The sequence below is a fragment of the Taklimakanibacter deserti genome, from assembly GCA_003574785.1.
Genome location: QORU01000018.1, coordinates 1 through 56,629 on the forward strand (window position 1 = coordinate 1; position 56,629 = coordinate 56,629).

57 protein-coding genes (1 of these 57 cut by a window edge) are annotated in these 56,629 nt (G+C 62.9%); 13 read left to right on the forward strand and 44 right to left on the reverse strand.

The features are described 5' to 3' along the window. Positions 1–92: 92 nt before the first annotated feature. Both DS839_RS29875 and DS839_RS29880 read right to left on the reverse strand, forming a co-directional pair. Positions 93–1,001: a carbon-nitrogen hydrolase family protein gene (locus DS839_RS29875; protein ID WP_119274172.1), complete on the reverse strand. Its 909-nt coding sequence runs from the start codon at positions 999–1,001 to the stop codon at positions 93–95. A 145-nt stretch (positions 1,002–1,146) separates the two neighbouring features. Beyond that, positions 1,147–1,908, reverse strand: coding sequence for a response regulator (locus DS839_RS29880; protein ID WP_368911999.1), 762 nt, complete (start codon positions 1,906–1,908; stop codon positions 1,147–1,149). A 72-nt stretch (positions 1,909–1,980) separates the two neighbouring features. On the opposite strand from DS839_RS29880, the gene DS839_RS29885 reads away from it, so the two are divergent. The 4 genes from DS839_RS29885 (at position 1,981) to DS839_RS29900 (ending at position 7,284) form a co-directional block, all read left to right on the forward strand. Then, complete coding sequence (locus DS839_RS29885; RefSeq protein WP_368912000.1) at positions 1,981–3,000, forward strand: cytochrome-c peroxidase; 1,020 nt, start codon at positions 1,981–1,983, stop codon at positions 2,998–3,000. Continuing rightward, positions 2,997–5,519, forward strand: coding sequence for a two-component system VirA-like sensor kinase (locus DS839_RS29890; RefSeq protein ID WP_119274174.1), 2,523 nt, complete (start codon positions 2,997–2,999; stop codon positions 5,517–5,519). Before DS839_RS29885 ends, DS839_RS29890 begins: the two co-directional genes overlap by 4 nt. A 72-nt stretch (positions 5,520–5,591) precedes the next feature. Then, positions 5,592–6,089, forward strand: a complete 498-nt coding sequence (locus DS839_RS29895) for a hypothetical protein (RefSeq protein WP_368912001.1) — start codon at positions 5,592–5,594, stop codon at positions 6,087–6,089. Between the two features lie 118 nt (positions 6,090–6,207). Beyond that, entirely contained in the window at positions 6,208–7,284 is a 1,077-nt protein-coding gene (locus DS839_RS29900; protein ID WP_119274175.1) for an SAM-dependent methyltransferase, read from the forward strand. A 12-nt stretch (positions 7,285–7,296) separates the two neighbouring features. Here DS839_RS29900 and DS839_RS29905 read toward each other — a convergent pair whose 3' ends face one another. The 20 genes from DS839_RS29905 to DS839_RS30000 all read right to left on the reverse strand — a co-directional run bounded on the left by DS839_RS29905 (position 7,297) and on the right by DS839_RS30000 (position 27,378). Then, positions 7,297–10,032: a DUF2339 domain-containing protein gene (locus DS839_RS29905; RefSeq protein ID WP_119274176.1), complete on the reverse strand. Its 2,736-nt coding sequence runs from the start codon at positions 10,030–10,032 to the stop codon at positions 7,297–7,299. Between the two features lie 307 nt (positions 10,033–10,339). Beyond that, the gene (locus DS839_RS29910) at positions 10,340–10,792 is read right to left on the reverse strand and encodes a cupin domain-containing protein (protein WP_119274177.1); all 453 of its coding nucleotides are present in this window, start codon (positions 10,790–10,792) and stop codon (positions 10,340–10,342) included. A 20-nt stretch (positions 10,793–10,812) separates the two neighbouring features. Beyond that, complete coding sequence (locus DS839_RS29915; RefSeq protein WP_119274178.1) at positions 10,813–11,292, reverse strand: GFA family protein; 480 nt, start codon at positions 11,290–11,292, stop codon at positions 10,813–10,815. Positions 11,293–11,294: 2 nt separating this feature from the next. Next, positions 11,295–14,738 carry a DNA polymerase III subunit alpha gene (dnaE, locus tag DS839_RS29920; protein WP_119274179.1) on the reverse strand — a complete coding sequence of 1,148 codons (3,444 nt, stop codon included), beginning with the start codon at positions 14,736–14,738 and terminating at the stop codon, positions 11,295–11,297. Positions 14,739–14,805: 67 nt separating this feature from the next. Further along, positions 14,806–15,495, reverse strand: a complete 690-nt coding sequence (locus tag DS839_RS29925) for an ABC transporter ATP-binding protein (RefSeq protein ID WP_119274180.1) — start codon at positions 15,493–15,495, stop codon at positions 14,806–14,808. Further along, positions 15,492–16,802, reverse strand: coding sequence for a lipoprotein-releasing ABC transporter permease subunit (locus tag DS839_RS29930; protein ID WP_119274181.1), 1,311 nt, complete (start codon positions 16,800–16,802; stop codon positions 15,492–15,494). Before DS839_RS29930 ends, DS839_RS29925 begins: the two co-directional genes overlap by 4 nt. Then, positions 16,802–18,127, reverse strand: a complete 1,326-nt coding sequence (proS, locus tag DS839_RS29935) for a proline--tRNA ligase (protein WP_119274182.1) — start codon at positions 18,125–18,127, stop codon at positions 16,802–16,804. Before proS ends, DS839_RS29930 begins: the two co-directional genes overlap by 1 nt. A gap of 378 nt (positions 18,128–18,505) precedes the next feature. Further along, a complete protein-coding gene (locus tag DS839_RS29940; RefSeq protein ID WP_119274183.1) occupies positions 18,506–18,760 on the reverse strand; it encodes a DUF1467 family protein in 255 nt (84 codons plus the stop codon). Next, complete coding sequence (gene mce / locus DS839_RS29945; protein WP_119274184.1) at positions 18,757–19,161, reverse strand: methylmalonyl-CoA epimerase; 405 nt, start codon at positions 19,159–19,161, stop codon at positions 18,757–18,759. Before mce ends, DS839_RS29940 begins: the two co-directional genes overlap by 4 nt. A gap of 64 nt (positions 19,162–19,225) precedes the next feature. Next, positions 19,226–19,969 carry a DNA repair protein RecO gene (gene recO / locus DS839_RS29950; RefSeq protein ID WP_119274185.1) on the reverse strand — a complete coding sequence of 248 codons (744 nt, stop codon included), beginning with the start codon at positions 19,967–19,969 and terminating at the stop codon, positions 19,226–19,228. 34 nt (positions 19,970–20,003) lie between these two features. Beyond that, positions 20,004–20,291, reverse strand: a complete 288-nt coding sequence (locus tag DS839_RS29955) for a type II toxin-antitoxin system RelE/ParE family toxin (protein WP_119274186.1) — start codon at positions 20,289–20,291, stop codon at positions 20,004–20,006. 16 nt (positions 20,292–20,307) lie between these two features. After that, on the reverse strand, positions 20,308–20,538 hold the full coding sequence (locus DS839_RS29960; protein WP_119274187.1) for a CopG family ribbon-helix-helix protein: 231 nt from the start codon (positions 20,536–20,538) through the stop codon (positions 20,308–20,310). 24 nt (positions 20,539–20,562) lie between these two features. Further along, the gene (era, locus tag DS839_RS29965; protein WP_119274188.1) at positions 20,563–21,450 is read right to left on the reverse strand and encodes a GTPase Era; all 888 of its coding nucleotides are present in this window, start codon (positions 21,448–21,450) and stop codon (positions 20,563–20,565) included. Further along, positions 21,447–22,154 carry a ribonuclease III gene (gene rnc / locus DS839_RS29970; RefSeq protein WP_162918898.1) on the reverse strand — a complete coding sequence of 236 codons (708 nt, stop codon included), beginning with the start codon at positions 22,152–22,154 and terminating at the stop codon, positions 21,447–21,449. Before rnc ends, era begins: the two co-directional genes overlap by 4 nt. Positions 22,155–22,158: 4 nt before the next feature. Next, the gene (gene lepB, locus DS839_RS29975) at positions 22,159–22,989 is read right to left on the reverse strand and encodes a signal peptidase I (RefSeq protein WP_368912002.1); all 831 of its coding nucleotides are present in this window, start codon (positions 22,987–22,989) and stop codon (positions 22,159–22,161) included. A 167-nt stretch (positions 22,990–23,156) separates the two neighbouring features. After that, the gene (gene acpS / locus DS839_RS29980) at positions 23,157–23,561 is read right to left on the reverse strand and encodes a holo-ACP synthase (protein ID WP_119274190.1); all 405 of its coding nucleotides are present in this window, start codon (positions 23,559–23,561) and stop codon (positions 23,157–23,159) included. Continuing rightward, positions 23,558–24,142, reverse strand: coding sequence for an orotate phosphoribosyltransferase (pyrE, locus tag DS839_RS29985; protein ID WP_119274191.1), 585 nt, complete (start codon positions 24,140–24,142; stop codon positions 23,558–23,560). Before pyrE ends, acpS begins: the two co-directional genes overlap by 4 nt. Positions 24,143–24,151: 9 nt before the next feature. Next, a complete protein-coding gene (locus DS839_RS29990) occupies positions 24,152–26,314 on the reverse strand; it encodes a RelA/SpoT family protein (protein WP_119274192.1) in 2,163 nt (720 codons plus the stop codon). A 206-nt stretch (positions 26,315–26,520) separates the two neighbouring features. Then, on the reverse strand, positions 26,521–26,931 hold the full coding sequence (gene rpoZ, locus DS839_RS29995; RefSeq protein WP_119274193.1) for a DNA-directed RNA polymerase subunit omega: 411 nt from the start codon (positions 26,929–26,931) through the stop codon (positions 26,521–26,523). Positions 26,932–27,084: 153 nt separating this feature from the next. Then, entirely contained in the window at positions 27,085–27,378 is a 294-nt protein-coding gene (locus DS839_RS30000; RefSeq protein ID WP_119274194.1) for a hypothetical protein, read from the reverse strand. Between the two features lie 130 nt (positions 27,379–27,508). Between DS839_RS30000 and rpmG the strand changes: the two genes are divergently transcribed. Beyond that, positions 27,509–27,676, forward strand: coding sequence for a 50S ribosomal protein L33 (gene rpmG, locus DS839_RS30005; RefSeq protein ID WP_119274195.1), 168 nt, complete (start codon positions 27,509–27,511; stop codon positions 27,674–27,676). Between the two features lie 102 nt (positions 27,677–27,778). After that, positions 27,779–29,266: an aldehyde dehydrogenase gene (locus DS839_RS30010; RefSeq protein ID WP_119274196.1), complete on the forward strand. Its 1,488-nt coding sequence runs from the start codon at positions 27,779–27,781 to the stop codon at positions 29,264–29,266. A gap of 392 nt (positions 29,267–29,658) precedes the next feature. Here DS839_RS30010 and ntrX read toward each other — a convergent pair whose 3' ends face one another. The 5 genes from ntrX to dusB form a co-directional block, all read right to left on the reverse strand. Continuing rightward, a complete protein-coding gene (ntrX, locus tag DS839_RS30015) occupies positions 29,659–31,065 on the reverse strand; it encodes a nitrogen assimilation response regulator NtrX (RefSeq protein WP_119274198.1) in 1,407 nt (468 codons plus the stop codon). 82 nt (positions 31,066–31,147) lie between these two features. Continuing rightward, the gene (locus DS839_RS30020; RefSeq protein WP_119274200.1) at positions 31,148–33,373 is read right to left on the reverse strand and encodes a sensor histidine kinase NtrY-like; all 2,226 of its coding nucleotides are present in this window, start codon (positions 33,371–33,373) and stop codon (positions 31,148–31,150) included. 163 nt (positions 33,374–33,536) lie between these two features. Further along, positions 33,537–34,976 (reverse strand): nitrogen regulation protein NR(I), encoded by a 1,440-nt coding sequence (ntrC, locus tag DS839_RS30025; RefSeq protein ID WP_119274203.1) that lies wholly within the window; start codon positions 34,974–34,976, stop codon positions 33,537–33,539. Then, entirely contained in the window at positions 34,973–36,109 is a 1,137-nt protein-coding gene (locus tag DS839_RS30030; protein WP_119274205.1) for a two-component system sensor histidine kinase NtrB, read from the reverse strand. Before DS839_RS30030 ends, ntrC begins: the two co-directional genes overlap by 4 nt. Further along, a complete protein-coding gene (dusB, locus tag DS839_RS30035; protein ID WP_119274207.1) occupies positions 36,106–37,125 on the reverse strand; it encodes a tRNA dihydrouridine synthase DusB in 1,020 nt (339 codons plus the stop codon). The genes DS839_RS30030 and dusB overlap by 4 nt, the downstream gene beginning before the upstream one ends. A gap of 108 nt (positions 37,126–37,233) precedes the next feature. On the opposite strand from dusB, the gene DS839_RS30040 reads away from it, so the two are divergent. The 5 genes from DS839_RS30040 (at position 37,234) to DS839_RS30060 (ending at position 40,296) form a co-directional block, all read left to right on the forward strand. Beyond that, positions 37,234–38,403, forward strand: a complete 1,170-nt coding sequence (locus tag DS839_RS30040) for a bifunctional 2-C-methyl-D-erythritol 4-phosphate cytidylyltransferase/2-C-methyl-D-erythritol 2,4-cyclodiphosphate synthase (protein ID WP_119274330.1) — start codon at positions 37,234–37,236, stop codon at positions 38,401–38,403. 3 nt (positions 38,404–38,406) lie between these two features. Then, the gene (locus DS839_RS30045) at positions 38,407–38,916 is read left to right on the forward strand and encodes a CinA family protein (protein WP_119274209.1); all 510 of its coding nucleotides are present in this window, start codon (positions 38,407–38,409) and stop codon (positions 38,914–38,916) included. Positions 38,917–38,988: 72 nt separating this feature from the next. Beyond that, on the forward strand, positions 38,989–39,444 hold the full coding sequence (locus DS839_RS30050) for a hypothetical protein (protein WP_162918899.1): 456 nt from the start codon (positions 38,989–38,991) through the stop codon (positions 39,442–39,444). A gap of 145 nt (positions 39,445–39,589) precedes the next feature. Continuing rightward, entirely contained in the window at positions 39,590–39,865 is a 276-nt protein-coding gene (locus DS839_RS30055; protein ID WP_119274212.1) for a type II toxin-antitoxin system Phd/YefM family antitoxin, read from the forward strand. Beyond that, entirely contained in the window at positions 39,862–40,296 is a 435-nt protein-coding gene (locus DS839_RS30060) for a type II toxin-antitoxin system VapC family toxin (RefSeq protein WP_119274213.1), read from the forward strand. The genes DS839_RS30055 and DS839_RS30060 overlap by 4 nt, the downstream gene beginning before the upstream one ends. Positions 40,297–40,343: 47 nt before the next feature. Here the strand turns inward: DS839_RS30060 and DS839_RS30065 are convergent, their stop codons facing one another. The 4 genes from DS839_RS30065 to DS839_RS30080 are packed head-to-tail and all read right to left on the reverse strand — an operon-like array spanning position 40,344 to position 42,367. Next, the gene (locus tag DS839_RS30065) at positions 40,344–40,823 is read right to left on the reverse strand and encodes a type II toxin-antitoxin system RatA family toxin (RefSeq protein WP_119274215.1); all 480 of its coding nucleotides are present in this window, start codon (positions 40,821–40,823) and stop codon (positions 40,344–40,346) included. A gap of 2 nt (positions 40,824–40,825) precedes the next feature. Then, entirely contained in the window at positions 40,826–41,788 is a 963-nt protein-coding gene (gene lipA, locus DS839_RS30070; RefSeq protein WP_119274217.1) for a lipoyl synthase, read from the reverse strand. A gap of 10 nt (positions 41,789–41,798) precedes the next feature. Further along, the gene (locus DS839_RS30075; RefSeq protein ID WP_119274218.1) at positions 41,799–42,095 is read right to left on the reverse strand and encodes a GlsB/YeaQ/YmgE family stress response membrane protein; all 297 of its coding nucleotides are present in this window, start codon (positions 42,093–42,095) and stop codon (positions 41,799–41,801) included. Between the two features lie 20 nt (positions 42,096–42,115). Further along, on the reverse strand, positions 42,116–42,367 hold the full coding sequence (locus tag DS839_RS30080) for a GlsB/YeaQ/YmgE family stress response membrane protein (RefSeq protein WP_119274220.1): 252 nt from the start codon (positions 42,365–42,367) through the stop codon (positions 42,116–42,118). Positions 42,368–42,475: 108 nt separating this feature from the next. On the opposite strand from DS839_RS30080, the gene rimO reads away from it, so the two are divergent. Both rimO and DS839_RS30090 read left to right on the forward strand, forming a co-directional pair. After that, positions 42,476–43,807, forward strand: a complete 1,332-nt coding sequence (rimO, locus tag DS839_RS30085) for a 30S ribosomal protein S12 methylthiotransferase RimO (RefSeq protein ID WP_368912003.1) — start codon at positions 42,476–42,478, stop codon at positions 43,805–43,807. A gap of 5 nt (positions 43,808–43,812) precedes the next feature. After that, the gene (locus tag DS839_RS30090) at positions 43,813–44,496 is read left to right on the forward strand and encodes a DUF2459 domain-containing protein (RefSeq protein WP_119274224.1); all 684 of its coding nucleotides are present in this window, start codon (positions 43,813–43,815) and stop codon (positions 44,494–44,496) included. On the opposite strand, the gene DS839_RS30095 is transcribed toward DS839_RS30090, so the two are convergent. From DS839_RS30095 to lpdA, 13 genes are all read right to left on the reverse strand, one after another. Then, a complete protein-coding gene (locus DS839_RS30095; RefSeq protein ID WP_119274225.1) occupies positions 44,450–45,760 on the reverse strand; it encodes an aspartate aminotransferase family protein in 1,311 nt (436 codons plus the stop codon). The genes DS839_RS30090 and DS839_RS30095 overlap by 47 nt on opposite strands. Positions 45,761–45,784: 24 nt before the next feature. Continuing rightward, on the reverse strand, positions 45,785–47,056 hold the full coding sequence (locus DS839_RS30100; RefSeq protein WP_119274227.1) for an MgtC/SapB family protein: 1,272 nt from the start codon (positions 47,054–47,056) through the stop codon (positions 45,785–45,787). A 3-nt stretch (positions 47,057–47,059) separates the two neighbouring features. Beyond that, entirely contained in the window at positions 47,060–48,592 is a 1,533-nt protein-coding gene (locus DS839_RS30105) for an acyl-CoA carboxylase subunit beta (protein WP_119274229.1), read from the reverse strand. Positions 48,593–48,615: 23 nt separating this feature from the next. After that, entirely contained in the window at positions 48,616–49,323 is a 708-nt protein-coding gene (locus DS839_RS30110; protein ID WP_119274232.1) for an ATP12 family chaperone protein, read from the reverse strand. Next, a complete protein-coding gene (locus DS839_RS30115) occupies positions 49,320–49,994 on the reverse strand; it encodes an HAD-IA family hydrolase (protein ID WP_119274234.1) in 675 nt (224 codons plus the stop codon). The genes DS839_RS30110 and DS839_RS30115 overlap by 4 nt, the downstream gene beginning before the upstream one ends. After that, positions 49,991–51,001, reverse strand: a complete 1,011-nt coding sequence (locus DS839_RS30120; protein WP_119274236.1) for an RluA family pseudouridine synthase — start codon at positions 50,999–51,001, stop codon at positions 49,991–49,993. The genes DS839_RS30115 and DS839_RS30120 overlap by 4 nt, the downstream gene beginning before the upstream one ends. After that, positions 50,998–51,375, reverse strand: coding sequence for a fluoride efflux transporter CrcB (crcB, locus tag DS839_RS30125; protein WP_119274238.1), 378 nt, complete (start codon positions 51,373–51,375; stop codon positions 50,998–51,000). Before crcB ends, DS839_RS30120 begins: the two co-directional genes overlap by 4 nt. A 3-nt stretch (positions 51,376–51,378) precedes the next feature. Further along, positions 51,379–51,732 (reverse strand): cupin domain-containing protein, encoded by a 354-nt coding sequence (locus DS839_RS30130; RefSeq protein ID WP_162918900.1) that lies wholly within the window; start codon positions 51,730–51,732, stop codon positions 51,379–51,381. Beyond that, the gene (gene corA / locus DS839_RS30135) at positions 51,729–52,730 is read right to left on the reverse strand and encodes a magnesium/cobalt transporter CorA (RefSeq protein WP_119274241.1); all 1,002 of its coding nucleotides are present in this window, start codon (positions 52,728–52,730) and stop codon (positions 51,729–51,731) included. The genes DS839_RS30130 and corA overlap by 4 nt, the downstream gene beginning before the upstream one ends. A gap of 19 nt (positions 52,731–52,749) precedes the next feature. Then, entirely contained in the window at positions 52,750–53,778 is a 1,029-nt protein-coding gene (tdh, locus tag DS839_RS30140; protein WP_119274243.1) for an L-threonine 3-dehydrogenase, read from the reverse strand. Between the two features lie 10 nt (positions 53,779–53,788). Beyond that, positions 53,789–54,979, reverse strand: coding sequence for a glycine C-acetyltransferase (kbl, locus tag DS839_RS30145; protein WP_119274244.1), 1,191 nt, complete (start codon positions 54,977–54,979; stop codon positions 53,789–53,791). A 192-nt stretch (positions 54,980–55,171) separates the two neighbouring features. Next, a complete protein-coding gene (locus DS839_RS30150; RefSeq protein WP_119274245.1) occupies positions 55,172–55,669 on the reverse strand; it encodes a hypothetical protein in 498 nt (165 codons plus the stop codon). A gap of 8 nt (positions 55,670–55,677) precedes the next feature. Next, positions 55,678–56,629, reverse strand: the 3' portion of a protein-coding gene (gene lpdA / locus DS839_RS30155; RefSeq protein WP_119274246.1) for a dihydrolipoyl dehydrogenase. Its footprint extends 488 nt past the window's final position; the window shows 952 of its 1,440 coding nt (coding positions 489–1,440); the start codon falls outside the window, past its right edge; it ends in the stop codon at positions 55,678–55,680.

Below are 56,629 nucleotides of genomic sequence, written 5' to 3' on the forward strand. Positions count from 1 at the left end.
CGCAACCCGCTACGAAAAGACCGATGCTTGCTTTGCCGGGTTCATCAGCCTCGTCGCCGCTTTCTTCGCTATCCGCTGATTGTAAACAGGCCCTAATTCACGAAGCTGCGGCGGACCGGGAGTGTGTGCACGTTCTTCGGCGGTGGCGCGTCGACGCGGCGCGGTGTGGCGAGTGCGCCCAGCGACTCGAGATAGGATGAATCGAACTGCGCCCGGTCATAGACCGGGAAGTCCACGGGCCGGTCGCGGAAGCTCTTGGCCATCTGGCCCAAGCCCCTGATGCCGCGCTCGCGCGAGCGGCGAACCAGCTCCATGTCGATCTCGATGGGGATGATCTGCTCGGTCGAGTCGCCCATGAACAGAGCATGGCCGGACGGATCATAGACGCAGGAGCGGCCATTGCCGCCGGCACCCAGGCCGTTCACATCGAAGATGTAGCATTGCATCATCGCCGCCGTGGCATGGCTGATGGCGATGTCGACATCGCGGTCGATCGTATGGGTCATGACCGGGTGCAGGATGACATCGACGCCCATGGCGGTGAGCTGGCGCGATGTTTCCGGGAACCAGATGTCATAGCAGTTGAGGATGCCGAATTTGCCGACCTCTTCGATATCGAAGGTGAGGAACTCGTTGCCGGGCTGGACCCCCTGCTCCAAGGGCAGGAACGGGAACATCTTGCGATAGCGCCCGACGATCTCGCCTTCGGGATTGATGACCGACGTCGTGTTGTAAATGCCGCCCTCGCGGCGCTCATACATGGAACCGTTGATGATCCAGATGCGGTGATGGCGGGCAATGTCGCGGAATGTATCCTCGGCCGCGCCCGGCAGGGGCTGGGCATATTGCAAGAGCGGCCCGTAGCAGGCGAGCTCCGAGAACATCACCATTTGCACCCAGGGAAACAGATGCATCGTCAGATCGATGCGCTGGCGCATGGCGTCGATATTGGAGCCGTGGCCCAGCTGCATCTGGATGCCGGCGATGGCGAAAGGCGTCATGATCGGTGAAACTCCTTACGTAATGTTAGAGTGTTTCCTGCCTGACTGGGTCCATGTTGTAGCTGGAGCCGCAACTTCAAGGCAAAGTTTTTTCATTACAGGAATCTATTCGGAACTCCCCCGCCGAATCGCTATGATAGGGGCATTATAGGACGTCGACAGGGACGGCAAATCTATAGCCCACCCCGCGCTCGGTCGCGATGAGCTTGGGATCGCGCGGGTCCGCTTCCAGCTTGCGGCGCAGGCGCAGGATCTGGACATCGATGCTGCGGTCGAAGACCTCTTCATCATGCACGTGGCTGGCGGACAAAAGCTGCTCCCGGGTCAGGATTTGCTTGGGTGACCTTAGGAAAGCTGCCAGAAGATTGAACTCTCCCACCGTCAGCGCCACCACCTCACCGGCTGGTGATGTCAGGCGGCGTGTGCGCATCTCCATTTTCCAACCGGCGAAGTGATAGCGGCTATGGCGGGTCTTGTCGTTTGCAGGTGGCGGCGCATGCGAACGGCGCAGCACGGCGCGGATGCGGGCGAGCAGCTCGCGCGGACTGAAAGGCTTCGCTACGTAATCATCGGCGCCGAGTTCCAGGCCCAGTATGCGATCCGCCTCGCCCAGGCGATGGCCGGTGATGACGATGATCGGTGCCGGGGGCGGGCTGCCGAGCCGCCGCATGAGGTCGAGGCCGTCTTCCTTGCCCAATCGCATGTCGAGGATGATGATATCCACCACCGTGTCGCGCAGCATGCCCGACATGGCCTCGCCATCCGTGACCGTGCTCACTTTGAAGTTCTCAGCTTCCAGATATTCGGCGAGCATCTCGCGCATGGCCGGGTCGTCATCGACGACAAGCACATGCCGCATCATCGGGCGCGAGGTGGTTAATGGCGGATTGTTTCGTTCGGCAGGCATTTGACGATCCGGAAAGGAATACCCGCCGCCCGCATTTCATTAAAGTGCCGGATTTTGGCGGTTTGTTGGTCCATGGCGACAAACTCCGGTTGGAACCGCCAAGGCCGGGAACCCGGCAAGCTTTCGCTCCTCATCCTCGCATTGCTGGCGACCATGACGGCAGTGGCCTCTCCCCTTGCAAGCGAAGAGCCGATCTCGCCCACCCAGGAGCACACGCCCTCCGACAGGAAGAAGATCGCTCTGGGCGAGAGCCTGTTCCATGATGTCCGGCTGTCGCATGGCGATGTCGTATCCTGCGCCTCCTGCCACGGGCTCGACCAGGGCGGTGACGACGGCCAGGCCCGAACGCGCGCTGCGAACGGACGCCTGCTCGACTTCAATACACCGACCGTCTTCAATGCCGCGCTGAACTTCCGGTTCAACTGGCGCGGCAATTTCCGCTCGCTCGAGGCGCAGAACGAAGCCGCCCTGCTCGATCCTTCACTGATGAACACCACCTGGCCGGAACTCTTGACCAAGCTCAGCACCAATAGCACCTATACGGGACATTTCTTCGCGGTCTACGGAAAGCTGCCGAACCGGCAAAACGTGCTCGACGCGCTGGCCGCCTTTCAGCGGTCGCTGGTGACGCCCGACGCACCGTTCGACCGTTATCTGAAGGGCGATCGCCAAGCCATGAAGGCGGAGGAGAAACGCGGCTATGAGCTGTTCAAGAACTATGGTTGCATGGCGTGTCATCAGGGCATCAATGTCGGCGGCAACCTGTTCCAGAAGTTCGGCATCTTCGCCGACCCGTTCGTCGGCCAGGCCAGCATCAGCAAGGCCGATCTCGGCCGGATGACGGTGACCGGCCGCGGCGCCGACCGCCACGTCTTCCGCGTGCCCAGCCTGCGCAATGTCATGCTGACGGCCCCCTATTTCCATGACGGGCGCACCACTTCACTTTCCGAGGCGGTGAGGATCATGGCCCGCAACCAGCTCGGCCGCGAGCTCGGCGCGCGCGATGTCGCCGACATTGTCGCGTTCCTGGCGACGCTGACCGGAGAATATCGCGGTCGAGCGCTGTCGAGCCAGCCGGACCCGCGGCCATGAGCTCGCTTCGCATGATGGCGCCGATTGCCGCGGGGCTCATCCTCGTCCTGACCTATCTCCTGGTGCAAGGCACGGCAACCGACACACCGCGCCATGAGCGCGCCGACGCGCTGCAGGCGGTCATCCTCAACAATGCCGCGCTCCAGCGCGACGTGCTGCGCGCGCGGGCCGGCCTCCTGCTCAACTATGATCCGCTCGTGCGCTCGATGGCGGGCCTCACCTCGGCAACGGCGGAGTTGCCGGCGACACGCGATGCGGCGACTGGCGAGACGAGAGCGAGGATCGACCGCAAGGTCGCGGAGATCGCACAAGCCGTGCGCGATGAGGAGGCCCTTGTCGAAACGTTCAAGTCGGACAACGCGCTTCTTCAGAACTCCTTGTCCTACTTCAACTACTTGAGCGGCTCGTTCGCTTCCGCCGGGGGTCAGCCGGCGGATGTGACCGCCGAGGCCGCCGTGCTGACGGCTGCGATGTTCCGCTTCATCAATGCGCCGCGGCCGGAGTCGACGCGGGAGGTCGAAGCCTCGCTCGACAGGCTGGAACGACGATTGTCGGCCCATGGCGCACCCGCCGGAGATGTCGGCTCGCTCATCGCCCACGGCCGGCTTATCGTCTCGACCCTTCCCGCGGTCGACAATGCCGTCGCCCGCCTGCAAGGGGCGCCGACGAGCGATCTGACGCGAACGTTGCAGGACATCTATCTCGAATCGCATGAGCAGGCGGCGCTGAGGTCTGACCTCTTCATGGCGCTCCTCTACGGCGCGGCGCTGCTGCTGGTGGCCTATGTCGTCCACCTGTTCATCCGCTTGCGCGCCAATGCGCAGATCCTTCGCGACCGGCTGCAATTCGAGGGGCTGATCGCGTCGATCTCCACGAAGTTCATCAATCTGCCGCGCGAGGGGATCGGATCGGAAATCGACAAGGCACTGGCGCAACTGGTCGAGCATGCCGGCATCGACGACGTCTGCCTTCTGGTCCTGCACGAAAGTAGCGGCGAAGTCTCCACGAATTGCTTCCGCGCCGCCCATAGTCAGGAGTCCACGGCAACGATCCTGGCGCTGGCACGCAACTGGACGCTCAAGGGCCATGAGCGCCAGGGCTGCATTTTCGTCGCCGACGTCGACACGCTTCCCGACAGCCGGGAGAAGACATCCCTGCATAGCCTCCACATCCGCTCCTGGCTCTGCCTGCCGCTCAGGGTCGCGGGCGAGCCCCTGGGCTTTCTCACCTTCCATGGCATCAGCAGGAGGGCCTGGCGGGCCGACGATATCGCATTGCTGCGCACCGCCGGCGAGATATTCGCCAATGCCTTGGCGCGTGAAGGAAACGAAGCGGCCCGCGAGGCGCTGCAGGCGCGCCTCAATCAGTCGCAGCGGCTCGAGGCGATCGGCACGCTCGCCGGCGGCATGGCGCATGAATTCAACAATATACTGGGCGCCATCCGCGGCTATGGCGAAATGGCCCTTGACGTTGTGGCGGCGGACTCGCGCGCGCGGCGCCATATCCGGCAGATCATGAAGGCCGGCGCACGCGCGCAAGGCGTCATCGAGCAAGTCCTTGCCTTCGGACGCCGGCGCGAGCGGCGGCACAAGCCGATCAGCGTCGAGCCTGTGGTCACAGAAGCGGTCGGTCTCATCCGCGCTTCCTTCCCGTCGACGCTTTCGGTGAAGATGCACCTCGCGGCGAACAATGCCACCATGGTGGGCGATCCGACCGAGCTGCAGCAAGTAGTGATGAACCTCTGCACCAATGCGGTGCAGGCCATGGACGGCCGTGGCGTGCTCGACATAGACCTCGATACGGTTGAGCGCGGCCAGGATCTCGCTTTGTCACATGGCAGCTTGCCCGCAGGTCGTCATGTGCGGCTCGCCGTCAGGGATACCGGCCAGGGGATCGACCCGGCCGTCATGGAGCGGATCTTCGAACCGTTCTTCACGACCAAGCCCGCGGGCAAGGGCACGGGGCTCGGGCTGTCCACCGTCCACGGGATAGTCGGCGAGCATGGCGGCGCCATCCATGTGGAGAGCCGGCTCGCCAAAGGCACCCGTTTCGAAGTCTTTTTTCCATTGCAGGAAGGTGCCGCCGATGATGCAGATGGTGAGGAAACGAAAGAAGCGCCGGTGCCCGGCGGCCATGGCGAAACGGTCCTCATTGTGGATGACGACAAGTCTCTCATGCTGCTCGGCGAGGAAATGCTTGCGGCTCTGGGCTATGAGCCGGTCGGTTTCGAACAGAGCCAAGCGGCATTGACGGCATTTCGGGCTGCGCCCCAACGCTTCGATCTGGTGCTGACGGACGAAATCATGCCGGAGGTGACCGGTACGGAACTGGCGGATGCCCTGCACAGGCTCCGCCCCGATCTGCCGATCGTCCTGATGACCGGCTATGGCCGCGCCATTCCGGCGCGCCGTTTGGAGCACGCCGGGATTCGCGAGGTGCTGAAGAAACCGCTGTTGACCAGACCGTTGGCCGAATGCATGGCCCGGCACCTCACCCGACACTCACGGTTTCAATCGTAACTCGATCTCCCGGTTGATGAAATCATCCGGTAACGGCGATGCTCGATCGTCCCGCGGATGATGAATACTGTTATGAAGAGATGGATAGTTGCCGGCTCTACCCTTTGCCTCGGCCTTGCCGTCGGATTGACGAAGCTCACTTTCAGTGAAAGCTCCGCGATGCCCCCCTCGATCGAGCGCGGACGCTATCTCGCGATGATCGGCGGCTGCAACGACTGCCACACGCCCGGCTATCAAACCAGCGCCGGCGACGTTCCCGAAGAACGCTGGCTCACCGGGAATCCGCTCGGCTTCAGCGGACCATGGGGCACGACCTATCCCAGCAATCTTCGCCGGCTGCTCGCCAACATGGATGAAGAAGCGTGGGTGCGCTATGCCCGCACCGTCGAGACGCGTCCGCCCATGCCTTGGTTCAATCTGCGCGCTTTTGCCGAAGACGACCTGCGAGCCCTCTATCGCTTTACCCGCTCCCTGCCGGCGGACGATACGGCTGTTCCGGACTACGTGCCTTCAGACAAGAAACCGGTAACGCCCCATATCGACATGGTGCCGAAGCCTGCGGAACCATGACCTGTCTCCGGCGCCTGTGTTTCATTCGTAACTGAATTCCCGGACTCCTGAAATCTTGGCGTAGCGCATATCCACGAGTGTCGGACGCTGCATCCTTTGAACAACCAAGGAGAGCGTGATGCGGAGAATTCCTCTCGGACCTGATCCTATGCAAATGAGCGGCGGCAAGACCGGCAACTCTGACGACTATGCGCTGGGCTACTCGAAGCGCGAGTTCCAGCGCCTCCAGCTGCAAAGCACGTTCATTCGTGACCTGACCGAAGATGTCCTCAAGCGAGCCGGCCTCAAGCCCGGCATGCATGTGCTGGATCTCGGCTGCGGCGTCGGCGATGTGTCGCTCATCGCCGGCGAGCTGGTCGGCCCCACCGGCACGGTCCTCGGTGTCGACAGATCGGCCGCGGGCTTGGCTCTCGCCGAGCAGCGGGCCGCGGAAGCCGGGCAAAGCTCACGGGTGCGGTTTGCCGCGGCCGAGCTCGATACGTTCGTGCCGCAGGAATCCTATGATGCCGTGATCGGCCGGCTGATCCTGATGTACCTGCCGAATCCGGCAACGGTCCTCAGGCGACTGTGCGACCATCTTCGTCCGGGCGGCATCGTTGCCTTCCAGGAACTGGCGATGTCGGCGGCGCGCAGCATTCCCGAAATCCCGCAATTCGTTCAATGCACGCGCTGGATCAACGACACGTTCGATCGCATCAACGTCGAGACGGATATGGGGCACAAGCTGTTCGCCACCTTCCTCGCGGCGGGACTCCCAGGCCCGCAGATGATCATGGCCGGCCGCGCCGAGGGCGGCGCGCAATCGGTGGCCTATGACTATGTCGCGGAGACCCTGCGCAGCCTGTTGCCGACCATGGAGCGTGTCGGCGTCACCAGTGCCGCGGATGTCGGCATCGACACCCTTGCCGAGCGGCTCAGGGCCGAGGCCGTGGCCCATGCCGCCTGTGTAATGCCGCCGCCCTTCATCGGCGCCTGGGCGCGGCTGCCCGAACGGCGCTTTGCGTCGAAGGACCCGGCGACGCCGCGTGATACTGATGCCCGCGCGGCGTCGCTCTCTCCAGCAGCAAAAAAGATTCTGCGCTCGCTCAGCGACGAACAACTCAAGGACGCCGGCATCGACCCGTCGCTGATCCATAGCTACCCCGAGGTCGAGCTGGAGGCGCGACTGATGAGCGCCCTGATGTCGCTGCGATGACCTTCCCGATGCTTACGTCGGCTTGTCCTCCGCCTTCGTCCCTGTGAAGACATAGCGCTGATAGACATAGCCGATGCCGACCAGGAACAGGCCCAGACCCAGGAACGAGGCGACCCGGTAGAGGCCTCCGAGCGCGGCCATGTCTGACAGGAATACCTTACAGACCGTGAGGATGAGGATCGCCAGCGCTCCATGCCTGAGCCAGGGCGCCTTGCGCCACAGCCCGACGGCGAGCAGCACCAGCGAGAAAACGAGCCACACGACCGAATAGGCGTAATATTCGGCGTCGCTCCTGGCCCACAGATCGAGCACCGGTCCCTGGAAGGCGCGCTTCGTTTCGAGCGTGGTCCAGGTGAGGACGAGGACCAGGGCGGCTGCAAAGAAGACGATGCGGGCATAGGGCATCTTGGCGATCGGCGGCAGCGCATAAGCGATGAGGCCGATCAGGATCGCCGGCGCCAGATAGGCGACCAGCAGCACGTTGAAGATCGGCCTGTCGCCAATGCTCTCATAGCTGAAGAGCGGATTGAGGATCAGGAACTGCCCGAGGAAGACACCCAGAAGGCCGAGGCCGATCAGGATGACGGCCCACCATTTGTCGATGGCCCGGCCGGCAGCCGCAAAGCTGCGCAAGCGCCACCACCCGGCCCCCAGCCATACGAGCGTGTGCAGGGAGAGTTCGAACAGCGTCAGCTCTTCGGCGGCGATGCGCCCTTCGGTGAAGATGCGGATCTCGAGCGCGACCAGCAGCAGCGCGAAGACGAAGGCGCCGCTCTCCATCACCGTCACGGTGAGATCGTTCAGGCTTTGCTTGAACAAGCGGCCCGCCGCGAAGAAAGCAAGGGCCGGAATGCCATAGCCATAGAGGATCCACTGCGTCCCCAGCGCGTGATTGGTCTCGTAGCTCAGCACATAGGGGTTGAGCGCCAGGCGCACCAGGATGACGGCCGCGACCGCGAGCGCCAGCTTGCGCAGCTCCTTGAGGTCAAGCGTCTTCTCCAGCCAGGCGAGGGCGGGAAGCTGCAGCGCGAGTGCTACCGTGAGCCAGGCTTCGCGGAAAACGAAGGCGAAGGCGAAGCTGACACCGGCGATCGCCGCCGCCGCATAGAAGCCTAGCGCCAGGCGATAGGGCCGCTCCTCGCGCTGCTTGTTCAGGGCACCGGCGAGCGATACCGCGATGCCCGCCGCCGCCACCGCGGTGATCGCCCAGAGGAGATCGGTGGTGAAGAAGCGGCTTCGCGCATAGGCCGCCGCCAGAATGAGTAAGGCGCCGAGAAGCGAGATGCCGGCCCAGACCTGCGGTCGCTGGCTGCCGCGCAACAGGAAAAAGCCCAATCCTGCGATGAGCGCGCCGGCAAAGAGATGCGAGAGCACGAAGCCCTTGGCCTCGGGCGCGAACAAGGCACCGGCCGGCGCGATGATGTTGCCGGCGTCGATGTCGTAGAGAAGCTGGCCCAGAATGCCTTCCGGGTCCCAAGCGAGGAGAACGAAGAACAAGAGAGCCGCCGCCAGCGCGATGAAACCATCGAACCGCTCGAAGCGCCGGCCGGAAAACGCGAGAACGACCGCGCCCAGGACGGCGAGCGAGACGCTCACCGTCGGCGCATTGGCGACATGCGACGCGAAGGCGGCAAGGCCGACGCTGCCGATGGCGGCGAGCCAGCCGTTGAATTCAGGCCCTTGCGGCTGATGCGGCTTCTGCCAGATCACCGGCGCCTCATCGGGCGTCAGTCTGAGCGCCAGCCAGATCGCCGCCGCCGTCAGCACGGCAAGGAAGGCGGCAATGATCAGGAGATCGCCCGCCTGCATCGGTCCCAGGATCCACACCAGCGTCCACAAGAGCCCGCCGATCGTCGCGCCATAAGCGAGCCAGCCCCAGCCGCGATAGATCACCACCGCATAGGCCGCTGCGGCGATGAGGGCGAGATAGGCAAAGAGGATCCCGGCATTCGGCTCCGATGACGAAACCAGGGCCGGCGTCGCGAAGCCGGCGAGAAGGCCGATGATCGCGACAATGGGCGTGTGGAGGGCCGCAAGCGCGAAAGCGACGAGCGCCACGATGGCGAGGCCGATGAAGGCGACCGTCGGACTCAGGAGGTCGAGCAGCGCATACGCCGCATAGATGCTGGCAAAGGAGATGAACAGTCCGGCGCTGGTCAGGGCGCCCGGCACATAATCGGGCTTGAGGGCGGCGATCTCCTTTTGCAGTGGACGGCGGCGCAGCCATTCGCCGGCTGCCGTCAGGACGACGCCGAGAAGGAGGCCGAAGGTCGCACGCATCGCCGGCGTCAGCAGTGCATTGTCGATCGAATATTTGATGAGGAAGATGCCGGCGAGGACAAGGGCCACCGCCCCCAGCCAGACGAACCAGCGCGAGGTGAGCCTTTCCTCGATGCCGGCACGGGGCGGCGGCGGTGGAGCTGGCGGTGGCGCCTCGGGCGGTGCCGAAGCGGCGGCATCGAGGGGCTCGACGGGTTCGGGCTGTTCGGCCGCTTCGCGGACGGGCTCGGCCGCGGCCACTGGTTCGGCAACCTGGCTCGCTTCCGCCCAGACCCTTCCGGTCTGAGCGTCGGCTGCTGGTTCGGGCGCCACGGCCGGCGTCTCGCCTTGCGCCAGCTTGGCCTCGAGCTTGGCGATCCTGCGCCTGAGATCGCCGGAGCGGCTCAGCGCGACGATGGAAAGGATGAGAGGGGCGAAGAATATCGCCAGCGCAAGGAGGCCCACAAAGCCAAAAAAGGCATCGTCCATGGAATCAGATTTTACGCCAGGAGTGAGTTACGGAGCTAGAGAGCCCAGGCAAGGCCCTATTGACTTCGCGGGCCGAACGGTGGGATTTGGGAAATGACAAGATCGGAGCCATGAACATCTACGAGGCGGAAAGGAGTAAACTCCGCGCGAGGAAATCGCTGTAAAATTCCCTGCTCGCCGTCCTAAGTCATTGATATATCAAGGGTGAGCATTTTTTCGTGAAAATCCCTGATAATCCCTGCAAATCGCTGAATCTGACCCCGGACAAAAGCCGCAATCCGCAAGAATTCTTTCCTAGATTTTTGCGCTAAGCGTTCGCTTCCGGCGGCAGGAAATCGACCTCATGCTGCGCCGATATCCGCACGGCCTCCATCGGATCGGCGACATTGTGCAGCTTGTTGAACAGCTCTTCCAGCATGCGGGCGGGTGAGACCCAGAACAGCGCGCGCGCCGGTTTGTCCGACTTGTTGAAATAGCCGTGCGGGATGCCGCGCGGCATGCGCACCAGATCGCCGGCCTTGGCCTTCAGCCATTTGCCGTCGAGCTTGAGATCGAGCTCGCCTTCCTGGACGAGGATGAACTCCTCCTGGGTCGGATGAACATGGACGGGCACGAACTGGCCGGGCTGGCTATTGGTCTCGAAGGCGAAGGTCGAGGCGCAGACGGCCTTCGGGAAATAAAGCTGGCCCAGTATGTTCCAGCTCTTGCCGCCAAAGCCCGTACCATTGGCGGTAATCCCCTTCTCCAGATCGTCGGCCATTCTCGCGTCTCCCTGTCTTGTTATTTACCCGGTCCCAGCAGCGCTTCGCGGCGCTTCAAGCTGTCGGCCGGCCATTGCGTCTTCATATCATAGAAAACGTCGAAGGCCGGCACATCATCGGAGAGCCTGACCCAAGGCAGCTTCGAGCGTGTGAATATATGAGCGTCGGGCTTGAACGTCGCCGCCGCATCGAGCGTGCTCATGCGCACGAAGCGCATGGGCCTGCGGCCATAGTCGCTCCACAAGGCCGTGCGGCAGATGGGGCAGCGATAGATGTCATGCGGCCTGCCGCTCTCGGTCGGCATGAGCACGGCTTCCGGATTCCCTTTGAGCAGCTCGATGCGTTCCGCCTCGATCACGCCGTTGATCACGAAGGCACTGCCGGTCTGGCGCTGGCAGTCGCGGCAATGGCAGCAATTGATGAACATCGGCGGCGACTTCAGCCGGTAGCGCACGGCGCCGCAGAAGCAACCGCCCTCGAGATTTCGGGTCTCAGCCATGATCACAAATCCTGCACATCGACGACGCCGGAGATCGCCTTGATCGCCCCCTTAATCTGCGGCGTGATGGTGAATTTGTTGCCGAGTATAACCTCGACCTCCCTGCCCTTGTCCATCTGCAGGATGAGCTTGACCGGCGCCTTGCCGCCATTGGTCAGGCGCTGGGCGATCGAGTCGATCGGCTTTGCATCGCGCACGAAGATGGTGAGGCCCGAGGTGATCTGGGCCGCGGCGCGCTCCAGTTCCTCGACGCCCTGCAGGCGCAGGCGCACCTCCTCGCCATCGACATCGGCCTCGACACGCGCGATCACCGCCTTGCCGGGCTCGAGCAGATCGCGCGAGACGGCGAGCGTGTCCGAGAAGCAGATCGTCTCGAACTGGCCGGTCGGATCGGAGAAGCCGACAAAGGCGAACTTGTTGCCGGATTTCGACCGCCGCTCCTGGCGATGGGTGATGGTGCCGGCGAGCTTCGCCGCCGTCGCCCCCTTGGTCAGGGCCTTGTCATGGAAGGACGACCAGGTATCGACGCCGAGGCGCTGCAGGCGGACCATATAGTCGTCGAGCGGATGGCCCGAGAGATAGAAGCCGATCGCCTCGAATTCCTGGGCGAGGCGTTCCATCGGCAGCCAGGCCTCGCGCACCGGCAAGGCGACGTCCTCCTTGGTCGATTGACCGAAGAGATCATGCTGGCCGGCCTCGGCTTCCGCCGTCGTGCGGTTGGCCATCGCGAGAATGGCGTCGACGCCCTCGAATACTTGTGCCCGGTTGGGCTGGAGATCGTCGAACGCCCCGGCCTTGGCCAGGCTTTCCAGCGCCCGACGGTTCAATATATGGGCATCGATCCGGCGGGCGAAATCACCGAGCGAGACATAAGGACCTTCGGCCTTGCGCTTCTCGACCAGATGCTGGATGGCGCCGGAGCCGACATTCTTGAGCGCCGACAATGAATAGAGGACGGCGGCATCCTTGACCGCGAAATCGACCTCGGAGGTATTGATCGAGGGCGGCACGATCTTGACCCCGATGCGCTGCGCCTCCTGGCGGAAGACCTGCAGCTTGTCGGTATTGCCCATATCGAGCGACATCGAGGCAGCAAGGAATTCGACCGGGTGGTTCGCCTTGAGGTAAGCGGTCTGGTAGCTGATATAGGCATAGGGTGCCGAGTGCGACTTGTTGAAGCCGTATTCGGCGAATTTCGCGCAGGCATCGAAGATGTTGGTGGCCGTGGTCTCATCGATGCCGCGCTCGATGGCGCCTTTGAGGAAGTTGCCGCGCTGGGCGTCCATTTCGGATTTGATCTTCTTGCCCATGGCGCGGCGCAAGAGGTCGGCCTGCGCCAGCGTATAGCCCGCGAGATCCTTGGCGATCTGCTGCACCTGCTCCTGATAGGTGATGACGCCGAAGGTCTCCTTGAGGATCGGCTCGAGCCAGGGATGCATATATTCGATGGGCTCGCGACCGAGCTTGCGCGCGCAATAAAGGGGGATGTTTGCCATCGGGCCCGGGCGATAGAGGGCGACGAGCGCGATCAGATCTTCGAAGCGGTCGGCGCGCATCTGGCGCACCGCATCGCGCATGCCGGAACTTTCCAATTGGAACACGCCCACGGTGTCGCCCTGTCCCAGCATCTGGTATGTCGCCAAATCGTCGAGCGGGATCTTGTTGGCGTCGAAATCGGGAATGCGCAGGCGGATGAGGCGCTGCGCCTTGTCGATGATGGTGAGCGTCTTGAGGCCGAGGAAGTCGAACTTAACGAGGCCCGCCTTCTCGACATATTTCATGTTGAACTGGGTGGCGGGCAATGACGAGCGCGGATCGCGGTAGAGCGGCACCAGTTCTTCCAGCGGCCGATCGCCGATCACGATGCCCGCGGCATGGGTCGAGGCATGCCGATAGAGACCTTCGAGCTTGAGGCCGATCTCCAGCATGGCGCGGACGGTCGCGTCCTTGTCGCGCTCCTCCTTGAGCCGCGGCTCGCCGTCGATTGCTTGGGCGAGCGACACCGGATTGGCCGGGTTCATCGGGATCATCTTGCTCAGGCGATCGACCTGGCCATAGGGCATCTGCAGCACGCGTCCGACATCGCGGCACACCGCGCGCGCCTGCAGCTTACCGAATGTGATGATCTGCGCCACGTGGTCCTTGCCGTATTTGGCCTGGACATAGTCGATCACCTCGTCGCGCCGGTCCTGGCAGAAATCGATGTCGAAGTCGGGCATCGACACGCGGTCGGGGTTGAGGAAGCGCTCGAACAGGAGATTGAAGCGCAAGGGATCGAGATCGGTGATGGTGAGCGAATAGGCAACGAGCGAGCCGGCACCCGAGCCGCGCCCCGGGCCCACCGGGATGCCTTGCGACTTCGCATATTTGATGAAGTCGGAGACGATCAGGAAGTAGCCCGGATATTTCATCTTGATGATGACATCGAGCTCGAAGTCGAGGCGCTGGCGATAGTCCGCTTCGCTATAGCCTTCCACCAGGCCGCGTTCCTTAAGCCGCGCGGCGAGGCCTTCCTCGGCCTGGCGGCGCAGTTCCACCGCCTCGTCGCCCTCGCCATAGCGCGGCAGGATCGGCTGTTGCGACCTGACCTTGTAGGCGCAACGCCTGGCGATCTCGACGGTCGAGGCGATGGCTTCGGGAATGTCGGCGAAAAGCGCCGCCATCTGCTGCGGTGTCTTGAAATAATGCTCAGGCGTCAGCCGGCGGCGGTCCTCGGCAGCGACGACCTCGCCTTCGGCGATGCAGATCAGCGCATCATGAGCGGCATAATCGTCGAGCTTGGCGAAGTAAGGCTCGTTGGTGGCAACGAGCGGCAGATTGAGCTCATAAGCGAGATCGATCAGCCCGGGCTCGGCCAGCTGCTCGTTCTCGGTGCCGTGGCGCTGCAATTCGACATAGAGGCGGTCGCCGAAAATCTTGGCGAGCTCTTCGATTCGGGTCCGCGCGATCTGCGGCTGGCCTTGGACGAGCGCTTCGTTGATCGGGCCATCCGGGCCGCCGGTCAGGCAGATGAGGCCCTCCGCATGCCGGCTCAGATACTCCAGGCTGACATGGGGCTCGGCCGTATCCGGCGTGTCGAGATAGGCGCGGCTCGACAGCAGCATCAGGTTGCGATAGCCGGCCTCGTCCTTGGCGAGGAGCGCCAGGCTTGGCATCTTGCGCAAGCCGGTCTTCTGGCGGTGGACCGTGTCCGGCGCCGACTGATCGGGACAAGCGATCTTGAGGGTGCAGCCGATGATGGGCTGGATGCCCTTCTCGCTCAGGGCATCCGAGAATTCGAGGGCGCCGAAGAGGTTGCCGGTATCGGTGATGGCAAGCGCGGGGCTCCCCATTTCCTTGGCTAGAGCGCCCATCTGCTTGATATGCAGGGCGCCTTCGGCCAGCGAATAGGCCGAATGGGTCCTGAGATGGATGAAGGTGACGCTGTTCTTCGACTCGGCCGACATGCCCGGGAATCTAGCGCAATTGGCTACGGGAATGCGACATCAGTGGCGGCCTATTCCACAGGGGGGTTCAGCCCGGGCTGAGCCGGCCGTCCTCGAGCTTCACCAGCCGCGTCATCCGGCGGGCGAGCTCGAAATTGTGCGTCGCGATCAGGGCTCCCACCCCTTCCTCGGCAATGACGCGAAGGAATTCGGCATGGACCTGGTCGGAGGTCTTGGGGTCGAGATTGCCGGTCGGCTCATCGGCAAGGAGCAGCAGCGGCCGATTGGCCAGAGCGCGCGAGATGGCGACGCGCTGCTGTTCACCGCCCGAAAGCTCGGCGGGGCGATGCTCGGCGCGTGGCGCGAGGCCGAAACGTTCCAGGAGCTCGAGCGCGCGCTTGCTCGCCGCGGGCTTGTCGGCGCCGGCGATGAGCTGCGGCATCATGATGTTCTCGAGCGCCGAGAATTCCGGCAGCAGGTGATGGAACTGGTAGACAAAGCCGATGCCGATGCGGCGGATGCGGGTGCGCGATGCGTCATCGAGCGCCGTGCAGTTCTGCCCGGCGACGAATACCTCGCCCGCCGTCGGCGTTTCGAGCAGGCCCGCAATATGGAGCAGCGATGATTTGCCCGAGCCCGACTGTCCGACGAGTGCTACGATCTCGCCCGGATGGACATCGAGGCTGATATCCAGGAACACATCGAGGCGGCTCGCGCCTTCCGAATAGGAGCGTGCGACATGGCGCAGTTCGAGGGCGGGCTTCAGTTCGTCGCTCATTCGTAGCGCAGAGCCTCGACCGGATCGAGCCGCGCCGCGCGCCACGCGGGATAGAGGGTCGCCAAGAATGAGAGCGCCAGCGACATGAGAACAATGCTCGCGGTCTGCACCGGCTCGATCTTGGCGGGGAGCTGCGAGAGATAATAGAGCTCCGGAGAAAACACTTCCGTGCCGGAGAGCCAGGTGACGAAACGGCGAATGCCGTCGACATTGAGGCAAATGACGAGACCGAGCAGAAAGCCGGCAAGCGTTCCGACGACACCGATGATCGCACCGGTCATGAAGAATATCCGCTGCACACTGCCGCTCGTCGCGCCCATGGTGCGCAGGATGGCGATGTCGTGCCCCTTGTCCTTCACCAGCATATAGAGGCCGGAAATGATGTTGAGCGCGGCCACCAGGATGATCATGGTCAGGACCAGGAACATCACATTGCGTTCGACCGCGAGCGCGCCGAAAAAAGCCTGGTTGCGCTGCTGCCAGGTCTGAATATCGAGACTCGGCCCCGCCGCGTCGAGGAGCGCCGGTTTCATCTCGCTGATCATGTCGGGATTGTCGACGGTGACCTCGATGGCGGAAGCCGCATTATCGACGACGAAATAGTCCTGCGCCTCGGCAAGCGGCATATAGATAACGCTTTCATCATATTCCGACATGCCGATCTTGAAGATGGCGACGACCGGATAGTCGCGGATGCGCGGTGCGGTGCCCATGACGGTCTCAGGGCCTGCGGGCGAGATGATCGTCAGCGTGCTGCCGAGGCCAAGGCCGTGCTTCCAGGCCATGCGCTCGCCGATCGCGACGCCGCCCGAGTTTTCGAAGCCATCCAATGACGGCACCTCATCGGGTGTGCCTAACTCCTTGAGAGCGGTGGTGAGGTTCTGGTTGTTGATGCTCGGCAGTTTCTTGAGATCGGCTTCGTGGACGCCGCGCACCAGCGCACCGGTATTGTTGCGCTGGGTCGAGGCCATGGCCTGGCCCTCGACGAAGGGCATGGCGTGGACGACGCCCGGCACCCTGGCGATGCGTGCCGTATCATTCTCATAATCGGTGATCGGCGCGGCATCGAGCGAATAGAAGGTCGCATGGCCGCTGAAGCCTAAGATCTTGTCGAGCAATTCGGCGCGGAAGCCGTTGAGCACCGCCATGACCACGATGAGGGTAGCGACGCCCAGCATGATGCCGAGGAACGAAATGAGCGAGATGACCGAGACGAAGCCCTCGCGGCGACGGGTCAACAGATAGCGCAGCGCCAGCATCCGCTCGAAGGGAGCGAAAGGCTTGGTGTCCGGCAGCGCCTTGTCCATCAGGCGGAGAACCTCGCCACGATGTCGGCAAGCGGTATGTTGCTGCGCTCACCGGTCTTGCGGTTCTTCACTTCGGCGATGCCGTCTTTCAGGCCGCGCGGGCCGATGATGACCTGCCAGGGCAATCCGATGAGGTCCATGACCTTGAATTTGCCGCCCGGCCGCTCGTCGGTGTCGTCATAGAGCACCTCGACGCCCTTGGCCTTAAGACCCTGATAGATCTTCTCGCAGGCCTGGTCGGTCTCGGCATCGCCCGCCTTCAGATTGATGAGGCCGAGTTTGAACGGCGCCACGGGCTCGGGCCAGATGATGCCGTTCTCATCATGGCTCGCCTCGATGATCCCGCCCACCAGGCGAGACACGCCAATTCCGTAGGATCCCGACTGCACCGGCACCTGCTTCCCGTCCGGCCCCTGGACCAGACATCCGAGAGGCTCAGAATATTTGGTGCCGAAGAAGAAAATATGGCCGACTTCGATCCCCCGGCCGGTCAGCCGGCGGGCCTCGGGCACGCGCTCCTCGAATTCCGCCTGGTCGTGCTTCTCGTCGGTCGCCGCATATTTGTTGGTGAAGTCCTCGACCAGCTTCGCGACCTTGCCGACATCATCATAGTCGATGTCGAAGTTGGTCCAGTCCATGTCGTAGAAATCACGGTCGAAGAAGACCGCGCTCTCGCCTGTATCGGCGAGGATGAGGAATTCATGGCTGTCCTTGCCGCCAATGGGACCGGTCTCGGCGCGCATCGGCACCGCCTTGAGGCCCATGCGGGCGAAGGTGCGCAAATAGGCGACGAACATCTTGTTGTAGGAATGCTGGCCGGTCTCGCGGTTGAGGTCGAAGGAGTAGGCATCCTTCATGAGAAATTCGCGGCCGCGCATGACGCCGAAGCGCGGGCGCACCTCGTCGCGGAATTTCCACTGGATGTGATAGAGGTTGCGCGGCAGGTCCTTGTAGCTCTGGACGCCCGAGCGGAAGATCTCGGTGATCATCTCCTCATTGGTCGGACCATAGAGCATGTCGCGATCATGCCGGTCCCTGATGCGCAGCATCTCAGGCCCATAGGCATTGTAGCGGCCGGATTTCTTCCAAAGGTCCGCCGACTGAATAGTCGGCATCAGAACCTCGATGGCCCCTGCCCGGTCCTGCTCTTCGCGGACGATCTGCTCAATCTTCTTGAGAACGCGGAAACCCATCGGCAACCAGGAGTAGCTGCCGGCCGCTTCCTGGCGGATCATGCCTGAACGCAGCATGAGCCTGTGGGATGCGATCTCGGCCTCCTTGGGGTCGTCGCGCAGAATGGGCATGAAATATTGGGAAATCCGCATGAAGAATCCTGTACGAGGAAAATCGGCGGCTCTTTTGAAGCGAATCCGGCCAGAACTCAAGCCAATAGAGGGGGCATCGGGCTGGGGTCAAGAAGATGCCTTACGGCGTCCCGTTATACCAACGAACGGAAATGCCCACGCGATGAGCAATTGCGGCCGAAAATTTCGCCACCGTTCCGTCACATTTCACGTGACAGGACTGTGAAATATGGCTAGCGTCGCCTCCCAATAACGACAAGGATGAGGGCCAGAAGCCCAAGTCTGGGGAGGAGTCTTCCGGCGCGCCGTCAAAGGCAGCAGCCGCCACAGGACGAAATCCTGGAGCGCAGTTGAAGACAAACACACTCAACAGAAAGCAAGGCGAAAGCCTTGCTTTTTTTATTGGGCGCCGCCGCTGACCCAAGGCCAGCCATACTGGATGGCGAAATAGATGATGGCGAAGACCACGGCGGCGACCACCGTGGTGATGAGCGCCTTCTTCCCCATCTGATGCTGGACCGGAGCCCCCGGCTCGTTGCCTTCCAATGTCGTCTCGCCCGCTTCATGCGCGTTCTTCACGCCCCAGGGCAGAATGGCGAACAGCACGATCCACCAGACGACGAAATAGATCGCGATCGCGGTCCCGATCTTCATGCCTGTTCGAGCTCGAGCAAGGTGCCGGAGAAATCCTTGGGATGAAGGAAGAGGACCGGCTTGCCATGGGCGCCGATCTTGGGCTCGCCGTCGCCCAATATGCGCGCCCCTTCCGCCTTCAGGCGATCGCGCGCCGCGATGATGTCTGCGACCTCATAGCAGACATGGTGGATGCCGCCCGACGGATTCTTGTCGAGGAAGCCCTTGATGGGCGAGGCATCACCCAGGGGCTCGAGAAGCTCGATCTTGGTGTTGGGCAATTCGACGAACACCACGGTCACTCCATGCGCGGGCTCCGCCTGCGGTGCCGAGACCTTGGCGCCCAGGACGTCGCGATAGATCCTGATCCCTTCGGCGAGATCGGGGACGGCAATGGCGACATGGTTCAAGCGGCCCAGCATGGGACTTTCCCTACTAAATGCGGGCGCAATCTATGGACGCCGGTGCGCCGGATCAATGCGGCCTTTAGGCCGATGCCGATGCCGTTCCATTCGCATTCAGATGCGTCAATATCCAGTGGCGGGATTCGGGCGCCCCGACGCCACGCGGACCAAAGACATGGCGTTCGAGGAAGAAGCCGGTCAGTTTGAGCCCATCCACGACGTCCGTCTGTCCCGGCCTCTCCGCCTGGATGCCTTTGAGGAAAGCCGGCAAGGCCAGCAGCCTCTCGTGATAGGCAAGGCCGGCGGCGCGGCTGACCGCCCTTCCCGTCTTGGGCGACACATAGACGAGGTCCTCGGTCGTGCCGGTCGCGGCACAGCGGGCGAGATCGAGCCCGAAACCCAACTCATCGAGAAGCCCGAGCTCCCAGCGCACCAGGAGCGCCGGCCAGGTGCCCTCATCCTCGAGCGCATCAAGAACGACCCGCATCGCCTCGTAAAGCCGCGGATGCGGCTCGCGCTCGGGCAGCAATTGGGCTTCGGCGGTCAACGTGGTCAGGGCGGCGAGCCGCATCGCCTCGCCGATCAGGAGGCCGGCCTTGAGCTCGAGCGGCTCCAGGGCGAAATTGCCGAGATGCTCCTCGAGGCGGGCGCGCCAGGTGGCCAGCACGATGTTTCCCGGCTGCAGGACCGGGCGCATATGCCGCGACCGGCCGCCGCGCACCAGGCCCAGCGAGCGTCCGCGCGTCGCGGTCAGGATCTCGGCGATGGCGCTACTCTCGCCATGGCGCTTGACCGCCAGAACAATGCCTTCGTCTTTCCATTCCATGGGATGCAGCGATCGAACTACATTGCTCTTCCGACTAGATTTCGTCCGGCCACTGCCGGGCACCATGTTGAACGAAGAGGACCTCGACCTGGGTATCTGTCACGCGATAAGCGACAATATAGGGCGTCCCGGGAATGACCAATTCGCGCGTGCCTTTGATTTCACCCACACGGCCGATAAAAGGATTCGCCGAAAGCAGTCGCCCGGTTTTACTATGGATCATCCTGACAATGCGGGCGGCAGCTCGTGGGTCGCGTTCACCAATATAATCGCCAATCGCTGCAAGTTCGATCAGATAGCGTCGGGTCCAGGCAATCCGCACGGCAGTCCGGTCAAGCCTAGCTGTACCTGTTGAGAACCGAGGCGATTTCTTCTTCAGTTGCGAATTCACCGCGGTCAGCGGCTTCGATGCCCTCCTGTACCCCGGCTACCCACTTCTCTTGCCAAGCCAGAGAGCGGCCATGGGCAAGCGCATCCTCGATGATCTGGCTGCGTGTCAGCGTGGTGCGCGCAACCAGCGCATCAATGCGGCGGTTGAGATCGTCAGGGATGATGTCGTTTTTGTCCATGCACCCATTTTGCCATAGCCAGGCCTAATCCAAAAGCCCCATCGCGCGCAGGCGCTCCGGGTCCTTGGCCCAACTCTCGCGCACCTTGACGAACAGGAACAGATGGACCCGCCGTTCGAAAGCCTTCTCGAGCTCGAGCCTCGCGGCCTGGCCCAGTGCCTTGATGGTCTGCCCGCCTTTGCCGAGCACGATCTTGCGCTGGCTCTCGCGCTCGACATAAATCACCTGGTCGATGCGCACCGAACCGTCCTTGCGCTCTTCCCATTTCTCGGTCTCGACCGTCGAGGCGTAGGGCAGTTCCTCATGCAGCCTTTCATAAAGCTTCTCGCGTGTCGCCTCGGCGGCGAGGAAGCGCAACGGCACATCGGCGATCTGGTCCTCGGCATAGAGCCACGGTCCTTCCGGCATGAGACCGGCAAGACGCTCGCGCAGCTTCTCGACTCCGCTGCCCGTGAGCGCGCTGATCATGAAGGTCTCGCGGAAGGCGAGAGCCTCGTTGAACCTGGCGGCCAGCTCCAGAAGCGCCTCAGGCCTGACGAGGTCGATCTTGTTGAGCGCCAGGAAGGCCTTGATGCCGTTCTTCTTCAGTCCCTCGATGATCAAAAGAACCTCATCGTCGAGGCCGCGGCGCACGTCGCACAGCAATATGACGGCATCGGCCTCGGCGGCACCCGCCCAGGCGCCCTCGACCATCGCTTCATCGAGCCGGCGCTTCGGCTTGAAGATGCCCGGCGTGTCGACGAAGATGACCTGGCTTTCGCCCATGACGACGATCGCCCGCAGCCGCGAGCGTGTCGTCTGGACCTTGTGCGAGACGATCGAGATTTTGGCGCCGGCGAGCGCGTTGACCAGCGTGGACTTGCCGGCATTGGGCGCGCCGATGATGGCGCAGAAACCGCAGCGCGTCGTCACTTGCGTATCTTTTCGCGGCGCAGGAAGGCTTCGGCCGCGAGCTGCTCGCCGATCCGCTTCGACTGCGCGCTGGCGATCGCCTCGGAGAAGCCATCGACGGTGACGCCGATGGTGAAATGAGGCGAATGATCCGGGCCGTCACGCGCCACGACCCGATAGGCTGGTATCGCCTTCGCTTGGCCGAGCGCCCATTCCTGCAGGAAGCTCTTGGCATCCTTGACGAGCTTGGTGCGGTTGGAAAGCCGCCTCTCCCACAGCCGCATGATCAGCGCCCGCGACGGCTCTAGCCCGCCATCGAGATACATGGCGCCGAGGATCGCCTCCATCACATCGCCCAGGATGAGCGTCTGGGTGGTCATCCCTTGCGCCTTTTCCTTCAGCCCGACCCGGATGTGCTCGGCGATGCCGAGCTCGCGCGCCGCGTCGGCGCAAGCCTCGGCACGCACCAGCAGGCTGAAATTCTGGGCGAGCGCTCCTTCCGCCTTGCGCGGATTGCGGACATAGAGCTCCTCGGCGATGACGAGCCCCAGGACCCGGTCGCCGAGAAATTCCAGCCGCTGATAGGTGGTGTTGGTCTTGCCCTTGCGGCCGCTGCCATGGGTGAGCGCGGCCTTGAGGAGATCGCGGTTGCGGAACGTGTAGCCGAGGAGCGCCGCGATCGACTGGTATTCCTGATCGGTAAATCGCGTGCGATCGGTGGTCACGGCCTCAATTCACGAGGTTGAAGAAGCGCAGCCAACGGATCGAGGTCGGCCATTTCCAGATCTGCCAGAAGGCGGCATCCGGCTCGATCGAGAAGAAGATGATATCGGCGCGGCCGACGAAGTTCTCATAAGGGACGTAACCGACCCCGCCGCCCGCGGCATTCTGGGCAAAACGGCTGTCGAGCGAGTTGTCGCGATTGTCGCCCATCATGAAATAGTGGGCGGGGGGCACGACATATTCGCCGGTATTGTCGGCGGCGCCGTTGGAAGTCTCGTCGAGCACATTGTAGCTGACGCCGTTGGGCAGGGTCTCGACATATTGCGGGACGGGACGGCCGACGCCCGGCCCCTGCTCGTCGACGAAATCGGCGATCCGCTGCTTGGACACCGCGACGCCGTTGATGTAGAGGACGCCGTTCTGCATCTGGACGCGGTCGCCCGGCAGGCCGATCACCCGCTTGATGTAATCCGTCTCATTGTCGCGGGGCAGCTTGAAAACCGCGACGTCGCCACGCTTGGGCTCGGCCGTCCAGAAGAAGCGGCCGTCCACCGGTATGGGGCCGAATTTGAACAGCTCGTTGCCGAAGAGATTCAGGCCGAAATTGAAGGAGTATTTGCTGTAGCCATAGGACAATTTGGAGACGAACAGATAGTCGCCGACCTTCAGCGTCGGATACATGGACTCCGATGGGATGTTGAAGGGCTGATAAAGGAACATGCGGACGGCGAAAGCGATCAGCAGGGCCTGAATGATGACCTTGATCGTATCCCAGAACCCGTCTTCGGATTTCTTACGGGAATCCCGCGCCGCCGCCGCCATATTATGATCTTTCATATGTTTCACAGTATCCATGCCAGTTCCGGGCCGGCCCGTTTTCCTGCCTATAGTACGCATATATGCCCGATTCAACGGTAGGAAAGATTACATCCCGGCATTGCAGCCCCTCTTCCCGGGATTAGGCCCAACCCGGCCCATCTTCAGGCTTTACACCCGGAAGTCCTTCAGGCTTCCAACGGCAATGCCTCGATGATCACAAATGCCTGGGCATAGGGAAAATCATCGGTGATGGTGAGGTGGATCTGCGGCCTGTGCCCTCGCGGCACAAGGCTCGCCAGCCGCTTGCCGGCGCCGCCCGTCAGCACCATGGTCGGTTTGCCCGAAGGCTCGTTCACCACCCCCAGGTCGCGCCAGAAGACGCCCCGGCTGAAACCGGTGCCCAAGGCCTTGGAGCAGGCTTCCTTAGCGGCATAGCGCTTGGCATAGGAGGCCGCCCGTTCGGCCCGGCGGTCCGACTTGCGCCGCTCGATCTCGGTGAAGACGCGATTCGTGAAACGCTCGCCATAGCGCTCGAGCGTCTTCTCGATCCGCCTTATGTCGATCATGTCGTTGCCGAGGCCGATGATCATTTGAGGCCCCGGCTGCCCGGCTTCACGGCCGGGAGGGCGGCGAGGTCGGGCGGCAGCTCGTCGGCGGGATAGGTCGGGATTTCAACACTGGCGAGCGCCGACAGCGGCGTGCCGAGATCGGCCTTGCCGCCGGAACGGTCGATCAGGCAGGCCGCTCCCACGGTCTCGCCTCCCTCCTCATGGATGCCGGCAATGCATTCGCGCGAGGACAGGCCCGTGGTCACGATGTCCTCCACCATGAGAACGCGCGCCCCTTTGTCGATGGTGAAGCCGCGCCTCAGGCTGAGCTTGCCCTCGACCCGCTCGAAGAAGATGGAGGGAACCCCCAATTGGCGCGCCATCTCATAGCCGACGACGACGCCGCCCATGGCGGGCGAGGCGACCAGATCGATCCTGCCGCCGATCTTCGCCTTCACCTTCTGAGCGAGAACGGCACACAGGCGGGCGGCCCGCGCCGGGTCCATCAGGACACGTGCGCACTGCAGGTAGCGCGGGCTGTGCAGCCCCGATGTGAGCACGAAATGCCCTTCGAGCAATGCGCCCGCCGCCCTGAACTCCGCCAGAACCTCGTCATTGGTCATGCCTTTTTCCTATCCCTCGGCGCGGTCGACCGAGCTCACCAGAGGCTTGAGCTGGAGGTCGCGCATGATTTGGTTGAGATGCTTGAGGTCATGTACCTCAAGCAGGATGTCGAGATCAAAGAAATCGCGCGCCCCGCCCTGGGTGACCATTTGCAATTCATCGATATTGGCGCCCGAATCGCCGATCACCTGGGTGACCTGCGCCAGGGCCCCGACTTCGTTATGGACCTTGACCAGGATGCGCGCCGGGAAGCGCTGGCCTTCGGTGGTCGTGTCCCAGGTCAGGTCGATCCAGCGATCGGGCTCGCTGTCGAAACTTTCCAGCGCCCGGGCGAAGATCGGGTGGATGACGATGCCCTCGCCCGGCATGCGGATGCCGACGATGCGTTCGCCCGGAACGGCGCCGGTGGCGAGCGAGAATTTGAGCGCCTGGTCGCGTCCGGCGCCGCGTATGGGTATGCCCGATTCAGCTTCGCCGTGGCGGGTGGCCGGCTTCTTGCGCTGGGGTGTCGGGGCTTCGATTGCAAGTCCCATGGCCTTGAGTATGTCGGCGGCGGCGAGTTCGCCCCGCCCGACGGCCGACAGGGCGTCTTCCAGATTCTTGTGGCCGGTGCGCGTGATCGCCGCGGCAACATCGGCCTTGACGAAGCTCTTGCCGACCTTCTCCAGGAGCCGTTCGACGATCTCCTTGCCGAGGCCGGCATATTGGCGGCGCGTGGCGAGCCGGGTGGCGCGGCGGATGGCGGCGCGCGCCTTGCCGGTGACGGCAAGCCCTTCCCAGGCGGCGGGCGGCACCTGCGCCTCCGATCTGATGATCTCCACCTCATCGCCATTGTCGAGCTGGGTGACGAGGGGCGCATGACGGCCGTTGATGCGGCAGCCGACGCAACTGTCCCCGATGCTCGTATGGACGGCATAAGCGAAGTCGATCGGCGTGGCGCCGCGCGGCAAAGCGATGAGCTGGCCCTTGGGGGTGAAGCAGAAGACCTGGTCCTGAAACAGCTCGAGGCGCGTATGCTCCAGGAACTCGCGCGGGCTTTCGCCTTCCGACAGCATCTCGACCAGGTGCCTCAGCCAGCGATAGGCGTTGGACTCGGCTGAGGGCACACGCACGCCGTTCACGGCATCGGCGGGCCGGCGCACATCCTTATAGAGCGCATGCGCCGCGACGCCACGCTCGGCGATTTCGTTCATCTCGCGGGTGCGGATCTGCATCTCGACACGGCGGTGGTGCGGGCCGATGACCGTCGTATGGAGCGACTGATAGTCGTTCTGCTTCGGCGTCGAGATATAGTCCTTGAAACGGCCGGGCACGGCGCGCCAGGTGCGGTGCGCGACGCCCAGCGCCCGATAGCATTCATCGACGCTGGTAACGATCACCCGAAAGCCGAAGATATCGGAGAGCTGGCCGAGCGACAGGCTCTTGCGCTCCATCTTGCGCCAGATCGAATAAGGCCGTTTCTCGCGGCCGGTCACCTTGGCGTCGATGCCATTGGCCTTGAGCTCGGCCTTGAGCTCCTTTTCGATCTCGAGCAGGAGGCTGCCGCTTTCCTCATGCAGGCGGTCGAGCCGCTTCTTCACCGTGGCGAAGGCGTCGGGGTTGAGCACCCGGAAGCTGATATCCTCGAGCTCCTCGCGCACATTCTGCATGCCCATGCGCCCGGCGAGCGGCGCATAGATGTCCATCGTCTCCTGAGCGATGCGGACCTTCTTGTCCTGCGCCATGTGGCCGAGCGTGCGCATATTGTGCAAACGGTCGGCAAGCTTGACCAGGAGCACGCGCACGTCCTTGGCCATGGCGAGAAGGAGCTTGCGCAGGTTCTCGGCCTGGGTCGCTTCCTTGGTGACGAGGTCGAGGCGCTTGATCTTGGTGAGGCCGTCAACGAGGGAGGCGATCTCGTGGCCGAACTTCTCCTCGATCTGTGCCTGGGTTGCCTCGGTGTCCTCAACCACATCATGAAGAAGGGCGGCGGCAATGGTGGCGCCGTCGAGCTTCATCTCGGCGAGGATCGCCGCCACTTCCAGCGGATGATTGAAATAAGCCTCGCCCGAGGCGCGCTTCTGGCCGCCATGCGCCTTCATGGCATAGACATAGGCGCGGTTGAGCAGGTCCTCATCGGCACCCCGATCATAGGACATGACCCGTTCAACCAGCTCGAACTGCCGCATCATGGCGCTGTCTTAACCACCGCAATCACGGCGATAGTAACGGAAAAAAAGCTTAAAGCGAGACCTCCACCGACAAGCCTCGCCACCCAAAACTTCATATAAGGATTGGATCGGGACGCATCGGAAGGCCTTCCGCCATGACTTCAAGACGCCGCCCGAAATGCAGCGTCAGAAGTTGCTCGATGTTTTGAAGGCTGGAGCGGACCGGCTCAGTAGCCGTTGCGCTGGCTGCCGGGGCTTTCCGCAGGGGGAAGTCCCTCGAGGCCACGCAGCAGCTCCTCTTCGGTCATGCGCTCCATATCGGCCTGGTCGGTTTCCGGCTGATCATTGACGACCGACATGTCGCCCGACTGCTGGATGAGCGGGACCTCGCTCTGCTCGGGCTCGTCGACCTCGACATGCTTCTGCATGGCGTGGATATATTCCTCGCGCAGGTCGTCGGTATTCACCGTCTCGTCGGCGATCTCGCGCAAGGCGACGACGGGATTCTTGTCGTTGTCGCGCTCGACGGAAAGCGGGGCACCCTGCGAAATCATCCGCGCACGATGGGCGGACAGGAGGACCAGCTCGAACCGGTTCGGGAGCTTGTCGATGCAGTCTTCAACAGTAACGCGCGCCATGGGGCTCGTTCATTCCTTGATAGGGATCGGGATGGCGGCCTTTTAGGCGCAACGCCTTGAAAATGCAAGCCCGTGCCGGACCAGCCCGAAGCACCCCCGGTGGTCCGCCCGGCAGCTCTTCCCCCAGCCCACCCGGCCGGGTTTCGGCATATTTCATAAGGCCTTAAAGCAAGTCCATGCCGCATGCGCCAACAGGCCTATCAGGACGACCCTTATGTAGTACTGTTCGCCGGGCAATTTACCGGTTGCCGGAGCGCCAGTCTTGCGCTGCTTTTCCAGGACGATGTCAGGCCGTGACCAGGTGAGGATCAGGCCAAAAGCGAGCCAGGCAAGCAGAACGACCTCTGCGACCAAGGCCAATGCGAGCGATTGCATAAAAAATGCCAAGGCCATCAAGCCGCTGCCCAGCCCCAACGTGAATAACGAAGGTTCGCGGAGAGAAATCATCCTGCCTGCTTCAGAGCACACCCCCAATGTAAGAACAAGGCAGGCCTGCCCTTTCCTTGACTTTCAGACGGCCTTCGGCCATATCCCGCGCCAACTGAAGCCGGGCCTTGAGGGCTCGAGGAGATTTATTATGGCCAAAGGCAATGTGATCAAGATCAAGCTGCAGTCGACGGCGGATACGGGTTACTTTTATGTGACCAAGAAGAACTCGCGCACCAAGACCGACAAGCTCACCTTCAAGAAGTACGACCCGGTGGCGCGCAAGCACGTCGATTTCAAGGAAACGAAAATCAAGTAAGACCGATATTCCGCTTTTGCATGAAAGGCATCGCCGTCAAGGCGATGCCTTTTTGATATCATCTCTCCATTCCCGTCCCCTCGCCGCATAAGGAGATGCGCCATGGCTGCCGCCGAAGACTATCGTACCCAGATCGCCCAGGTCTCATATCGCAATCAGGCTTTCATCAACGGCAAGTTCGCGCCTTCGGCTTCCGGCAAGACCTTCGACCGCATTTCGCCGATCGACGGCAAAGTGCTCACCAAGGTCGCCGAATGCGACAAGGAAGATGTCGAGCGCGCAGTCAAGGCGGCCCGTGCCGTCTTCGAGAAGGGGACCTGGTCGCAAATGGCGCCGGCGCAGCGCAAACGCATCCTGCTGAAATGGGTGGCGCTGATCGAGAAGCATCGCGAGGAGCTGGCGTTGCTCGAAACGCTCGATGTCGGCAAGCCGATCGCCAATGCGCTCGCCGTCGATCTCGCCTCCTCCATCCGCTGCCTGCAGTGGTATGCCGAGACCACCGACAAGGTCTATGACGAGCTGGCCCCGGCGCGGCCTGATTCGATCTCGATGATCACGCGCGAGCCGATCGGCGTCGTGGGCTGCGTGGTGCCGTGGAACTTCCCGCTCTTGATGGCCTCCTGGAAGCTTGGACCGGCGCTCGCGACCGGCAATTCCGTCATCCTGAAGCCCGCCGAGCAGTCGCCGCTGACGGCGCTGCGCGTCGCCGAGCTTGCCGCCGAAGCGGGCCTTCCCGAGGGCGTGCTCAACGTGCTGCCGGGCTTTGGCGAGACCGCCGGCCAGGCGCTCGGCCGCCATATGGACGTCGACATGATCGCCTTCACCGGTTCGACCGAGGTCGGCAAATACTTCCTGCGCTATGCGGGCGAGAGCAACATGAAGCATGTGGCGCTCGAGACCGGCGGCAAGTCGCCCAATATCGTCTTCGGCGACGTCGCCGACATCAATCATGCGGCGGCGACCGCGGCAGCCGGGGTGTTCTACAATTCGGGCCAAGTGTGCACGGCGGCGACGCGCATCATCGTCCAGGAGAAGATCAAGGATCAGTTCATCGAGCTCGTCGCCAAGCATGCCGACAAATGGCGGCCCAAGGACCCGCTCGATCCCAAGACCACCATGGGCGCCATGGTCGATGAGAGCCAGATGGACCGCGTCCTCGGCTATATCGATATCGGCCGCAAGGAAGGCGCCAAGGTCGCCTTTGGCGGCGAACGGGCCAGGCGCAATACCGGCGGCTTCTATGTCGAGCCGACGATCTTCGATGATGTGAAGAACTCGATGCGCATCGCGCAAGAGGAGATCTTCGGACCGGTGGTGGCGACCATCACCTTCAAGGACGACGAAGAAGCGGTGAAGATCGCCAATGACACGATCTATGGCCTGCAGGCGAGCCTGTGGACCAGGGACATCACCCGCGCGCACAAGGTCGCCCGGGCTCTGCGCGCCGGCACGGTCAATATCAATTCAACCGATGGCGGCGATATCACCGCACCCTTCGGCGGCTACAAGCAGTCCGGCATCGGGCGCGACAAGTCGCTGCATGCCTTGGAAAAATATCAGCAGATCAAGCACACCTACATCCAACTGTGATGATAGGGCCATAAAAGGCGCCGGCCCGGATGCGTAATATCGAGGAGGCCACTCGATGCGCTTCCGGACCGGCTAAGCCCCTCGTTTCAGGAGATGCGGCGGACCTGACCCGTGGGGCATTCTTTGGCCTTGCGGCCCTGATTTACGGTGGTGGCTGCCGATTGCGGCGCCATCACGTTTTGCTCTTGATTTCCTGCCTGAGTATTTCCCTAAGGGAAATCGTTTCCTTTTGGGATCACGCCCAGCGCTAGCAAGAACCGCGCCGTTGTGGCGGCGCAACCAAGACGCATAAAGTTTTAATTGAATTTATAGGCTTTGGGGAGCCCATTACTTGCGACCAGGGCCGGATTATTGTGCTCAGCAATAAATTGTTACGTTCAGCGAAAGGCCGATTACTTGGCGGCCGCGGCGAAGTCTTCACCTTCACCGCGAACGGCAAGGCCTAAGAGTTTGATTTTTCTATGTAATGCTGATCTCTCCATGCCCACGAACTGGGCCGTGCGTGAGATATTGCCGCCAAAACGGGAAAGCTGTGCCGCTACGTAATCTCGTTCGAAGGCCTCGCGCGCCTCACGCAGCGGAAGGGCCAGAAGATGCTCGCCCCCGAAGCCCGTGGCTGCCGGCGTCAAGGCAGCGCCCACATCGGAAGGCAGCATCGCTGCGGTGATCTCGCTCCCAGGATCACCGCCCGCCAAGATCATGACCCGTTCGATATTGTTGCGCAGCTGGCGCACATTACCCGGCCAGTCCTGGGTCTGGAGCATGGCGATCGCATCGGTCGCGAGCTTGCGGTGCGGTTGCCCTGAGGTCACGGAATAGAGCCTGGAGAAATATTCGATGAGCTCGGGGATGTCCTCGCGCCGCTCCGCCAGCGAGGGCACACGCACCGGCACGACGCTCAGGCGGTGATAGAGGTCCTCGCGGAAACGGCCCTCTGAAATCAATGTCGACAGGTCGCGGCCCGTCGAGGAGACGATGCGCACGTCGACCTTGACCTTCTTGCCGCCCCCTACCCGCTGGAACGTCTGCTCCACCAGGACGCGCAGCACCTTGCCTTGCGTCTCGACTGGCATGTCGGCGATCTCGTCGATATAAAGCGTGCCGCTATGGGCCTCCTCCAGCGCGCCGACGCGCTGGGTGGCGCCCGATCCATCCTCGATGCCGAAGAGCTCCTCTTCCATCCGCTCGGGCGCCATGGTCGCGGCGCTCAATATGACGAAGGGGCCGTTGGCGCGCTGTGACATCTCATGCAGGCCGCGCGCGGCAAGCTCCTTGCCGGCCCCCATGGGGCCGGTGATCAGAATGCGGCTGTTGGAGGGCGCGATCTTCTTCAGCGTCTGGCGCAACTGCCGCATGGCCATGGACGAGCCCAGCAGCTCGGAATCGGCGCCGGTGCGACCCTTGAGCGCCTCATTCTCGCGCCTGAGCCTCGATGCCTCGAGCGCCCGGCCGACGACCAGGATGAGCCGGTCGGCATTGAACGGCTTCTCGATATAGTCGTAGGCGCCGCGCTTGATGGCCGAGACCGCCGTCTCGATATTGCCGTGGCCGGAAATGATGACGACCGGCAGTTCGGGATGCCGCTCGCGGATGACGGTCAAGAGATCGAGACCGTCGAGCTTGGATTCCTGCAGCCAGATGTCGAGGACGATCAGCGAGGGACGGCGGTCGGCCAAGGCGGCGAGTGCCGCATCGCTGTTGCGCGCCAGGCGCGTCTCATAGCCCTCGTCCTGGAGGATGCCCGAAATCAGTTCCCGGATGTCCGCTTCGTCATCTACGATGAGAATATCTGCTGCCATATTACTTAACCCCATGGATCACGATGATTCTGGATCTTCCAATCCAGCATCATCGTGATCTCTTCCACTAATCGCATCCTGCTCATGCCGTCGCCGCGACCTGCTCTTGCAGAAGCGGCATGAAACTCAAGGTGACGCGGGCGCCGTGTCCGCCATCGAAATCCGCGGGCGCGTCATCCAGCACGACGCGGCCCTGATGTTCCTCCATGATCCGTTTGACGATCGCTAGCCCCAAACCGGTGCCCTTCGCCCTGGTCGTCATATAGGGCTCGGTCAGGCGATGGCGGTTCTCCTTGGGCAAGCCGACACCATTGTCGGTCACACTGATGAAGGGCGCGCGATTCTCGATGCCGGCTTCGACCAGGATCTTGCCCTTCACCGCCTGATCGTCGTGCAGGCGCGCCTCGATGGCTTCGCGCGCGTTCTTGACCAGATTGGTCACCGCCTGGGTGATCAGGCGCCGGTCGAAGGCGAAGTCGATGCGGTCATCGGCAAGCCTGACGTCGATATCGAGATCGCCGGCCGAAACGCGCTGCAGAATGGTCGCCTCCCGCACCACTGCCGCCATGTCCTGCATCTCGAGACTGGCGCTCGGCATGCGCGCGAAGGCCGAGAACTCGTCGACCATGCGCCCGATGTCGCCCACCTGACGGATGATGGTGTCGGTGCATTGCTCGAAGATCTGCTTGTCGGTCTGGATCTCGCGGCCGTATTTGCGCTTCAGCCGTTCAGCCGAGAGCTGGATCGGGGTCAGCGGGTTCTTGATCTCATGGGCGATGCGCCGGGCGATGTCGGCCCAGGCCGAATTGCGCTGCGCCGACACCAACTCGGAAATATCGTCGAAGGTGACGACATAGCCGTGATCGTCGCTGTCCGCGGCCTCGGTGGTGACACGCACGACGAAATTGCGCTCATGAGTGCCGACCCGCATGTTCACCTGACCTTCGGCCCAACCCGAGACGCGCGACAGAGCCTGCTCGAACACGGCGGAAAAGGCCGGCAGGACATCGGAGAGCCGGCGGCCGAGAAGATCGCGCTCGGCCGTGCCGATGAGAGTGATGGCGGAGGGATTGACGAGCGATATCTCGCCATCCGGCTCGACGCCGATGACGCCGGCCGAAACGCCGGAGAGCATCGCTTCGGTGAACCGGCGGCGCTCGTCGAGCTGGAGATTGGCGGTCATGAGCTCGTTGCGCTGTTCCTTCAACTGATAGGTCATGCGGTTGAAGGCGCGCGCCAGCGTCTGCAGGTCGCCGGGCCCCTGGACCTCGCTCACCTTGGCGTCGAGATCGCCCGCCGAGACGCGCCGCGCCGCATTGAGCAGGCTCACCACCGGCGCCACGATGCGGTCGGCGAACCAGAGGCCAAGCCAGATGGCGGCGAGCAGGAAGATGAGCGAGACGCCCGCATACATGAGGGCGAAGGTGATCTGGACGCCCGAGCGCTGCGACAGCAACTGGTCATATTCGGCTTTGGCGGCGCGCGTCTCGTCGAGCTGGTCGATGACCGACGGGTTGATGGCGCGATAGACATAAAGATATTCGGACGGATAGTTGGTGAGCTTGATCAACGCCCGGATGATATTGCCGCCCTCGCCCGGGGGAATGACCACGAGCTCGCCCTTGTCGGCGCGCTCGATCGCCTCGGCCGGAGGGGCGCGAAAGGCGATCTTGTTGTTGAGAGTGATGTTGGCATCGATGCGCTTGAAGGCGGTGTCGAAGACGAAGGCTCCGACCAGGCCGCGCAAGGCGGCGTGACGGGCGACGCGGCGGACGAAATCCGGCCGGTCACTGTCGAAGAGGAGCTTCTGGTTGTTGAGGTCGGCGGCGATGGAAGCGATATCCCCGCGCGCTGTCTCGCCATGGTCACGCATATAGGCTTCCGCCACCGTCACGGCGGAATCGACGATGGAACGGGTACGCTCGGAGAACCAGGCATCGAGGCCGCGATTGAGGGTGACGGCGGCAAAAGCGGCGACGATGAGCGCCGGCAGGGCGGCAACCAGGCTGAACAGCGAGACCAGCCTGATATGGAGGCCGGCGCCCGCCGTGCCACGCCTCCGGGCGATGATGAGCGACCACACCTGCCACAGGATCATGCCCACCATGATCAGCACCAGGACGAGGTTGCCGCCCAAAAGCCAGGTGATGATGTCCGGGGTGGGCTTGATCGGCGACAGGCCGGTCAGGATCGTATAGGTGGCGAGGCCGGCGAGGATCGACAGGCATACGACGGCGATGCCCACTATTCCCGGCAGGCGGGACAGGCGCGAATGCTTGTCGGTCTCAATGTTGTCCGTCAGGGCCATAAATCTCCCCCGCCTCAAGCGGCACTGTGGCAAGGAATCCACAACTATCGTGGCAAATTTGCGACAGTGGTATTCCGCCACTTTTCCCGCAGGAGGAGAATTTCAAATAATTTCAATTATTAAGGGAAACAGCTCGACGAGCATATGCCGTAACGTCATGCAATTAGAGGCCACGCACGACCTGGATACCGTAGGTGCGGATCTTGGTCCTGAGCGTATTGCGGTTGAGCCCCAAGAGCTCGGCCGCCTTGATCTGATTGCCCTTGGTGGCCGCGAGAGCGGCCCGGATCAGCGGCGGCTCGACATTGGCGAGGACGCGATGATAGAGGCCGGGCGGCGGCAGGCCGTCGCTGAAGCTCGCGAACTGCCGCGCGAGATGGTTCTCCAGATAGCCGCTCAATCCCCCCGTATCGTCTCCCGGTTCGGCGCCGCCTGAGGGCGAGGCCGCGGCCGCCAATTCCCGGTCGATGATTTCGGGCAGCACCGTCTCTTCCGGATGCAAGGCGGCGATGCGGCGGATCAGATTTTCGAGCTCGCGCACATTGCCCGGCCAGCGATGCGCCTGCAGCCTTTCGACCGAGCCTGCCGGCATGATCTTGCGCGGCAGGCCCTCGCGCTCGGCCTGCGCCAGGAAATGGCGGACGAGATCCGGTATGTCGTCGGTCCGCTCGCGCAAGGGCGGCAGCCGGATGGGCACCACATTGAGCCGGAAGAACAGGTCCTCGCGGAACTGCCCCTGATCGATCAGGCGGCGCAGGTTGCGATGGGTCGCGGCGATGATCCGCACATTCGTCTTGATCGGCTGGGTGCCGCCGACGGTCGTATATTCGCCCTGCTGCAGCACGCGCAGCAGGCGTGTCTGTGCCTCGAAGGGCATGTCTCCGATCTCATCCAGGAACAGCGTGCCGCTCTCGGCCTGCTCGAAACGGCCCGCCATGCGGCTCAAGGCGCCGGTGAAGGCGCCCTTCTCATGGCCGAACAACTCCGATTCGATCAGCTCGCGCGGGATGGCGGCCATGTTGATGGCGACGAAAGGCCCACGCCGCCGCTTGCCGTAGTCATGCACGGCGCGCGCCACCAGCTCCTTGCCGGTGCCCGATTCCCCTTCGATCATCACGGTGAGATCGGTCTGGGTGAGCCTCGCGATGACGCGATAGATCTCCTGCATGATCGGCGAGCGACCGATGATCGGCAGATTCTCCGCCGGTGCATTGGGCGGTGTCGCGGGCCTGACTTCCATATGCTGGGCGGCGCGCCCGACCATCGAGACGAGCGCCGTCAGGTCGAAGGGTTTCGGCAGATAGTCATAGGCGCCGCGCTCGGCCGCGGCGATCGCCGTCATGATGGTGTTCTTGGCGCTCATGACGATGACCGGCAAGGAGGGCCTGAGCTTCTTGATCCTGGGCAGGACGTCGAAAGCATTCTCGTCGGGCAGCACCACGTCGGTGACGATCACGTCGCCGGCGCCTTCGCTCACCCAGCGCCACAGGCCCGCCGCGGTGCCGGTCGAGCGCACCGCATAGCCGGCGCGCGACAGGGCCTGCGACACGACGGTTCTGATAGCGCTGTCATCGTCGGCAATAAGTACGGTCTTGGCCTTCATGCCTTGCCTTCTTGCGTCTGGTGCTGCTGGGTGGTCCGCATCATCGGCAGGAGCACGCGAAAGGTGGTGCCACGCTCATGCGGCTCGCATTCGATGATGCCGCCGTGGTCGCGCACGATCTTCGCCACCAAGGCGAGGCCAAGGCCGCGTCCGCCGGGCTTGGTGCTGATGAAGGGATCGAAGAGATGCGGCCTGATATCCGCCGGCACGCCGGGGCCGGTATCCCTGACGCAGACCTCGAGCGGCAAGGTCACGCGCTCGCCGGAAGCGGCGATCGACAGTCTGACGCCGGGACGGAACGCCGTCGACAAATGGATCTCGCCGCCGCTGCCGTCGCCTTCGATCGCTTCGATGGCGTTCTTCACCAGGTTGATGAAGACCTGGATCAGCTGATTGCGGCTGCCCATGACCGGCGGCAAGGACGGGTCATACTCTTCCTTGATGGCGATGGGCTGCACCAAGCCGGCGAGCGACAGAGTCTTCACGCGCTCGAGTACGGCATGGATGTTGACCGGCTCGCGCTCGGGCGGCCTTTCATCGGAGAACACTTCCATGCGGTCGACGAGATCGCGGATGCGGTCGGTCTCCTCGCAGATGAGCCGCGCCAGCGGCCGGTCCTCGCCCGACAAGGTCGGCTCGATCAATTGCGCTGCACCCCTGATGCCGGCCAGGGGATTCTTGATCTCGTGGGCGAGCATCGCTGCCATGCCGGATACCGAGCGCGCCGCATTGCGATGGGTCAGCTGGCGGTCGATCTTGTGCGCCATCGAGCGTTCGAGCAGCATGACGATCACGAAGCGCGGCTGCTCATGGACAAGGGCGGCCTGCAGGTCGACATTGCGCTCGCTGCCGAAACGCGGCGTGCCGGCGCTGATCGCATATTCGTTCACCACGCCGCCCGAATGGCGCGCCTCGGCAATGGCGCTGAGGGCGGGGCTGGCGAGCGGCATCAGATCGGCGAAATGGCTGCGCAGGAGCGTAGCCTTGCCGGCCTGGAAGAAATCTTCCGCCGCCGCATTGGCGAGATGGACGCGGTCCTTGTCATCGAGCACCAGCAGCGGATTGGGCAAGGCATCGACCAGGAGGCCGCTGTCGGGTGGCGCATTGGCGTCACTGGGAAGGACGAGATTCACGCCGCCCTCGCTTCATCATCCTGGAGCCGCAGGAACAGGTCGCGCAACGCCTGACGCACGCGGTCATTGTCGGTCTCGGCCGTCAGCTTGCGCCGCCAGGCGGCGGCCGCCTCGAACGGCAAGCGCCCTTCGGCGCTCTTGCGATCGACGACCCAGCCCAGATGCTTGCGGGCGATGCGGTTGCCGTGTTCATGGCCATAGAACGACAGCATGGATTGATGCTGGCGGTCGAGGAGCTCAGCTTCGCGCTCCAGACAGGGCTCCGGCGCGCCGGTGTCCGGATCGAGCAGATGGGCGAGGACGCCCGGCCACCACGGCCGGCCATAGCTCGAGCGTCCGACCATTACGCCATCGGCAAGCGAGGCGGCAAGAATGTTCCTGATATCGGCGATGCTCTCGACATCGCCATTGGCGATGAGCGGAATAGATTTGAGGCTCCGCTTCACCGCGGCAATGGCGGACCAGTCCGCCCTACCCTTGTAGAACTGGCAGCGCGTGCGGCCATGCACGGTGATCATCCGGATGCCCGCCGCTTCGGCGCGGCGGGCGAGCTCCGGCGCGTTCATCATCGTCGCGTCCCAGCCGAGACGCATCTTGAGCGTCACCGGCACGCCCACGGCGGCGACCGTCGCCTCAATCAGCGTCATCGCGTGGTCGAGATCGCGCATGAGCGCCGAGCCCGATAAGCCGCCCGTCACCTGGCGTGCCGGACAGCCCATATTGATGTCGATGAGATCGGCCCCGAGATCTTGGGCAATGCGGGCACCTTCCGCCATCCATGGTGCTTCACGGCCGGCGAGCTGGATGGCAAAGAGCGAGCCCGCAGGCGGCCTTTCGGCGCGGCGGACCATGTCGGCGCGCGCTTCGGCGAGTTCGCGGCTTGCCACCATTTCCGTGACCACGAGGCCGGCCTGGCATTCATCGGCGATCTCGCGGAACGGCCGGTCGCTCACGCCCGACATGGGCGCGAGAAGAACGCGGTTCCGCAGCCTTATTTCACCAATAGAAATGCTCATTTTTTAGGCATACTCTTATGCTGTATGTTTTTTATGCACTCTAATCTGCTGTGCGGTTCCGTCAAGGATGCTTGCTCAGACCAATTGCCGCTGTTAGAGGGCATGCCCATGAAAGTTGGCGCAGTGGTTGTCGCCGCCGGGACGGGCAGCCGGGCCGGAGGTGAAAAACCAAAGCAATATCAATTAATTGGCGGGCGACCGGTGGTCTGGTGGGCATTGAAGTCCTTCTGTGACCACCCGTCGATCTCACATATACAGCCGGTCATTGGCGCCGGGCAAACCGACCTTTTCGCCAGCGCCACGGAAGGCCTCGCCATCGAGCCTCCGGTGATTGGCGGCGAAACCCGCCAGGAATCCTGCCGCCGGGGCCTCGAGGCGATCGCCCGGCACGATGTCACCCATGTCCTCATCCATGATGCCGCCCGCCCCTTCGTATCGGCCGATCTTATCAGCCGCGTGATCACCGGGCTTGAGAAACATGAAAGCGCCATTCCCGGTCTCGCCATCGCCGACACGGTGAAGAAGGCGCCCTATGGCACGATCGAGCAGACCATCGACCGCAGCGGCTTGTGGACGGTGCAGACGCCGCAAGGCTTTGCCTTCGCGGCCATACGCGACGCGCATGAAAAAGCCCGTCAGTCCGGGCAGTCGAGCCTGACCGATGACGCGGCAGTCGCCGAACTCGCCGGGCTTGAAGTGGCAATCATTCCGGGCGCGGCCGAAAACCGCAAGATGACGACCTCAGCCGACCTCGCCGAGGCCGATCGGGCCCTTTCGGCGAGTTTCCATGACCTGCCCGACATCCGCACCGGCATGGGGATCGATATCCATCCTTTTGCGGAAGGCGATCATGTCATGCTGTGCGGCGTCCCGATCGCCCATACGCACAGGCTCGCCGGCCATTCGGATGCCGACGCCGCCCTCCATGCGCTCACCGACGCCATCCTGGGCGCCATTGGCGAAGGCGACATCGGCACTCATTTTCCGCCGAGCGATCCCACATGGAAGAATGCAGCCTCTTCGATCTTCCTCGCCAAGGCGGTCGAGCTCCTGGGCCGCCGCGGCGGCAGGATCGGTAATGTCGATATTGCGATTCTAGCCGAGGCGCCGCGCATCTCGCCGCATCTTGCGGCGATGAAGGCCACGCTTGCGGCACTTCTCGGCATCGCCGAGGACCGCATCGCCATCAAGGCGACGACGACCGAGAAGCTCGGATTCGTCGGCCGCGGCGAAGGCATCACCGCATTCGCGACCGTCCTCGTCAGATTGCCAGGATAAGACATGTTCGATCCCGCCCTCCTCGACAAAGCCGAGACATTGCTGCAGTCCATGCGTCGCCGTCGCCTCAAGCTCGCTACGGCAGAGAGCTGCACCGGTGGCTTGATCGCGGGGCTTCTCACCGAGATCGCCGGCTCCTCCGACGTTGTCGAGCGGGGTTTCGTCGTCTATTCGAACGAAGCGAAGACGGGCCTCCTCGGCGTGCCCGAAGACGTGATCGCCCACTACGGCGCGGTGAGCGAAGTCACGGCTCGCATGATGGCGGAAGGCGCGCTCAAGAACTCGCTTGCCGATATCGCCGTCTCCGTCACCGGCATTGCGGGTCCCGGCGGCGGCTCGCCCGAAAAGCCGGTCGGTCTCGTGCATTTCGCCTGCGCGTCACATCACGGCCTAACCGCGCATCGCCGCCTTGTCTTCGCGAAAGCCAGTCGCCACGACGTGAGAATGAAATCGGCCGTCGCCGCGCTCGATCTCCTCGAGGCTCAGCTCGGCACCGCCACGCGCTTGGCATAAGCCAGTGCGTCTCAAATCTGCCACGCGCTTGACCTAGCCTCAGAAACGGCGACAGCATTGGCATTCCAATCCATGAAATTACGATATTGGCTCCGCTTGGTCCTTTTCGCGACGTTGCTCGGACCTTTGACGGCTTGCGATCTATTTGAACCCGAGCCGACTACCTACAGTCTGGCTCGCGAAATCAAGGACGATGCAACCGGATCTCACCTGCGACTGTGGCACTATTCGGAAGGGATTCTGGATGCAGCAGGTTATTTTCTTGAGGTCGTCGAGAATGATCAACCCGTCCGCCCAAATATCGGCGAGTCGATTGCCTGGCTTGATGGGACAAACGCGCTGCCAACCCTCAAACACGAGGCCGGTTGTTATGTTCTCGCAGTCACATGGGTCAATTATGCCACTCGTTTTGAACAGAAGCATTGGCTTCTGGCATTCCTTTTCGGCAGCGGCGTTGACCTGAAGGCTGACGATACCTGGCACCAGACCATTGCGCAAAAGCCAGTCTGCTTCAGATTCGAGAAGTGAAAGAAAGCCGTTGCGGCATCCAACCCGCAACTCACGCACCGGCGCACCAGCAATCGAACATGCCTGGGACGAGACCTGTCTGAAACGAGGTTGATATATTCCCCAATTATGACTATTATGACCACATTAGTCTTGGATATTGGTCATGGACACGAAAGTCTCTCAAGCGGACAGCTGGACCGTTGCGCAAGCCAAAGCAAAGCTCAGCGAGGTGATCGAAAAGGCGCGGCACCACGGTCCCCAGGTCATTACCAGGAACGGAAAGAAGGCCGTGGTTGTTGTCGACGCCGCCTTGTGGGAACAAACACAGAAGCGTGACCGAAAAGGAAACTTCGCCGATTTCCTGCTGAGCTCGCCCTTGCGACGATCAGGCCTTAAAGTCACGCGCCTCAAGGGCGGATTGCGCGAAGTCGACCTGTGAGCTTCCTGCTCGATACAAACGTAATATCCGAAGGCACTAAACCGCGCCCTAGTAACGCCGTGATGGATTGGCTGGCCTCAACAGATGAGGAAAAATTATTTCTGAGCGTCATTACGCTCGCCGAACTGCGTCTGGGAATCGAGCGCATGGATACCGGCCGGCGACGGGCCGCGTTAAATCATTGGCTGACCGAGCAGCTTCCCGCACGCTTCGGCAGCCGCTTGCTCTCCATCGATCCAATGACAGCAGATCTATGGGGACAAGTCGTTGGACGTGCTCAGACTGCCGGCAGGCCCATCGGCGCCATGGATGCATTCATCGCCGCAACAGCGGTACAGCACCAGTTGATTCTGGTCACGCGCAATACATCCGATTTCACAGCAACGGGCATTCGCCTGCACAATCCGTGGCTGGAACAGGAAAGCTCTTGACTATTATTTGCTACGCTATGCTTAGCGGCCCACATGCAGGAAATGGGTCAGCTCGAAGCCGCGACGCTCTTGGCGCTGTGAAGCTCGCGCGCCCGCGCCTCGAAGGCGTTGTTGATCTTGCGCACCATGTAATCGAACATGCCCGAGATGAAGAACTGCAGGGACCGGCTCTTCGCCTTGTAGTCGACCTGGAATTCGACCGTCGCGCCGCCCGACTTGCGGTCGGTGAAGCGCCATTGCGCATCGATATGGTCGAACAGGCCGCCGCGCGCGCGCGACGACACTTTGAGGCCCTTCTCTTCCGCGACGACGTCGCTCACGAAAGTCTCGTCGATATGGAGCTTCTTGTAGCGCACCCGCAATTCGCCCTTGAAGCGCTCGACGCCGTCTGAAACCCGCTCGCGATCGAACGTCCGCGAGCTTTCGACCAGCGGCAGGAACTCCTTGTATTTGTCGACGTCGGCGGCAATGGCAAACAGCTCCGCGGCCTTGTAGGGCATCTCGCGGGTGACGTTGAATTTGGCCATCCTCAGGCCGAAGCCGGCTTGAGCTTGGCGGCGCGCGCCGCTCTCAGCCGCGCGAAATCATCGCCGGCATGATGCGAGGAACGGGTCAGCGGGCTCGACGCCACCATGAGAAAGCCCTTGGAATAGGCGATCGTCTCATAGGACTTGAATTCGTCGGGCGGCACGAAGCGGTCGATCGCGGCATGCTTGCGCGAGGGCTGCAGATACTGGCCGATGGTGATGAAATCGATGTCGGCCGAGCGCATGTCGTCCATCACCTGCAACACCTGGTCGCGTGTCTCGCCCAAGCCGACCATGATGCCGGACTTGGTGAACATCTGCGGGTCGAGCTCCTTCACCCGCTGCAACAGGCGCAGCGAATGGAAGTAGCGGGCGCCGGGCCTGATGCGCAAATAGAGCGACGGCACGGTTTCGAGATTGTGGTTGAAAACGTCGGGCCTCGCCTCGACGACCCTTTCCAAGGCGCCGTCCTTGCGCAGGAAGTCGGGGGTCAGCACCTCGATGGTCGTGGTTGGCGACGCACAGCGGATGGCCTTGATCACCTGCGCGAAATGCTCGGCCCCGCCGTCGTCGAGATCATCGCGGTCGACCGAGGTGATAACCGAATGCGACAGGCCCATGCGGGCCACCGCATCCGCCACCTTTTCCGGTTCATCGGCATCGAGCGCGCCCGGCAGGCCCGTCTTCACGTTGCAGAAGGCGCAAGCCCTGGTGCACGTGTCGCCCATGATCATGAAGGTAGCGTGCTTCTTCGACCAGCATTCACCGATATTGGGGCAGCCCGCCTCCTCACACACGGTGACGAGGCGGTTCTCGCGTACGATCGCTTTGGTCTCGTTATAGACGGCTGAGCCCGGCGCCTTCACCCGGATCCAGTCCGGTTTGCGCAGGACCGGATTGTCCGGCTTGTGCGCCTTCTCAGGATGACGCGGCCGGGCCTTCAGCGTGTCGAGAACGGTAACCATCAGATTTGAATCAGGCGCTCCGGCTGCGGAATGCTTTCACGACAAGGAGCAGGATCACCGCGCCGACGACCGCGACCAGCAGATTGCCCCAGAACCAGCCGCTGAAGATCTCGCCAAGCCTCAGGCCCAGAAGATTTGCCAGGAACGCACCGATATAGGCGCCGATAACGCCGACGACGATGTTCATCAATATGCCCATGTCGCTCTTCGTGATCTTCTCGGCGATCCAGCCGGCAAGACCGCCAATGATGAGCGTGCCGATCCAGCCCACGCCGCCGCCCAAGTCCAAGAGAGAATTCGGTTCCATGATGCCTCCTCGTTGCTGAACTATCCCGCGATGAAGCGGGCCAAAAGGACGACGATGATCGCGCCGATCGTGGCGGTGATGATGTCGCGCGCGATCTCATTGCCGATGCCCAGATTGATCCCGGCCTTGCTCAAAAGGAAACTCCCGACGAAGGAGCCGATCACGCCGCTGATCAGGTAACGGATGAGGCCGGAGCCCCCAACCACGAAGCTCGCAAGCCAGCCGGCCACCAGGCCGATCACCAGGGCAATGACGATATTTCGTGCATCCATGATTTTATCCCCATATGGGCCTGGGCTTTCCCATCATATGGCCCAGCCGCAGTCTAGCATCAAGACCATTTGCGGCAAGGCGCGCCCTGGTCTATGGAGCCCGCCAACATGACAATTGCAGCACGACATATCCCCAAAGTGGGCCTGGTCAGCCTCGGTTGCCCCAAGGCGCTGGTCGATTCCGAGCGAATCCTGACCCAGCTCCGGGCCGAAGGCTATGTGATCTCGCCGGGCTACGATGCCGCCGACGTGGTGATCGTGAATACCTGCGGTTTTCTCGATTCGGCCAAGGCCGAATCGCTCGCCGCCATCGGCGAGGCGGTCAACGAAAACGGCCGGGTCATCGTCACCGGCTGCATGGGGGTCGAGGCGGATACGATCATGGCCGCTCATCCTTCCGTCCTCGCGGTCACCGGCCCCCATCAATATGAAGCCGTCGTGTCGGCCGTGCATGACGCCGTGCCGCCAGCGCATGACGCGAAATTCGACCTCATCCCGCCGCAAGGCTTGCGGCTGACGCCGCGTCACTATGCCTATGTGAAGATCTCGGAAGGCTGCAATAACCGCTGCTCCTTCTGCATCATCCCGTCGCTGCGCGGCGACCTGGTGAGCCGCCCGGCGGCTTCGGTCCTTTACGAGGCCGAGCGGCTGGTCAAAGCCGGGGTCAAGGAGCTGCTGGTCATTTCTCAGGATACGAGCGCCTATGGCATCGACCTCAAATATGAACCCAGCAAGTATCGGGGCCGCGAAGTGCGCGCCAAATTCGCCGACCTCGTCAAGGAGCTCGGCCGGTTCGATGCCTGGGTCCGGCTGCATTATGTCTATCCCTATCCGCATGTGGACGAGGTCATCCCGCTGATGGCGGAAGGAAAGATCCTTCCCTATCTCGATATCCCCTTCCAGCATGCCGCGCCCAATGTGCTCAAAGCCATGCGCCGCCCGGCGAACCAGGAAAAGGTGCTCGACCGGCTCAAGGCCTGGCGCAAGGTTTCGCCCGATATCGCCATCCGTTCGAGCTTCATCGTCGGTTTCCCCGGCGAGACGGAAGAGGATTTCACCTTCCTGCTCGACTGGCTGAAAGAAGCACGCCTCGAACGCGTCGGCTGCTTCAAATATGAACCGGTCGCCGGCGCCAAGGCCAATGATATCGCGGCACCCGTGGCGGAAGAAATCAAGGAAGAGCGCTGGCATCGGCTGATGCAGGCGCAGCAGGAGATCAGCGCCGACATCTTCGCGAAGAAGGTCGGCCGCGAGATCGATGTACTGATCGACGAGGTCGATGCTGAGAACGAGGAAGCGGTCGGCCGTTCCCCCTGGGACGCGCCCGAGATCGACGGCAACGTGTTCCTGCCCGGCGAATCCGATCTCAAGCCCGGCGACATGGTCCGTGCGCGGATCGTCGAGGCGGAGGACTATGACCTGATCGGCGAGAAGATCTGACCGCGATGCAGGGCGCGCTCCGCTTCGGCGCACGCCTCGTTGCCATACTCGTCCTCCTCGCTGTTCTCTATAGCGCCGCAGCGCTCAGCTTCGCGCTCTCGCCGGTTTCCGGCCGGCCACAGCAAGCCGATGGCGAGCCCCTCGTCTATGTCTGCACCTCGCTCGCCCATGCCGATATCGTGATGCCGAGCCGCGATCCGCTGATCGACTGGAGCACTCACTTCCCGGCCGTCACCCCGCCTGGCCTGCCGGCCGGGGCCTATCTCGCTTTCGGCTGGGGCGATCTGCGCTTTTTCCGCGAGGTGCCGACGTGGGCCGATGTCAGGCCGTCCATTGCTCTCAGCGCGTTAGCGGGCGTCAATGACACGGCGCTCAGGGTGATTGCCATCAATCCACCCGCCAACGATCCGGACTGCCGCGCGCTTCGGGTCGACCGTGCCGGACGGCAGGCCCTGATCGATTATATTCGCGCGACGCTTGCCGATGAAACGCAATCCCGGCCAGTGGAGCAGGCACATCTCGAGGCCTATTACCTGGCCAGGGGCCGCTACAGCCCATTGCGCACATGCAACCAATGGGTGGCCGACGCTTTAGCCGCGGCTGGCCTGCCCCACGCCCTTTTCGCGCCCTTCAGCTTCAGCATCACCTGGCCGCTAGAGAAGCCTCCACTGCTTCCCGGAAAATCCTGACGCCCTCCGAAATCTCGTCATCCGAAATGGTCAGCGGCGGCGCGATGCGGAAGACGCTCCCCATGGCCGGCATCTTCACAATATTGGTGCTGAGACCGCGGCGCATCGCTTCCTCGCCGATCCGGCTTCCGAGCTCGCCTGCCGGCTCCTTGCGGTTCCGGTCGCTCACGATCTCGAGCCCAATGAGCAGGCCGCGGCCGCGCACATCGCCTATGCAGTCATAACGCTGCTGGAGCGACAAGAGCCCCTGGCGCAGCAACTCACCCGAGCGGCGCGCTTTCTCGACCAGCTCTTCGTCCTCGACGACGTCCAGCACCGCCAGTCCGACGGCGGCGGGAAGCGGATCCGACACATGCGTCGTATAGAAGAGATAGCCCCGCTCATGCGCCGTCTCTTCGATTTCGGCCGTGGTCATCATCGCCGCCAGCGGCAAGCCGGCTCCCAGCGTCTTGGACAGGGTCAGTATGTCCGGCGTCACGCCGTCGCGCTGGAAAGCGAACATGGTGCCGGTTCGCCCGATCCCGGTCTGCGCCTCATCGAGGATCAGCAGCATGCCCCGTTCCTCGCATTTGCGCTTGAGCGCCGCGAGATAGCCGGGCGGCAGATCGAGGACGCCGCCGACCGACAGGATGGGCTCGGCGATGAAAGCGGCGAGACTGCCGGTCGACTGGCTGTCGACCAAAGCGAAGGCATCGTCGAGCTCGCTCTGCCAGTCGAGGGTCCCGTCCGGATGGGTGAAGCGCGGCCGGTAGGGATTGGGCGCCGGCATGGCGAAGGATCCGACAGTCGATGGTCCGTAGCCCTTGCGCCCCGCGCTGAAGGTGGCCGACAGCGCAGCACCGGTCATGCCATGCCAGCTCTTCGAGAAGGCGACCACCTCGTGCTTGCCGGTGACGAGCTTCGCCAGGCGGATCGCCGCCTCGTTCGCTTCCGCCCCGGTCGAGAGCAGGATGACCTTGTCGAGGCCGGGCGCCAGCTTTGCCAGGCGCTCCGCCAGATCGACGACGGGCCTCGACAGCATGCCGCTGAACAGATGATCGAGCTTGGTGATCTGCTTCTGCACGGCCTGGACGATCTTGGGGTGGGAGTGACCGAGAATGGCGCTCATCTGGCCCGAGGTGAAGTCGAGGATCGCGCGGCCGTCGGCGTCATAGACATAGCTTCCCTGGGCGCGCTCGATGATCAACGGCTCGAAGCTTCCGCCATAGCGCAGAAGATGCTTGTGCGCTGAAGCCCAGAAGGCCGGATCGTCATTTCTCGACATCGAAGGCTCCTTGGTGATGCGATATCAGACTGGTGCTGCGGGAACCAGCAGATAGGCCGCAGCCGCTGCGGCGAAGCCGAGGACCGTTCCCGCCGCGACGATGAGACCGATGCGATTGCCGCCGACATAGGCGGCATAGCCCGTCTTGGCGATCGTGTTCACGCCGACCGCGGTCAGGATCGCGAGGCCGGGGCCCGCAGTCGTGTCCGATCCCGCCGTCTTCGCCATCGACAAGGTGATCGCATCGACATCGGCAAGGCCCGAAATGGCGGCAAGGCCGATCAAGCCCGCTTCGCCGAAAAAGTACCGGGCCGCGACCGCGAGCATCATGATCACCGTCAGAAGCGCGCCGAAGCGCAGGACCTCAATCAGCTCGAAGGGATTCTTCAATTTGAGATCGGCGCGGGTAGCCTTGTCGCCGCTCGGCCCGGAGCGGATGAGCCAGAAGGCGAAGACCGCCATCGCCACCGCACCGGCGATCAAGGCCGGCGCCAGGGACTTCGCAAAGCCGAGATTGATGATCGCCACGACCACCAGGACCCTGATCAGCATGACCGCGCCCGAGAGCACCACGCTGCCGCCGAGAAGCCGAACCCGTTCGGGATTGTCGCGCGCGAGACGCGCGAGCGTGAGTGTCGTCGCGGTCGAAGCGACCAGCCCGCCGACGCCCGCCGCGAGCACCGTGCCGCGTTCAGGCCCTGCGATACGGATCGCCGCATAGCCGGCGAAGGACACCGCGGCGATGAGGATGGTCATCAGCCAGAGCTCGTAGGGGTTGACCGCGCCATAGGGATCGACGGCGCGATGCGGCAACAAGGGCAGAGCGATGAAGGTCATCGCCAGCAGCAGCAATCCGGCCCGCAATTCGGGCCAGGTGATCCGCGCGAGCCAGCCATGGAGTTGGACTTTGGCGGCGAGCAGCACGGCCGCCGCGACACCCGCGGCCGCAGCCACGACGGTGTCGCCGAGGACGGCGAAGGCCCCCAGCATGAAAGTGAGCATTACGGCGACGAGGCTCGTCGCGCTGAAATCGTCCTCGCTCACGCCCTCGCGCCAGAAGAAGGCGGCAAGGGCGCCGCTGACGACGACAAAACCCGAGGCGAGCAGGAGAAAGTTCTGATCCTTGGTCAACGCGCCGAAAATGCCGCCCAGGAGCGCGATCAGCGTAAAGGTCCTGAGGCCCGCGGTGCGCTGGCCCTCCTTCTCGGTGCGATCCTTCCAGCCGCGCTCGAGGCCGATGAGAAAGCCGATGGCGAGCGCCATGCCTAAGCGCAGGAGCAGGTCATCGCGATCCATGGGCTACAGCGGAATGTTGTCGTGCTTCTTCCAGGGATTCTGCAGCTCCTTGTTGCGCAGCATGTTGAGCGCGCGGGCGACGCGCTTCCTGGTCGAATGCGGCATGATCACCTCATCGAGGAAGCCGCGCTCGGCCGAGACGAAAGGATTGGCGAAGCGGGTCTCATATTCCTTGACCCTCGCCTTGATGCGCTCGGGCTCGCCCAGTTCCTGGCGATAGATGATCTCGGCTGCACCCTTGGAGCCCATGACGGCGATCTCGGCGGTCGGCCAGGCATAATTCATATCGCCCCTGATGTGCTTGGAGGCCATGACGACATAGGCGCCGCCATAGGCCTTGCGGGTGATCACGGTGATCTTGGGCACGGTCGCCTCGGCATAGGCGAAAAGCAGCTTGGCGCCATGCTTGATGAGCCCGCCATATTCCTGGGCGGTGCCCGGCAGGAAGCCCGGCACGTCGACGAAGGTGACGATCGGGATGTTGAAGCAGTCGCAGAAGCGCACGAAGCGCGCGGCCTTGCGGCCGGCATCGGAATCGAGCGTGCCGGCGAGCACCAGGGGCTGGTTGGCGACGATGCCGATGGTGCGGCCTTCCATGCGCGCGAAACCGGTGACGATGTTGCGCGCAAAACTCTCCTGGATCTCGAAGAAGTCGCCTTCGTCGACCATCTTCAAGATCAGCTCCTTCATGTCATAGGGCTGGTTCGGATTGCGCGGGATCAGCGTGTCGAGCGACATGTCGAGACGCTCGCCGTTATCGAAGCTCGGCAGCTCGGGTAAGGGCGAGGTGTTGGACGAGGGCAGGAAATCGATGAAGCGGCGCATCTGCAGGAGCGCCTCGACATCGTTGTCATAGGCCTTGTCGGCGATGGACGAGCGGGTGGTGTGCACCGAGGCGCCGCCGAGCTCCTCCGCCGTCACGGTCTCATTGGTGACGGTCTTCACCACATCGGGCCCGGTCACGAACATGTAGCTCGTGTCGCGCACCATAAAGATGAAGTCGGTCATCGCCGGCGAATAGACGTCGCCGCCGGCGCATGGTCCCATGATCACCGAGATCTGCGGGATCACGCCGGAAGACAGCACATTGCGCTGGAAGACCTCGCCATAGCCGCCAAGCGCCGCAACGCCTTCCTGGATGCGGGCACCGCCGGCATCGAAGAGGCCGATGATGGGCGCCCGGTTCTGCACCGCCATGTCCTGGATCTTGGTGATCTTGCGGGCATGGGCTTCCGACAGCGAGCCGCCGAAGACCGTAAAATCCTTGGCAAAGACATAGACGAGGCGGCCATTGATGGTGCCCCAGCCGGTGACGACGCCATCGCCCGGGATCTTCTGCTTCTCCATGCCGAAATCGATGCAGCGATGCTCGACGAACATGTCGAACTCCTCGAAGGAGCCCTCGTCCATCAGGAGCTCGATGCGTTCGCGCGCGGTGAGCTTGCCGCGCCCGTGCTGGGCGTCGATGCGCTTCTGCCCGCCGCCCAGCCTGGCATTGGCGCGACGCTCCGCCAGCTTCTCAAGAATTTCCTGCATGACCCCTGCCCTTCATTCGCTGTTCACTGTGAAAGCTCGCAGAAACGGAGACAAGTGTCGAATTCCCGCCTGCGATGGTTGCGGCGATGGCGGGCCTCTTCGTCCCACCCCCAATGCTCGATCTGCCAGTCTTCATCGACATGGGCCGCGGTCCAGGCTTCGGACGCCGGAACGGCGTTCGCGCAAGCCATGGTCGCGATCAGGGCCGAGCCCGTCAGCGTCGTGATGTTGTGGATGGCGGTCAGGTCCCACGCGCTCTTTTGCGCCAGATAGTCCCGTGTGGCGTGAAGGGCGGCTTGCGGTTGCCGGACATGCACAACCCCTTCGGTCACCTGGAATTCGGCGGCGAGCGCCGAACGCGCCCAGTCGATAACCGGCTGCCAGTCCTTCGCCTGGCGCTCGACCAGGCCAAGCGGCTGCTCGGCCCGGTAGCAAACGAGGTCGGAGCCGGCGAAGTCGACGATCTCGTTGATGATGCGGTCGCGGTCCGGCTCCACCCGGTCGATCGCGGTATTGGCGAGCCGGGTCAAGGGCATCGTATGAGGCTCGATCTTCTCGGCCTGTTCCTCCCATTCCGTGGCGACGGCTCGGGCAAGCGCTTTCGTCGGCAATTCGAGCGCCCGCTTGAGGGGCGTGCGCAAGGGCCGCTCATCCAGCCTTATCGAGAAGGGCGCCTCCGTGCCGGCGACGGAAACCGTCTTGTAGAAACGCCGGGCGGGGGCCGCCGTCATGCCGCAACACCTTGCCACAATGCTGCAAGCGTCTCCTCCAACTCATTGAAGTCGTTGACGATTGCATAAGGCTTGGCGGCTTCGAGCACGGCTCGCGGCTGGAAACCCCAGCTTACCGCGATCGGCCTCACACCGGCGGCATGGGCCATCTCGATATCGAACAGCGCATCGCCGATCATGACCGTGTCCTCCCTGTCGACGCCCACCTCGCGCATGGCCTGCAGGATCATGTCAGGATGCGGCTTGGAGGGCGCATCATCCGATGTCTGAATGGTCGAGAAGACACCTTCGAGGCCGAATTGGTCGATGATGTGGCGGACACCGCGCTGGGCCTTGCCGGTCGCGACGCCGATCAGAATATCGCCCCGCGCCTGCAGCCGGCGCAGCATGTCGAAGGCGCCATCGAAGGGAAGCTCGGGATAGGACTGGTTGGCGCGATAGGACCAGAAGGCTTCCTTATAGGCGAGCGCCAGGCGCTCATGGCGCGCCGCCTCATCCTCTGGCCTGAGCGCCGCCATCGCCTTGACCAGCGACAGACCGACGATGCCCAGCATCTCGGGCCGCGACGGCAATGGCAGGCCTTCCGCGGTGAAGGCAGCCGTCAGGGAGGCGAGGATCATCGCCTGGCTGTCCATCAAAGTGCCGTCGACATCGAATAGTGCGAGCTTCATCTTCTCTTGGCTTCTCTTTCCTCGGAGGGCGGTCCCTCGTCATAGCGCCCGGGATCGAAGCCGAACAGAGCCCAGGTTTCCTGCATATGCGGCGGCAAAGGCGCGGTCACGTCAACCGTACCGCCGCGCGGATGTGGGAACACGATGCGCCTCGCATGCAGATGGAGGCGATTGGCGATCGCCGCCGGCAGGTCCTTGTCGCCGCCATATTTGTCATCGCCGAGGATCGGGTGGCCGATATGCGCCATATGGGCGCGCAATTGATGCTGACGGCCGGTCGAAGGCTTGAGCGACATCCAGGCGATCACCGGCGGGGCCTTGTCGATCACGCTGTAATGGGTGACGGCGCGCTGCGCGTCCTCCTCATCCACCTCGGCAGCGCGCACCCGGTCGCCGTCGGGACCCGCCGCCTTGATCAACGCAATGTCGATCCGGCCCTGCGGCGGCTTGGGCACGCCCTTGACGCCGGCCCAATAGATCTTGCGGACCGCCCTGGTGGCGAAGAGCTTGCCCAGGGAAGCGGCGACGGCACGCCTCTTGGCGATCACCAATACGCCGGATGTCTCGCGGTCGAGGCGATGGACGAGGCGCGGCCGCTCGCCGAGCTCGACGCCGAGCCCGATCAGCAGGCCATCGACATGGCGGTGGGTCTTGGTGCCGCCCTGCACCGCGAGGCCCGCCGGCTTGTTGAGGACATAGATGTCCTTGTCCTCATGCAGGATCATGCTGGCGAAGAGCTGACGCTCCTCCTTGGTGAGAGGCTTTGCCTCCGCCTGAGGCGCATCGGCGGGCCGGGCCTCGAAAGCAAGCGGCGGCACGCGGACCTCTTGCCCCTCTTCGAGCCTGGCATTGGGCTTGACCCGCTTGCCGTCGACGCGCACCTGCCCGGTCCGCGCGAGCTTGTTTAGATAGGCGAAGGTCACTTGCGGGAAATGGCTGCGGAACCAGCGGTCGAGCCGCATGCCGTCCTCATCGCGCACCACGCGGCGGCGCGTGACCTCACTCATGCGAGCGACCGGGCGAGCGCCATGCCGGCAAAGATCGCAACGAGAGACACGACGACCGAGCCCAGCGCATAGGCACCTGCGAGCGCATAGGCCTTGCGCTCGACGAGCACGGCGAAATCCAGCGAGAAAGCCGAGAAGGTGGTGTAGCCGCCGAGGATGCCGGTGGTCAGAAAGGCCCTGAGCTCATTGCTGACATTCCAGCGCAGCGCCATCAGGGAGATCAACAGCCCCATCACGAAAGAGCCCGAGATGTTGATCAGCATCGTGTGCCAGGGGAAGTTGCTGCCCGCCACTTTGGCAATGCCGATATTCAAGGCATGGCGCAGGACCGCGCCAATGGCGCCCCCCAAGGCGATCCACAGCGTCAGCGCCATCCGTCAGTCCATTGGCAGCAGGAAATAGGTCTTGCGCACGGTTTCGATCACGTTCCAGGTGCCGCGCGTATGGGCCGGAAAATAGACGGCATCCCCCGCCTCTATCGTCAGCACGGTGCCGTCCTCATGCTGGAATTCGCAGCGCCCCTTCACGAAATGGGCGAATTCGGCGTTCTTGACCGCGCGCTTCCAAATGCCTGGCGAGCATTCCCATACGCCGGCATCGGGCCCCTCGCGCCAGTCCTTGGAACGGATCATGGCAATGGGCTCGCCCTGTGGCTCATTCGCCTTGAACGCATCGCCAAGCTCCGCCGCGGCGAGACGATCCGATCCCTTGATATGGGTGAGCTTGTTCATAGCCAGCCTTTGCGCTTGAAGTAGATGTAGGGAAGGATCGCCGAGAGCACCATCAAGCCGAGGGCGAAGGGATAGCCCATCACCCATTTGAGCTCCGGCATGACATCGAAATTCATGCCATAGATGCTCGCGACCAGGGTCGGCGGCAGGAAGACGACGGCGGCGACCGAGAAGATCTTGATGATGCCGTTCTGCTCGATCGAGATCATGCCCAGAACCGCATCGAGCAGGAAGGCGATCTTGCCCGAGAGGAAGCTTGCATGATCGGTGAGCGAGATGATGTCGCGCTGCAGGATCTTGATGCGGGCACGGTGGTCCTTCATCTCGCGCGTCTGCTTCAGGGGCTCGAGGATCGCCGACATGAAGGCGGCGAGCCTGCCGATCGAGACCAGGCTCTCGCGCATCTTCGAATTGAAGTCACCCTCCTCGCCGATCTTCTCCAGAAGCTCCTGCAGATTGGGCGCCTTCTTGCGCACCCGCCGGCTCTTCGAGTGCCGGTCGGTATTGAAGATCTGACGAGAGGTGTCGTCGACGATGGTGCCGACGCGCTCGAGATGGTCGGCGGCGCGGTCGACCACGGCTTCGAGCAGGCTGATCAGTACGCCCCAGCCTGACATCGAGGTCGATTGCGGCTTCATCGCCCGGCGCACATAGACCGGGAAGGCCTGCGGGTGATGATAGCGGATGGTGACGAGCTGGTTGTCCTTGATGATGAAGGTCACGGGCGAAGATTCCGGCCGGTCATTCTCGCCGCGGCGGATGAGGTTGGCGGTCATGAAGGCCGCGCCATCCTCGGCATAGAGACGGCTCGAGGCCTCGATCTCGGCCAGCTCCTCGCGGGTCGGGATGTCGATGCCGAGCGACTCCTCCACGGCAGCTTCCTCCGTGTGGCTCGGTTCGACCAGGTCTATCCATACTGCGCCAGGCGGGATGACGGGTTTGTCCGCTTGCGGAAACTCGGTCAGGCAGCCGTTGGCGGTCCCATAGGCAACCAACATAGTCGGTCCCGTGTCATGTTCAGGCGCTCCAGTCCAGCACCACCTTGCCGCAGGAACCCTGTTTCATGAGGGCAAACCCCTGCGCGTAATCGGCGGCTTTCATGCGATGCGTGATGACCTTGCGGATGTCAAGGCCCGATTGCAGCATGGCGATCATCTTGTACCAGGTCTCGAACATCTCGCGGCCATAGATGCCCTTGATGGTGAGGGATTTGAAGATCACCGAATTCCAGTCGACCGGCGTTTTTCCCGAGGGGATGCCGAGCATGGCGATCCTGCCGCCCATGATCATATGCTCGACCATCTGGTCGAAGGCCTTGGGCGCCCCCGACATTTCAAGCCCGATATCGAAGCCCTCCTGCATGCCGAGCTTGTGCATGACCGAGCGCAGGTCCTCGCGCGAGACATTGACGGTCACCACATCGGCGACCTCGCGGCAGAGATCGAGGCGGTAGTCGTTGATGTCGGTCACCACGATATGGCGAGCGCCGACATGGCGGCAGACCGCCGCCGCCATGATGCCGATGGGCCCCGCCCCGGTGATCAGCACGTCCTCGCCCACGAGGTCGAAGGAGAGCGCCGTGTGCACGGCATTGCCCAAGGGATCGAGGATCGAGGCGATCTCGTCATCGACCTCGGGCGGCAAGTGGATGGCGTTGAAGGCCGGGAGCTTCAGATATTCGGCAAAGGCACCTGGCACATTGACGCCGACGCCCTTGGTCTCGGGGTCGAGATGGAAATGGCCGGCCCGCGCCATGCGGCTCTTCATGCCGATGAGATGGCCCTCGCCCGACACCCGGTCGCCCACCTTCACGGTGCGGACGTGACTGCCGATCGCCTCGACGACGCCCGAAAATTCATGCCCGACCACCATGGGCACAGGGATCGTCTTCTGGGCCCATTCGTCCCACTTCCAGATATGGAGATCGGTGCCGCAGATGCCGGTCTTCCTGACCTTGATCAGGATGTCGTCGGGGCCGATCTCGGGGATGGGCTCGTCCCGCATGACCAGGCCTTCCGCTCGCTCCGCCTTGACCAATGCGCGCATGAGGTTCGTCCTAGATGATGCCGAGCTCCTTGCCCACTTCCGTAAAGGCCGCGGCGGCCTTGTCAATATCCTGCGGCGTATGGGCGGCCGACATCTGGGTGCGGATGCGGGCCGAGCCTTGCGGCACCACGGGGTAGAAGAAGCCGGTCACGTAGATGCCCCGCTCATAGAGCTTCGCCGCCATGTCCTGGGCGAGCTTGGCCTCACCCAGCATGACCGGAATGATCGGATGCTCGCCGGGCAACAGGTTGAAGCCGGACTTGCTCATGGCGATGCGGAAGCGCCGGGCATTGTCGAAAAGCCCGTTGCGGAGTTCATCGCCCTTGCAGGCCATGCCGATCGCCTGGATGGCGGCGCCGACGATCGGCGGGGGCAGCGCATTGGAGAAGAGATAGGGTCTCGAGCGCTGGCGCAGGAGATCGACGATGGGTTTGGCGGCCGCGACGAAGCCGCCGGCCGATCCGCCCAAGGCCTTGCCGAGCGTGCCGGTGATGATGTCGACGCTGATCCCGGCGCGCGCCGGCGTGCCCCGTCCCTGCGGCCCGATGAAGCCCGTGGCATGGCAGTCATCCACCATGATCATGGCGCCATGAGCATCGGCGAGCTTGCGGATCTGGCCGAGCTTGGCGAGATAGCCGTCCATCGAGAAGACGCCGTCGGTGACGATGATCATGCGGCGCGCATTCTCCGCCTTGGCGGCCTTCAGCTGCGCTTCGAGATCGTTCATGTCGCCGTTACGGTAGCGGTAGCGCTTGGCCTTGGAGAGCCTTATGCCGTCGATGATGGAGGCATGATTGAGGCTGTCGGAGATGATCGCGTCCTCGGGCCCGAACAGCGGCTCGAACACCCCGCCATTGGCATCGAAGCAGGCGGCATAAAGGATACAATCTTCCTGCTTCACATAGTCGGCGATCTTGGCTTCGAGCTCGCGGTGGAGGTCGGTCGTGCCGCAAATGAAGCGCACCGAGGCCATGCCGAGGCCATGGGTCTCCATCGCCGTCTTCGCCGCCTCGATCAGGGCCGGATGGTCGGCGAGGCCCAGATAGTTATTGGCGCAGAAGTTCAGGACCTCATGCCGTGCACCGTCCTTGACGACCTTGATGTGCCCGTCCTGCGGCGACACGATCGGGCGCTCCGTCTTCCACAGGGATTGCGCGCGGATGGCTTCCAGCTCGGTCGCGATATCGGCAAGGACAGACATACAAAAACTCCTCAGGCAAACTATGTCCCATAACGGGAAACGCTCAAGCTAGCACCGTTATTCAACGCAAATGCCCCGCCACTTTTGCAAATTCGACAGTGCAGCTATGCCTGCCGGCGCAACGCCACGACACCCATCTCCGGTATCCGGCGAAAGTCAGGATGCCATAGGTGGCGCCTGCCAACCGCCGGACTAACTCGATGATGCGCGCCCTGGGTTACTTGAACCGCACCGCTTCCGCCATTCGTTGAGGATATGCATTATGTCAATCAACGGCGCGTCGTAACTGTTGTCGATCGTGTTCTCAATTGCATGGATGTGTTGCGCGTTGACGACCCTGATCACCTGGGTGCCGCCGAACGGGAGAACGCCAGATCGGTCAAGCTCGAAGCATTGTACGTCGGCCCATCTGATACGCTTCGTTCTTACCAATGAACCAATCTCGAAGCCTTCCGAGTCCAGGTGCAAAGCCATGGAGTGCGGCACGAGTAACGCCCTGAGATATACCGGGATCACCACACCGAAGAAGGCCATGCCTAACCATCCGTACAGGGATTCTTCGCGTATCAGGTACCCGACGACAACAAAGGCGGCGCAGCCAAACAATCTCAGCAGCCACTTTCCGCGGTCGATATGGAAAGTGAGTTCATTGGCGGCCACGACTCCCTCACGAATATCGGGCTGCGCCATCGCCTTCTCTACATATGGACGACGCGTCCATATGCGTCGAGCACGCTCTCATGCATCATCTCGGAGAGTGTCGGATGCGGGAAGACCGTGTGGATGAGCTCTTCCTCGGTGGTCTCCAGCCCCATGGCGATGACGAAGCCCTGGATAAGTTCCGTCACCTCGGCGCCGACCATATGCGCGCCCAGAAGCTCGCCGGTCTTGGCATCGAAGATCGTCTTGACCAGGCCCTGGTCCTCGCCCAGCGCAATGGCCTTGCCATTGGCGAGGAAGGGGAAGCGGCCCACCTTGATCTCGCGGCCCTGAGCCTTGGCCTTCGCCTCGGTGAGGCCCACGGAAGCGACCTGCGGCTGGCAATAGGTGCAGCCCGGTATCCTGTTCTTGTCCATCGGATGGGCGTCGAGGCCCTTGATCTTCTCGACGCAGATGACGCCTTCATGCTCGGCCTTGTGCGCCAGCATCGGCGGGCCGGCCACATCGCCGATGGCATAGAGGCCGGGCACGTTGGTGCGCCCAAAGCCATCGACGACGATGATGCCCTTGTCGGTCTTCACACCCAATGCCTCGAGGCCGAGATTCTCGACATTGCCGACCACACCGACGGCGGAGATTACCCGATCGACGGTGAGATCGCTCTTGGTCCCGCCCTGCTCGATCGTCGCCGTCACCGAATTGCCCGCCTTCTTCAGGGCGGTGACCTTGGCGCCCGTCTTGATCTTGAGGCCCCGCTTCTCGAGCTGCTTCTGGGCGATCTTGGCGATCTCGGCATCTTCCACCGGCATGATCTGGTCGACGATCTCGACCACCGTCACATCGACGCCCATCGAATGATAGAAGGAGGCGAATTCGATGCCGATGGCGCCCGAGCCCACGACCAGCAAGGATTTCGGCATTTCCGGCGGCACCATGGCCTCGAAATAGGTCCACACCAGCTTGCCGTCGGGCTCGAGCCCGGGCAGCACG

Coding starts and splice junctions, on each gene's coding strand:
- DS839_RS29875 (WP_119274172.1), bottom strand. CDS start 1,001: ATGACGCCTTTCGCCATCGCCGGCATCCAGATGCAGCTGGGCCACGGC.
- DS839_RS29880 (WP_368911999.1), bottom strand. CDS start 1,908: ATGCCTGCCGAACGAAACAATCCGCCATTAACCACCTCGCGCCCGATG.
- DS839_RS29885 (WP_368912000.1), top strand. CDS start 1,981: ATGGCGACAAACTCCGGTTGGAACCGCCAAGGCCGGGAACCCGGCAAG.
- DS839_RS29890 (WP_119274174.1), top strand. CDS start 2,997: ATGAGCTCGCTTCGCATGATGGCGCCGATTGCCGCGGGGCTCATCCTC.
- DS839_RS29895 (WP_368912001.1), top strand. CDS start 5,592: ATGAAGAGATGGATAGTTGCCGGCTCTACCCTTTGCCTCGGCCTTGCC.
- DS839_RS29900 (WP_119274175.1), top strand. CDS start 6,208: ATGCGGAGAATTCCTCTCGGACCTGATCCTATGCAAATGAGCGGCGGC.
- DS839_RS29905 (WP_119274176.1), bottom strand. CDS start 10,032: ATGGACGATGCCTTTTTTGGCTTTGTGGGCCTCCTTGCGCTGGCGATA.
- DS839_RS29910 (WP_119274177.1), bottom strand. CDS start 10,792: ATGGCCGACGATCTGGAGAAGGGGATTACCGCCAATGGTACGGGCTTT.
- DS839_RS29915 (WP_119274178.1), bottom strand. CDS start 11,292: ATGGCTGAGACCCGAAATCTCGAGGGCGGTTGCTTCTGCGGCGCCGTG.
- dnaE (WP_119274179.1), bottom strand. CDS start 14,738: ATGTCGGCCGAGTCGAAGAACAGCGTCACCTTCATCCATCTCAGGACC.
- DS839_RS29925 (WP_119274180.1), bottom strand. CDS start 15,495: ATGAGCGACGAACTGAAGCCCGCCCTCGAACTGCGCCATGTCGCACGC.
- DS839_RS29930 (WP_119274181.1), bottom strand. CDS start 16,802: ATGGACAAGGCGCTGCCGGACACCAAGCCTTTCGCTCCCTTCGAGCGG.
- proS (WP_119274182.1), bottom strand. CDS start 18,127: ATGCGGATTTCCCAATATTTCATGCCCATTCTGCGCGACGACCCCAAG.
- DS839_RS29940 (WP_119274183.1), bottom strand. CDS start 18,760: ATGAAGATCGGGACCGCGATCGCGATCTATTTCGTCGTCTGGTGGATC.
- mce (WP_119274184.1), bottom strand. CDS start 19,161: ATGCTGGGCCGCTTGAACCATGTCGCCATTGCCGTCCCCGATCTCGCC.
- recO (WP_119274185.1), bottom strand. CDS start 19,969: ATGGAATGGAAAGACGAAGGCATTGTTCTGGCGGTCAAGCGCCATGGC.
- DS839_RS29960 (WP_119274187.1), bottom strand. CDS start 20,538: ATGGACAAAAACGACATCATCCCTGACGATCTCAACCGCCGCATTGAT.
- lepB (WP_368912002.1), bottom strand. CDS start 22,989: ATGAAAGATCATAATATGGCGGCGGCGGCGCGGGATTCCCGTAAGAAA.
- acpS (WP_119274190.1), bottom strand. CDS start 23,561: ATGATCATCGGCCTCGGCAACGACATGATCGACATAAGGCGGATCGAG.
- pyrE (WP_119274191.1), bottom strand. CDS start 24,142: ATGACCAATGACGAGGTTCTGGCGGAGTTCAGGGCGGCGGGCGCATTG.
- DS839_RS29990 (WP_119274192.1), bottom strand. CDS start 26,314: ATGATGCGGCAGTTCGAGCTGGTTGAACGGGTCATGTCCTATGATCGG.
- rpoZ (WP_119274193.1), bottom strand. CDS start 26,931: ATGGCGCGCGTTACTGTTGAAGACTGCATCGACAAGCTCCCGAACCGG.
- DS839_RS30000 (WP_119274194.1), bottom strand. CDS start 27,378: ATGATTTCTCTCCGCGAACCTTCGTTATTCACGTTGGGGCTGGGCAGC.
- rpmG (WP_119274195.1), top strand. CDS start 27,509: ATGGCCAAAGGCAATGTGATCAAGATCAAGCTGCAGTCGACGGCGGAT.
- DS839_RS30010 (WP_119274196.1), top strand. CDS start 27,779: ATGGCTGCCGCCGAAGACTATCGTACCCAGATCGCCCAGGTCTCATAT.
- ntrX (WP_119274198.1), bottom strand. CDS start 31,065: ATGGCAGCAGATATTCTCATCGTAGATGACGAAGCGGACATCCGGGAA.
- DS839_RS30020 (WP_119274200.1), bottom strand. CDS start 33,373: ATGGCCCTGACGGACAACATTGAGACCGACAAGCATTCGCGCCTGTCC.
- ntrC (WP_119274203.1), bottom strand. CDS start 34,976: ATGAAGGCCAAGACCGTACTTATTGCCGACGATGACAGCGCTATCAGA.
- dusB (WP_119274207.1), bottom strand. CDS start 37,125: ATGAGCATTTCTATTGGTGAAATAAGGCTGCGGAACCGCGTTCTTCTC.
- DS839_RS30040 (WP_119274330.1), top strand. CDS start 37,234: ATGAAAGTTGGCGCAGTGGTTGTCGCCGCCGGGACGGGCAGCCGGGCC.
- DS839_RS30045 (WP_119274209.1), top strand. CDS start 38,407: ATGTTCGATCCCGCCCTCCTCGACAAAGCCGAGACATTGCTGCAGTCC.
- DS839_RS30050 (WP_162918899.1), top strand. CDS start 38,989: ATGAAATTACGATATTGGCTCCGCTTGGTCCTTTTCGCGACGTTGCTC.
- DS839_RS30055 (WP_119274212.1), top strand. CDS start 39,590: ATGGACACGAAAGTCTCTCAAGCGGACAGCTGGACCGTTGCGCAAGCC.
- DS839_RS30065 (WP_119274215.1), bottom strand. CDS start 40,823: ATGGCCAAATTCAACGTCACCCGCGAGATGCCCTACAAGGCCGCGGAG.
- lipA (WP_119274217.1), bottom strand. CDS start 41,788: ATGGTTACCGTTCTCGACACGCTGAAGGCCCGGCCGCGTCATCCTGAG.
- DS839_RS30075 (WP_119274218.1), bottom strand. CDS start 42,095: ATGGAACCGAATTCTCTCTTGGACTTGGGCGGCGGCGTGGGCTGGATC.
- DS839_RS30080 (WP_119274220.1), bottom strand. CDS start 42,367: ATGGATGCACGAAATATCGTCATTGCCCTGGTGATCGGCCTGGTGGCC.
- rimO (WP_368912003.1), top strand. CDS start 42,476: ATGACAATTGCAGCACGACATATCCCCAAAGTGGGCCTGGTCAGCCTC.
- DS839_RS30090 (WP_119274224.1), top strand. CDS start 43,813: ATGCAGGGCGCGCTCCGCTTCGGCGCACGCCTCGTTGCCATACTCGTC.
- DS839_RS30095 (WP_119274225.1), bottom strand. CDS start 45,760: ATGTCGAGAAATGACGATCCGGCCTTCTGGGCTTCAGCGCACAAGCAT.
- DS839_RS30100 (WP_119274227.1), bottom strand. CDS start 47,056: ATGGATCGCGATGACCTGCTCCTGCGCTTAGGCATGGCGCTCGCCATC.
- DS839_RS30105 (WP_119274229.1), bottom strand. CDS start 48,592: ATGCAGGAAATTCTTGAGAAGCTGGCGGAGCGTCGCGCCAATGCCAGG.
- DS839_RS30110 (WP_119274232.1), bottom strand. CDS start 49,323: ATGACGGCGGCCCCCGCCCGGCGTTTCTACAAGACGGTTTCCGTCGCC.
- DS839_RS30115 (WP_119274234.1), bottom strand. CDS start 49,994: ATGAAGCTCGCACTATTCGATGTCGACGGCACTTTGATGGACAGCCAG.
- DS839_RS30120 (WP_119274236.1), bottom strand. CDS start 51,001: ATGAGTGAGGTCACGCGCCGCCGCGTGGTGCGCGATGAGGACGGCATG.
- crcB (WP_119274238.1), bottom strand. CDS start 51,375: ATGGCGCTGACGCTGTGGATCGCCTTGGGGGGCGCCATTGGCGCGGTC.
- DS839_RS30130 (WP_162918900.1), bottom strand. CDS start 51,732: ATGAACAAGCTCACCCATATCAAGGGATCGGATCGTCTCGCCGCGGCG.
- corA (WP_119274241.1), bottom strand. CDS start 52,730: ATGTTGGTTGCCTATGGGACCGCCAACGGCTGCCTGACCGAGTTTCCG.
- tdh (WP_119274243.1), bottom strand. CDS start 53,778: ATGCGCGCATTGGTCAAGGCGGAGCGAGCGGAAGGCCTGGTCATGCGG.
- kbl (WP_119274244.1), bottom strand. CDS start 54,979: ATGTCTGTCCTTGCCGATATCGCGACCGAGCTGGAAGCCATCCGCGCG.
- DS839_RS30150 (WP_119274245.1), bottom strand. CDS start 55,669: ATGGCGCAGCCCGATATTCGTGAGGGAGTCGTGGCCGCCAATGAACTC.